49 protein-coding genes and 2 pseudogenes are annotated in these 55,353 nt (G+C 40.0%); 26 read left to right on the forward strand and 25 right to left on the reverse strand.

Annotation, left to right across the window (positions count from 1 at the left end; all coding sequences use genetic code 11):
- Together AC979_RS08465 and AC979_RS08470 are read left to right on the forward strand one after the other, a co-directional pair.
- A partial coding sequence (locus tag AC979_RS08465; RefSeq protein WP_049372676.1) for an Imm49 family immunity protein occupies positions 1–610 on the forward strand: 610 nt, incomplete at its 5' end.
- A gap of 87 nt (positions 611–697) precedes the next feature.
- Entirely contained in the window at positions 698–946 is a 249-nt protein-coding gene (locus AC979_RS08470) for a DUF7683 domain-containing protein (RefSeq protein WP_049369604.1), read from the forward strand.
- 77 nt (positions 947–1,023) lie between these two features.
- On the opposite strand, the gene glpK is transcribed toward AC979_RS08470, so the two are convergent.
- Complete coding sequence (glpK, locus tag AC979_RS08475; RefSeq protein ID WP_049373822.1) at positions 1,024–2,535, reverse strand: glycerol kinase GlpK; 1,512 nt, start codon at positions 2,533–2,535, stop codon at positions 1,024–1,026.
- 372 nt (positions 2,536–2,907) lie between these two features.
- On the opposite strand from glpK, the gene AC979_RS08480 reads away from it, so the two are divergent.
- Positions 2,908–3,651 carry an MIP/aquaporin family protein gene (locus AC979_RS08480; protein ID WP_049373823.1) on the forward strand — a complete coding sequence of 248 codons (744 nt, stop codon included), beginning with the start codon at positions 2,908–2,910 and terminating at the stop codon, positions 3,649–3,651.
- A 72-nt stretch (positions 3,652–3,723) separates the two neighbouring features.
- Here AC979_RS08480 and AC979_RS08485 read toward each other — a convergent pair whose 3' ends face one another.
- From AC979_RS08485 to cysZ, 5 genes are all read right to left on the reverse strand, one after another.
- The gene (locus AC979_RS08485; RefSeq protein WP_049373824.1) at positions 3,724–4,494 is read right to left on the reverse strand and encodes an amino acid ABC transporter ATP-binding protein; all 771 of its coding nucleotides are present in this window, start codon (positions 4,492–4,494) and stop codon (positions 3,724–3,726) included.
- Between the two features lie 9 nt (positions 4,495–4,503).
- Positions 4,504–5,220: an amino acid ABC transporter permease gene (locus tag AC979_RS08490; protein WP_049373825.1), complete on the reverse strand. Its 717-nt coding sequence runs from the start codon at positions 5,218–5,220 to the stop codon at positions 4,504–4,506.
- Positions 5,204–5,977, reverse strand: a complete 774-nt coding sequence (locus tag AC979_RS08495; protein ID WP_049373826.1) for an amino acid ABC transporter substrate-binding protein — start codon at positions 5,975–5,977, stop codon at positions 5,204–5,206. The genes AC979_RS08490 and AC979_RS08495 overlap by 17 nt, the downstream gene beginning before the upstream one ends.
- Positions 5,978–6,160: 183 nt before the next feature.
- On the reverse strand, positions 6,161–7,111 hold the full coding sequence (gene cysK / locus AC979_RS08500) for a cysteine synthase A (protein ID WP_005694743.1): 951 nt from the start codon (positions 7,109–7,111) through the stop codon (positions 6,161–6,163).
- A 100-nt stretch (positions 7,112–7,211) separates the two neighbouring features.
- Positions 7,212–8,057 (reverse strand): sulfate transporter CysZ, encoded by an 846-nt coding sequence (cysZ, locus tag AC979_RS08505; RefSeq protein WP_049373827.1) that lies wholly within the window; start codon positions 8,055–8,057, stop codon positions 7,212–7,214.
- A 171-nt stretch (positions 8,058–8,228) separates the two neighbouring features.
- Here cysZ and zipA point away from each other — a divergent pair, with 171 nt between their 5' ends.
- Positions 8,229–9,263 carry a cell division protein ZipA gene (zipA, locus tag AC979_RS08510; protein WP_049373828.1) on the forward strand — a complete coding sequence of 345 codons (1,035 nt, stop codon included), beginning with the start codon at positions 8,229–8,231 and terminating at the stop codon, positions 9,261–9,263.
- A gap of 82 nt (positions 9,264–9,345) precedes the next feature.
- Positions 9,346–11,349, forward strand: a complete 2,004-nt coding sequence (gene ligA / locus AC979_RS08515; RefSeq protein WP_161797283.1) for an NAD-dependent DNA ligase LigA — start codon at positions 9,346–9,348, stop codon at positions 11,347–11,349.
- Positions 11,350–11,450: 101 nt separating this feature from the next.
- On the opposite strand, the gene AC979_RS08520 is transcribed toward ligA, so the two are convergent.
- The 6 genes from AC979_RS08520 to tsaD form a co-directional block, all read right to left on the reverse strand.
- Positions 11,451–12,014, reverse strand: a complete 564-nt coding sequence (locus AC979_RS08520; protein ID WP_049373829.1) for a hypothetical protein — start codon at positions 12,012–12,014, stop codon at positions 11,451–11,453.
- A 57-nt stretch (positions 12,015–12,071) separates the two neighbouring features.
- On the reverse strand, positions 12,072–12,458 hold the full coding sequence (locus AC979_RS08525) for a YgiW/YdeI family stress tolerance OB fold protein (protein ID WP_049373830.1): 387 nt from the start codon (positions 12,456–12,458) through the stop codon (positions 12,072–12,074).
- A 277-nt stretch (positions 12,459–12,735) separates the two neighbouring features.
- Positions 12,736–13,956, reverse strand: coding sequence for an aromatic amino acid transport family protein (locus tag AC979_RS08530; RefSeq protein WP_049373831.1), 1,221 nt, complete (start codon positions 13,954–13,956; stop codon positions 12,736–12,738).
- A gap of 36 nt (positions 13,957–13,992) precedes the next feature.
- Positions 13,993–14,574 (reverse strand): thymidine kinase, encoded by a 582-nt coding sequence (locus AC979_RS08535; protein ID WP_049373832.1) that lies wholly within the window; start codon positions 14,572–14,574, stop codon positions 13,993–13,995.
- Positions 14,574–14,810 (reverse strand): hypothetical protein, encoded by a 237-nt coding sequence (locus AC979_RS08540; protein ID WP_049373833.1) that lies wholly within the window; start codon positions 14,808–14,810, stop codon positions 14,574–14,576. The genes AC979_RS08535 and AC979_RS08540 overlap by 1 nt, the downstream gene beginning before the upstream one ends.
- A 9-nt stretch (positions 14,811–14,819) precedes the next feature.
- On the reverse strand, positions 14,820–15,848 hold the full coding sequence (gene tsaD, locus AC979_RS08545; protein WP_049373834.1) for a tRNA (adenosine(37)-N6)-threonylcarbamoyltransferase complex transferase subunit TsaD: 1,029 nt from the start codon (positions 15,846–15,848) through the stop codon (positions 14,820–14,822).
- 218 nt (positions 15,849–16,066) lie between these two features.
- On the opposite strand from tsaD, the gene rpsU reads away from it, so the two are divergent.
- The 4 genes from rpsU (at position 16,067) to psiE (ending at position 20,714) form a co-directional block, all read left to right on the forward strand.
- Complete coding sequence (rpsU, locus tag AC979_RS08550; protein WP_005694732.1) at positions 16,067–16,282, forward strand: 30S ribosomal protein S21; 216 nt, start codon at positions 16,067–16,069, stop codon at positions 16,280–16,282.
- Positions 16,283–16,418: 136 nt separating this feature from the next.
- Complete coding sequence (dnaG, locus tag AC979_RS08555; protein WP_049373835.1) at positions 16,419–18,203, forward strand: DNA primase; 1,785 nt, start codon at positions 16,419–16,421, stop codon at positions 18,201–18,203.
- 69 nt (positions 18,204–18,272) lie between these two features.
- Positions 18,273–20,162 (forward strand): RNA polymerase sigma factor RpoD, encoded by a 1,890-nt coding sequence (rpoD, locus tag AC979_RS08560; RefSeq protein ID WP_049373836.1) that lies wholly within the window; start codon positions 18,273–18,275, stop codon positions 20,160–20,162.
- Positions 20,163–20,297: 135 nt separating this feature from the next.
- Positions 20,298–20,714 carry a phosphate-starvation-inducible protein PsiE gene (gene psiE, locus AC979_RS08565; protein WP_049365746.1) on the forward strand — a complete coding sequence of 139 codons (417 nt, stop codon included), beginning with the start codon at positions 20,298–20,300 and terminating at the stop codon, positions 20,712–20,714.
- A 35-nt stretch (positions 20,715–20,749) separates the two neighbouring features.
- Here the strand turns inward: psiE and AC979_RS08570 are convergent, their stop codons facing one another.
- The 3 genes and pseudogenes from AC979_RS08570 to AC979_RS08575 form a co-directional block, all read right to left on the reverse strand.
- Positions 20,750–21,595 (reverse strand): 23S rRNA (adenine(2030)-N(6))-methyltransferase RlmJ, encoded by an 846-nt coding sequence (locus tag AC979_RS08570; RefSeq protein WP_049373837.1) that lies wholly within the window; start codon positions 21,593–21,595, stop codon positions 20,750–20,752.
- Between the two features lie 66 nt (positions 21,596–21,661).
- Positions 21,662–22,354 (reverse strand): annotated as a pseudogene (locus AC979_RS10645) (penicillin-binding protein 1A); the annotation flags it as partial.
- A gap of 75 nt (positions 22,355–22,429) precedes the next feature.
- Positions 22,430–24,280: pseudogene (locus tag AC979_RS08575) on the reverse strand (penicillin-binding protein 1A); the annotation flags it as partial.
- 99 nt (positions 24,281–24,379) lie between these two features.
- Between AC979_RS08575 and AC979_RS08580 the strand changes: the two are divergent.
- The 7 genes from AC979_RS08580 (at position 24,380) to nfuA (ending at position 29,440) form a co-directional block, all read left to right on the forward strand.
- Complete coding sequence (locus AC979_RS08580) at positions 24,380–25,228, forward strand: pilus assembly protein PilM (RefSeq protein ID WP_049373839.1); 849 nt, start codon at positions 24,380–24,382, stop codon at positions 25,226–25,228.
- Positions 25,215–25,727, forward strand: coding sequence for a PilN domain-containing protein (locus AC979_RS08585; protein WP_049373840.1), 513 nt, complete (start codon positions 25,215–25,217; stop codon positions 25,725–25,727). The genes AC979_RS08580 and AC979_RS08585 overlap by 14 nt, the downstream gene beginning before the upstream one ends.
- The gene (locus tag AC979_RS08590; RefSeq protein WP_049373841.1) at positions 25,724–26,269 is read left to right on the forward strand and encodes a hypothetical protein; all 546 of its coding nucleotides are present in this window, start codon (positions 25,724–25,726) and stop codon (positions 26,267–26,269) included. Before AC979_RS08585 ends, AC979_RS08590 begins: the two co-directional genes overlap by 4 nt.
- Positions 26,266–26,649, forward strand: coding sequence for a pilus assembly protein PilP (locus tag AC979_RS08595; protein WP_049373842.1), 384 nt, complete (start codon positions 26,266–26,268; stop codon positions 26,647–26,649). Before AC979_RS08590 ends, AC979_RS08595 begins: the two co-directional genes overlap by 4 nt.
- A gap of 1 nt (position 26,650) precedes the next feature.
- On the forward strand, positions 26,651–28,033 hold the full coding sequence (locus tag AC979_RS08600; RefSeq protein WP_049373843.1) for a type IV pilus secretin PilQ: 1,383 nt from the start codon (positions 26,651–26,653) through the stop codon (positions 28,031–28,033).
- 19 nt (positions 28,034–28,052) lie between these two features.
- A complete protein-coding gene (locus AC979_RS08605) occupies positions 28,053–28,742 on the forward strand; it encodes a ComF family protein (protein ID WP_049373844.1) in 690 nt (229 codons plus the stop codon).
- Positions 28,743–28,855: 113 nt separating this feature from the next.
- On the forward strand, positions 28,856–29,440 hold the full coding sequence (gene nfuA / locus AC979_RS08610; protein ID WP_005694707.1) for a Fe-S biogenesis protein NfuA: 585 nt from the start codon (positions 28,856–28,858) through the stop codon (positions 29,438–29,440).
- A gap of 43 nt (positions 29,441–29,483) precedes the next feature.
- Here nfuA and AC979_RS08615 read toward each other — a convergent pair whose 3' ends face one another.
- Both AC979_RS08615 and yihA read right to left on the reverse strand, forming a co-directional pair.
- The gene (locus AC979_RS08615; RefSeq protein WP_049373845.1) at positions 29,484–31,013 is read right to left on the reverse strand and encodes a YifB family Mg chelatase-like AAA ATPase; all 1,530 of its coding nucleotides are present in this window, start codon (positions 31,011–31,013) and stop codon (positions 29,484–29,486) included.
- Positions 31,014–31,142: 129 nt separating this feature from the next.
- Positions 31,143–31,757, reverse strand: coding sequence for a ribosome biogenesis GTP-binding protein YihA/YsxC (gene yihA, locus AC979_RS08620; RefSeq protein ID WP_014064661.1), 615 nt, complete (start codon positions 31,755–31,757; stop codon positions 31,143–31,145).
- Positions 31,758–31,870: 113 nt separating this feature from the next.
- On the opposite strand from yihA, the gene AC979_RS08625 reads away from it, so the two are divergent.
- On the forward strand, positions 31,871–32,740 hold the full coding sequence (locus AC979_RS08625) for a VirK/YbjX family protein (protein ID WP_049373846.1): 870 nt from the start codon (positions 31,871–31,873) through the stop codon (positions 32,738–32,740).
- A gap of 39 nt (positions 32,741–32,779) precedes the next feature.
- On the opposite strand, the gene oppF is transcribed toward AC979_RS08625, so the two are convergent.
- The 5 genes from oppF to AC979_RS08650 form a co-directional block, all read right to left on the reverse strand.
- Entirely contained in the window at positions 32,780–33,778 is a 999-nt protein-coding gene (gene oppF / locus AC979_RS08630; protein WP_049373847.1) for a murein tripeptide/oligopeptide ABC transporter ATP binding protein OppF, read from the reverse strand.
- Positions 33,775–34,746, reverse strand: coding sequence for an ABC transporter ATP-binding protein (locus AC979_RS08635; RefSeq protein WP_049373848.1), 972 nt, complete (start codon positions 34,744–34,746; stop codon positions 33,775–33,777). The genes oppF and AC979_RS08635 overlap by 4 nt, the downstream gene beginning before the upstream one ends.
- Before the next feature lie 9 nt (positions 34,747–34,755).
- Positions 34,756–35,691: an oligopeptide ABC transporter permease OppC gene (oppC, locus tag AC979_RS08640; protein WP_049373849.1), complete on the reverse strand. Its 936-nt coding sequence runs from the start codon at positions 35,689–35,691 to the stop codon at positions 34,756–34,758.
- Positions 35,692–35,700: 9 nt separating this feature from the next.
- Positions 35,701–36,621 carry an oligopeptide ABC transporter permease OppB gene (gene oppB, locus AC979_RS08645; protein ID WP_005700169.1) on the reverse strand — a complete coding sequence of 307 codons (921 nt, stop codon included), beginning with the start codon at positions 36,619–36,621 and terminating at the stop codon, positions 35,701–35,703.
- An 80-nt stretch (positions 36,622–36,701) separates the two neighbouring features.
- Positions 36,702–38,327 carry an ABC transporter substrate-binding protein gene (locus AC979_RS08650; RefSeq protein WP_049373850.1) on the reverse strand — a complete coding sequence of 542 codons (1,626 nt, stop codon included), beginning with the start codon at positions 38,325–38,327 and terminating at the stop codon, positions 36,702–36,704.
- 292 nt (positions 38,328–38,619) lie between these two features.
- Between AC979_RS08650 and tal the strand changes: the two genes are divergently transcribed.
- From tal to rpoC, 8 genes are all read left to right on the forward strand, one after another.
- The gene (gene tal, locus AC979_RS08655) at positions 38,620–39,573 is read left to right on the forward strand and encodes a transaldolase (protein WP_049373851.1); all 954 of its coding nucleotides are present in this window, start codon (positions 38,620–38,622) and stop codon (positions 39,571–39,573) included.
- A gap of 198 nt (positions 39,574–39,771) precedes the next feature.
- Positions 39,772–40,395: a YagU family protein gene (locus AC979_RS08660; protein ID WP_049373852.1), complete on the forward strand. Its 624-nt coding sequence runs from the start codon at positions 39,772–39,774 to the stop codon at positions 40,393–40,395.
- Between the two features lie 199 nt (positions 40,396–40,594).
- On the forward strand, positions 40,595–41,341 hold the full coding sequence (locus AC979_RS08665) for an MlaA family lipoprotein (RefSeq protein WP_049373853.1): 747 nt from the start codon (positions 40,595–40,597) through the stop codon (positions 41,339–41,341).
- A gap of 30 nt (positions 41,342–41,371) precedes the next feature.
- The gene (locus tag AC979_RS08670; protein WP_049373854.1) at positions 41,372–41,761 is read left to right on the forward strand and encodes a RidA family protein; all 390 of its coding nucleotides are present in this window, start codon (positions 41,372–41,374) and stop codon (positions 41,759–41,761) included.
- A gap of 312 nt (positions 41,762–42,073) precedes the next feature.
- On the forward strand, positions 42,074–42,565 hold the full coding sequence (gene rplJ / locus AC979_RS08675) for a 50S ribosomal protein L10 (RefSeq protein WP_005694693.1): 492 nt from the start codon (positions 42,074–42,076) through the stop codon (positions 42,563–42,565).
- Positions 42,566–42,619: 54 nt separating this feature from the next.
- The gene (gene rplL / locus AC979_RS08680; RefSeq protein WP_005697375.1) at positions 42,620–42,991 is read left to right on the forward strand and encodes a 50S ribosomal protein L7/L12; all 372 of its coding nucleotides are present in this window, start codon (positions 42,620–42,622) and stop codon (positions 42,989–42,991) included.
- 297 nt (positions 42,992–43,288) lie between these two features.
- Positions 43,289–47,317, forward strand: a complete 4,029-nt coding sequence (gene rpoB, locus AC979_RS08685) for a DNA-directed RNA polymerase subunit beta (RefSeq protein WP_049373855.1) — start codon at positions 43,289–43,291, stop codon at positions 47,315–47,317.
- A gap of 123 nt (positions 47,318–47,440) precedes the next feature.
- Positions 47,441–51,691: a DNA-directed RNA polymerase subunit beta' gene (gene rpoC, locus AC979_RS08690; protein ID WP_005697359.1), complete on the forward strand. Its 4,251-nt coding sequence runs from the start codon at positions 47,441–47,443 to the stop codon at positions 51,689–51,691.
- A gap of 187 nt (positions 51,692–51,878) precedes the next feature.
- Here rpoC and AC979_RS08695 read toward each other — a convergent pair whose 3' ends face one another.
- From AC979_RS08695 to metN, 3 genes are read right to left on the reverse strand one after another with little or no spacing between them, the layout of a single operon-like run.
- Positions 51,879–52,709: a MetQ/NlpA family lipoprotein gene (locus AC979_RS08695; protein ID WP_049373856.1), complete on the reverse strand. Its 831-nt coding sequence runs from the start codon at positions 52,707–52,709 to the stop codon at positions 51,879–51,881.
- A 39-nt stretch (positions 52,710–52,748) separates the two neighbouring features.
- Entirely contained in the window at positions 52,749–53,441 is a 693-nt protein-coding gene (locus AC979_RS08700) for a methionine ABC transporter permease (RefSeq protein WP_049373857.1), read from the reverse strand.
- Entirely contained in the window at positions 53,431–54,468 is a 1,038-nt protein-coding gene (gene metN / locus AC979_RS08705; RefSeq protein ID WP_049373858.1) for a methionine ABC transporter ATP-binding protein MetN, read from the reverse strand. The genes AC979_RS08700 and metN overlap by 11 nt, the downstream gene beginning before the upstream one ends.
- Positions 54,469–54,641: 173 nt before the next feature.
- Here metN and gmhB point away from each other — a divergent pair, with 173 nt between their 5' ends.
- On the forward strand, positions 54,642–55,196 hold the full coding sequence (gene gmhB, locus AC979_RS08710) for a D-glycero-beta-D-manno-heptose 1,7-bisphosphate 7-phosphatase (protein WP_049373859.1): 555 nt from the start codon (positions 54,642–54,644) through the stop codon (positions 55,194–55,196).
- The last annotated feature ends 157 nt before the right edge of the window (positions 55,197–55,353 follow it).

The following is a 55,353-nucleotide window of genomic DNA, read 5'->3' on the forward strand; positions in this document are numbered from 1 at the left end:
TTTGCTTTCAGATAATCAAAAGTTGATTGATTATTTAATTAAACATCGTGATGAAATTGTGGATATTTCAGTCCCCTATAAACGAACTGATACGAGACCTTTTTTTAATGCGAACACTTTATTGGCATTAAGTGGCGATTGGCAATTATTAAAAGAACGCGCACTCACATTCTTAAATGATGAGAAAAAAGCCCGTGGTGATTTAAAGCGCATTCCTGATCATGAATTTTATGTGACACTAGCAGATAAAAATATAAAAGGAATGCAAGAGGCTTTAGATAAATTACTCGAACTTAAGCTTGCTAAACGAGCAGCAAAAGACACCCTTTTACATTTTGATTTTTACTTGCAACCGCAAGTTTTAATGTATGCCAAAATCGCAGCAATCCACGGTTTTGATTTGGGTATTGATAGCCCTATAGCACCCAAAGAATTGATTGATATAAATCCATTAGCAGAATATAAAATTCCTTATGATTTTATGAAATTATTTGATTTTGATGCGCCCCATCAAGTTTGGGTAAATTATGTCAAACAAAGAATGGAAGAAGCGAAGCAAAAGAAAGTTGAAAATAAAAAAGGATTTTGGGCTTCATTATTTGGTCGATAGACAAGGAAAGGAATATCATGAAAGTAACTTCTGTAGAGCATTGGAGTTGGTTGCATAAAGCCTTAGTGTTAAATATTTAGAGATGATATGAGTCCAAAAGTTAGAAGATATATTGAAGTATATAGTAATGAAACAGATGAGTTGCTTTATTCTTATAAAATAACAATTCCTGATCATCTAGTTATTGAGATAGTTTCACCTGATGAGGATGATGAATTTGCATTTTTTTCATATATTCTGACTCAGGAAAAAGTTATTTCTCTAGGCGGTAAACATATTATAGATGAATATCATAACAAAGATGTTGGATATTATGTTGCCTGTTATCAAGCATAGGATATATAGATACCAAATAAAAGTGCGGTCAAAAACACAAGCGATTTTGACCGCTCTTTATTATTGGCTAGAAAGGATTATTCCGCGTCTTCTTTTGCCCATTCTAATGAGCGTTTAACGGCTTTTTTCCAACCTTTATAACGACGTTCACGTTTTTCTTCATCATTATCTGGTGTAAAGGTTCGTTCTACACGTGCTTTGTCGTGAAGCTCGTCTAAATCTTTCCAGAAACCAACTGCAAGACCAGCAAGGTAAGCTGCACCAAGTGCAGTCACTTCTTTCACCACTGGACGCTCTACGTTCACATCCAAAATATCCGCTTGGAATTGCATTAAGAAGTTATTGTTGGTTGCGCCGCCATCAACACGTAAATATTGTAAGCGTTGGCCAGAGTCAGATTGCATTGCTTCTAATACGTCACGGGTTTGGTAAGCGATAGATTCAAGGGTTGCGCGTACAATATGGTTACGGTTAGAACCACGAGAAAGACCAAAAATTGCACCGCGTGCATACGGATCCCAATATGGTGCACCTAAACCGGTGAAGGCCGGAACAACGTACACGCCATTGCTGTCTGGAACTTTTTGTGCGAAGTATTCGGAATCGTGGCTGTCATGAACGATTTTGAGTTCATCACGTAACCATTGGATTGAAGCTCCAGCGATAAATACCGAACCTTCAAGCGCGTATTCAGGTTCACCTTTGGCGTTACACGCGATGGTGGTTAATAGACCATTTTTAGAGGTAATGGCTTTATCACCGGTGTGTAGCAACATAAAGCAGCCTGTACCATAGGTGTTTTTCGCTTGACCTGCGCGTGTGCATAGATGGCCGTAAAGTGCCGCTTGTTGGTCACCCGCGATACCTGCAACTGGAATACGTACACCGCCTTTACCCCCGATGTTGGTTTGGCCATACACTTCGGATGAATTGCGTACTTCAGGTAGCATAGAGCGTGGAATATTTAATAATTCCAACATTTTGTCATCCCATTTTTTCGTATGGATGTTAAATAACATGGTACGGGATGCGTTGGTGTAATCCGTTACGTGAACACGGCCTTGGGTTAATTTCCATACAAGCCAGGTATCCACGGTACCAAATAGAAGTTCACCGCGTTCCGCTTTTTCGCGCGCGCCTTCTACATTGTCTAAAATCCATTTCACTTTTGTACCGGAGAAGTATGGGTCTACCATTAACCCCGTGGTGTTGCGGATATATTCTTCGTGACCATCCGCTTTAAGTTTGTCTGTAATATCTGCAGTACGACGACATTGCCACACTATCGCGTTATAAACCGGTGTGCCGGTTGCTTTTTCCCACACGATGGTGGTTTCACGTTGGTTAGTAATACCAATTGCTGCAATTTCGTCTGAGGTAATGCCTGCTTTTGCAACCACTTCGTTTAATGTTGAACTTTGTGTTGCCCAAATTTCCATTGGATTATGTTCCACCCAGCCTGCGCGTGGATAAATTTGTGTAAATTCACGTTGGGCGATTTCGACAACATTCGCATTGTGATCTAATAATACTGCACGAGAGCTTGTGGTACCTTGGTCCAAAGCGATGATGTATTTTTTGTCTGTCATGGTGCTATTCCTTAGAGTGCTTGACACTCTCATTAAATGAATGAAGAAATTTTGAGCTTAAACGAACAAATTGCGAGCTTAACTTAATTGAATTCGAATCTAATTGGAACAAGCAATGTTGGGTTTTGTGATTAGCATCACAGATTTTTCTCTGAAAATATGCAATCGATTGCGTTAACGCACAAAATAACGTGATCATTGTCTCATTTCTAGAAAATAGATCGGTTTCATCTATTGAATTAATTGGTTAAAACTAGATAATTAAGTCACTCACTTTGAGTATCTCAATATTTGATCAAACAACGAACGGAATTGCAAAGCAAGATTTCTTCAATGAAATCATTAAGTTAATCATTATTTGGAGATTCTCTTATGAATGCCTATTTTGCAGAATTTTTTGGCACAGCACTCTTAATCCTGTTAGGTAATGGTGTCGTGGCCAACGTATGTTTAAATAAAACGAAAGGGCAAAGTTCTGGTTGGATTGTGATTACTACCGCGTGGGCATTTGCGGTGTATGTGGCCGTCGTTGTAACAGGTCCTTACAGTGGGGCACACTTAAATCCTGCGGTAACACTTGGCGTGGCAATGAAAGGTGCGTTTGCTTGGGAATTGGTACCTGGCTATATTGCGGCACAAGTAGTGGGTGGCATGGTAGGTGCGTTGTTGGTTTACATTATGTATAAAGATCACTTTGCAGCCACCGAAGAAGAGGGTTTAAAACGCGCTTGTTTCTGTACCGAACCTGCGATTCGTAACTATCCAATCAACTTAGTAAACGAAATCGTTGGTACCTTCGTGCTTGTTTTTGTGATTTTCTACCTTGCGGGGGCAAACATCACTTTACCTGGCACGGCAGAAAGCACGCCAATTGGTTTAGGTTCTATCGGGGCATTACCAGTAGCGATTCTCGTTTGGGCAATTGGTTTGAGTTTAGGTGGCACAACCGGTTATGCGATCAATCCAGCTCGAGATTTTGGTCCGCGCTTAACCTTAGGTCTTTTCCTTGGTGGTACATTAAAAACTAAAGCTGACTGGGGATACAGTTGGGTTCCGGTTGTAGGTCCATTTATCGGGGCGGCTTTAGCAGCGGTATTCTATAATGCGATTATGTAATTTATTCAAATAGAAAGAGCGGTCAAAATTCGTGATGTTTTTTGACCGCTCTTTTTATATTTAGAGGTTTGATTAAATACAATAATCTTCGAATTCCATTGGCATTTTAGCTTGCAATAAGAATTGTTTGGTGCGCTCTTGCTGTGGATGACTGAAGAATTCAGCCGCAGTATTTTGTTCAACAACTTGACCATTTTCCATGAGAATCACGCGATCTGCCACATCTTTGGCAAAATTCAATTCATGGGTGACGATAATCATTGTCCAACCTTCTTGTGCGAGTATTTTGAGTGCCTGCAATACTTCACCGACAAGTTCAGGGTCAAGTGCGGAAGTAGGCTCATCTAACAAGATAATATCAGGTTTAACCGCTAAGGCTCGGGCAATTCCTACACGTTGCTGTTGACCACCAGAAAGTTGAGAGGGGTATAAATCCGCTTTTGCTTTTAAACCGACTTTTTCCAATAATGCCAAGGCTTTTTCACGTGCAATATCTTTAGGTTGTTTTTGCACAACTACCATGCCTTCCATCACATTTTCAAGTGCCGTGCGGTGAGGGAATAGGTTGTATTGTTGGAATACCATTGAGGAGCGGCGACGCAATTTTAGTTCATCGGATTTGCTGATCTTCTTGCTGAAATCAATAGTTAAGCTTCCATCAGTAAATGCTAATACCCCTTTTTCTGGGCGTTCGAGCAAATTTAAACAGCGTAAAAAAGTCGTCTTGCCTGAACCTGATGGACCTAGAATGGCAACCACTTCACCTTTATTAATTTCAAAATCAATGCCTTTTAATACATGGTGGCCATTAAAACTTTTCTGAATATTCGTGACTTTTAACATAACCAGTCCTTATAAATGGCGAGAAAGGCGTTTTTCTAAACGGGTTTGTCCCATCGACAGCACAAAACAGAAAACCCAATAAATGAGAGCCGCTTCACTATAAATTAAAATAAATTCGTAGTTTTCAGCGGTGATGTTTTGCGCCACACGAAATAGTTCCGCAATCCAAACGAGTGAAGCAAGGGATGTATCTTTCACTGTGCTAATGAAGGTATTTGATAGCGAAGGGACGGAAATACGTAAAGCTTGCGGCATAATGGTACGCACGAAAGCTTGTGTGTAATTCATGCCTATCGCATAAGAGGCTTCCCATTGACCTTTAGGAATCGCAAGAATGGAGGCCCTCACTGTTTCTGCCGCATAAGCACCAATGTTAATGGAGAACGCAATAATCGCGGTTGGAAAAGGTTCTAGCTTGATACCAACTTCAGGTAAACCGTAGAAAATAATGAAGATCTGCACCAACATTGGCGTGCCGCGAATAATTGAAATATAGGTGCGACAAATGCTCTGCAAAATTTTGGTCATTAAATTGGGATGTGGCAATGTGCAAATTACAGCCACGATAACTGCAATGAATAAACCGCAAAAGAAGGAAATTACTGCCAGGGGGATCGTATATAAAATTGCCCCTTCCATCATAGGCCAAAACGAGCTGATTACATAATCAGCTCGTTCTGTGGTCATAAATGGAAGGCTGGCTAACCAATTATTGAGTAATGTCATCGCCAAACCATTTGATTGAAAGTTGTTTTAAAGTTCCGTCTTTGCGTAGTTCTTCAAGTGCTTGGTTCACTTTTGCAATAAGCGGTTCTTCACCTTTCAAGAAAGCAAAACCGGTTGGGATTTTCTTATCACTTTCTACAGCAATTTTTAAGCCTGCATTAGGTTGTTTTTTGAAGTAATCTAACACCGCAAGCTTATCGTTTACTGTTGCATCAACACGACCTTGTTTTACCGCTTCAAGGTTTTGCGCCAAGCTATCTACAGTCACGATAATTGCACCATTATCACGCGCATCTTTGCTCCAGTTACTGGTTGCAGATTGTGCAGATTTTTTACCTTTTAAATCAGGGAATGATTTAATGCTATCGTTATCAGCTTTCGTCACGATTACGCCAGCAGAGTAGTTATAAGGTGCACTGTAATCATATTTTTTTAAACGTTCTGGGCTTGGATTGGTTTGGTTCGCAATAACATCAAAGCGTTTTGCATTTAAACCTGCATACATGCCGTCCCAAGCGGTTTCTTTAAATTCGACTTTCCAACCTAATTTTTGTGCAACTTTTTCGATAATTTCCACATCGAAACCGGTTAATTTGCCATCTTTATCGTGGAAAGTAAATGGTGCGTAAGTACCCTCAGTACCGACTAATAAGGTTTTAGTTTGTTCAACGCGATCAGCAATTTCACCGGCGTTAGCAAAAGTAGAAAGGACTAATCCTGCCGCTAAAAGTGCGGTGCTAAAAAATGATTTTTTCATAAGTATTCCTTTTTTAGATAAATAACGAAAGTGAAATGAATTATAAGAAGCAAAAAAGAAAAGAAAAGTATTATTTATTTATGAATTATTTCTTTTCGTTATATCAAATAAAAACTGTTTAATTAATAAACAAAAAAGGTCTGTAAAAACAGACCTTAGATAAAATGAATTCAATCAAATCGATTAAGCTTCAATACCTTCGAATAACGCTGTACTTAAATAACGTTCTGATGCAGAAGGTAGGATTGCAACGATTAATTTATCTTGGAATTCAGGTAGTTTTGCTAAGCGGTCAGCCGCTGCCACAGCCGCACCAGAAGAAATACCCGCAAGAATACCTTCTTCAGCCATTAAGCGACGAGCGGTCGCAATTGCCGTATCGCTATCTACAGTTTCCACGCGATCAATTAATGATAAATCCAAGTTTTTCGGAATGAAGCCCGCACCGATACCTTGAATTTTGTGTGGACCGGGTTTCACTTCTTGACCAGCAAGGGTTTGGCTAATAACAGGTGATTCTGTTGGTTCAACCGCTACAGAGGTAATTTTTTTACCGTGATCTAATTTGATCGCACGAGAAATACCGGTAATTGTACCACCGGTACCCACACCGGCAACTACGACATCAACTTTACCTTCAGTATCTTTCCAGATTTCTTCACCGGTAGTTTGACGGTGAATGTCCGGGTTAGCCGGGTTTTCAAATTGTTTTAGCATCACATAATGATTTGGGTTAGATGCCACAATTTCTTCTGCTTTAGCAATCGCACCTTTCATCCCTTTAGAGCCTTCAGTGAGCACAAGATTCACGCCTAAACCACGTAATAAACGTTTACGTTCAAGACTCATGGTTTCAGGCATGGTTAAGGTGATTTTATAACCGCGTGCAGCAGCTACATAAGCTAAAGCAATACCGGTGTTACCGCTGGTTGCATCTACAATTTCTTTACCCGCGGTTAAAATGCCGTCTTTTTCTGCTTGCCAAATCATATTGGCACCAATACGGCATTTCACGCTAAAGCTTGGGTTGCGACCTTCAATTTTTACGACAACGTTACCATTGTGTCCGAAGTGTTTTAAACGAACTAATGGCGTATTACCGATTGAGTATGAGTTATCTGCATAAATTGTCATTTTACTGTCCTTTTATATTTTGGAATGAGTTGATGCAGTAGTTATAACACTGGCTTTTATATAAAAAAAATAGTTAATAGCTATATTTTATAACTAAATGCTATTTATTCACGATGTTATTTCCTGAAGGCTTAATTTCTGTACTCGTAGAACGTGTCACAATTTGTGTTGAACCGGAAGTGCGGTCAAAATTCATATCAAATTTTAATTGTGAGCGATAATTTTCGACCCACATTACCGTTGCACCACAGACCGCCACAGGAATAATTACTAAGTTCACGATTGGTAATGCGGTACAAAGGGTAATTAATGCCCCGAATGTCAGGCTTTGAGAACGTCTTTCGCCTAACGCATTTTTCATAATGCCAAAAGAAATTTTATGGTTATCAAACGGGTAGTCACAGTACTGAATCGCCATCATCCAACAAGTAAATAGGAAGGTTAGTACTGGAATAATGGTTTGTCCGATAACTGGGATAAAACTCAATAAGAACAAGCCCACAAATTTCGGTAAGCTGTACCATAGTTTTTGCCATTCTCGGTTCAACATACGCGGCACATCTTTCATGATTTCAGCCAAACCATCATCATTAACGGCTTCACCGGTCAGCATTTTTTCGACTTTTTCTGCTAATAATCCATTAAACGGTGCGGCAATAAAGCCTGAAAGCGTTGTAAAGGCAAAATAGAAAAATAAGAGAATTGAGCCAATAGACAGCACGAGCAAAATCACACTTAAAAAGCTTAACCAATCAGGAATAAAGCTCATTACCCAATCGATCATTGTGGAGATTTGTGAAACAAATAGCCAAAATAAGCCAGTGAGTAGGACGACGTTAAGTAAAATCGGCATAATCACAAAACGGCGGAGGCCTTTTTGCGTAATGAAATGCCAACCCATCACGAAATGATTGAAAGCAGATTTTATTTCATTTTGATCGATCATCATTGTTCCTTTAAATTGAAAAGTAAAAAATACAAAATGTCACAGAAAGACAATATTTTTTGAGAAAAATTCCATCTCATCCCTTTTAATATCTTGTTTGCTTTCCTATTTTTTCACCTGTGGAAATGTGGTAGGATTAGCAAAAAATCATTGCGTTAAGGAGCAACAAGAATGGACTTAAATACCATTTTGATTATTTTAGGGGTAATTGCTTTAATTGCCTTAGTGGTACACGGATTATGGTCAAATCGCCGTGAGAAATCAAAATATTTTAAAAGCGCGAATACATTTAACCGCACTTCTAAAAACGGTGAGGTCAATCCTTTTTCGCAAGCTGCTGATCCTAATGCGGATATTCGTTTAACACATCGTGCTCAAGCGGCACAGCCTGTACAACAAAGTGTTCAACCTCAAGTGGCACCACAGGCAGCAAGCCAACAGCAATTTAATTTTGATGAGCAACGTGCTCAAGTGGATGCGCGTCAAATAGAAAAAAGCGTCGATGATATTAAAATCTCCTTACCAAATCAGCCAGTTTATGAGATGAAAACGGCGCAACCTGCTCCTGCGCCACAGCCTGAACCGGTGGTTTATCCTGAAACGAATGTACAACCGAAACCACGTGTGGCAGAAATGACAATCGAAGAGTTAGAAGCACAAAGCAATGATTTTGATGGTGTAAATTCTTCTTCGCCTGAATTACGTGAGCAGTTAGCCGAGATGTCATTAAATCCAACTCAAGAACCTACTCATGAGAACGTGCATTTTAACTATCACGAACCAGTAGAAGTGGAAAAACCAAAACAAACCACGGGATTTGTTCAACTTTATGTCATTTCAAATCAAAATCGTGAATTTTATGGACCACAATTATCTCAATCTTTAGAAAACTTGGGATTCATTTTTGGTGAGCGTCAAATGTATCATCGCCACTTTGATTTAAGTGTGGCAAGCCCAGTGCTATTTAGCGTGGCAAACATTGAACAACCAGGTACGTTTGATTATTACAATATGGCAGAGTTTTCAACCATGGGGGTGGTGCTCTTTATGCAGTTGCCATCACCAGGTAATAATTTGGCAAACTTACGCATGATGATTCGTGCAGCGAAAACCATCGCGGAAGATTTAGGTGGTGTGGTATTGACTGATCAGCAAGAGATTTTTGATGATATGGCTGAGCAGGATTACTTATCTCGTATCGCATAAAACGCACAAAAAAATAACCGCACTTTGGGCGAGCCGATGGTTCGCCCATTTTAATTCAATGAGTAAACCATTAGAGAACATTATGAGCCTTCAGCAACAAATTGATACATTACGTCAGGATCTTCGTCGTTATGAATATGAATATCATGTATTGGATAACCCAACGATTCCTGACGCGGAATATGACCGTTTATTTCATCAACTTAAAGCCTTAGAAGCCACCCATCCGGAACTCATTACGGCAGATTCACCTACTCAACGTGTAGGAGCAAAACCGCTGTCAGGCTTTGCTCAGATTCGTCATGAAATTCCAATGCTTTCTTTGGATAATGCTTTCTCAGACGAGGAATTTTATGCATTCGTAAAACGTATTGAAGATCGTCTTATTCGTTTGCCTGAACCTCTTACTTTCTGCTGTGAACCGAAATTAGATGGCTTAGCCGTGAGTATTTTGTATGTAAATGGCGTACTGACTCAAGCGGCAACCCGTGGTGATGGGACAACCGGGGAAGATATTACCGCCAATATCCGTACGATTCGAAATATTCCCTTGCAGCTTTTAATGGACAATCCGCCTGCACGTTTAGAAGTGCGTGGTGAAGTGTTTATGCCACACGCAGGCTTTGAGCGCTTAAATCAACAGGCGTTAGAGAAAGGTGAGAAAACTTTTGCTAACCCACGTAATGCAGCGGCAGGATCGTTGCGACAGCTTGATCCAAAAATTACGAGTAAGCGCCCATTGGTATTGAATGCTTATGGTATTGGTATTGCGGAAGGGGTAGATTTGCCGAATACGCATTATGATCGTTTGCAATGGCTGAAGTCTATTGGGATTCCGGTAAACCCAGAAATCCGTTTATGTAACGGCACAGATGAAGTGTTGGATTTTTATCGTGATATTCAAAATAAACGCAGTTCTCTTGGCTATGATATAGATGGTACCGTACTGAAAATCAATGATATTGCGTTACAAGAGAAATTAGGTTTTATTTCCAAAGCGCCACGTTGGGCGATTGCTTATAAATTCCCTGCACAAGAAGAATTAACTCGCCTAAATGATGTGGAATTCCAAGTGGGCAGAACAGGGGCAATTACCCCAGTGGCTAAATTGGAACCGGTATTTGTGGCTGGTGTCACGGTGAGTAACGCCACATTGCATAACGGTGATGAAATCGAACGCTTGGACATTGCGATTGGCGATACGGTAGTGATTCGTCGTGCAGGGGATGTGATCCCACAAATTATCGGCATGTTGCACGATCGTCGCCCAGCGAATGCGAGACCGATTGTTTTCCCTGAGACTTGTCCTGTATGTGATTCGGCAATTGTTCGTATTGAAGGCGAAGCGGTAGCGCGTTGTACAGGCGGTTTATTCTGTGCCGCACAGCGTAAAGAAGCGCTTAAACATTTCGTTTCTCGTAAGGCCATGGATATTGATGGCGTAGGGGGTAAATTAATCGAGCAGTTGGTGGATCGTGAATTAATTCATACGCCAGCCGATTTATTTAAGTTAGATTTAACTACGCTAACCCGTTTGGAAAGAATGGGCACAAAATCTGCTGAAAATGCATTGGCTAGTCTTGAAAAAGCAAAAAATACGACGTTAGCACGTTTTATTTTTGCTTTAGGAATCCGTGAAGTGGGGGAGGCGACAGCATTGAATTTAGCAAATCATTTCAAAACCCTAGAAGCGTTGCAAAATGCAGATTTAGAAGCCTTACAGCAAGTGCCTGACGTGGGTGAAGTGGTGGCAAATCGTATTTTGGCGTTTTGGCATGAACCACATAATGTCGCGGTGGTGAATGATTTAATCGCTCAAGGCGTACATTGGGAAACCGTGGAAACCAAAGAAGTGACAGAAAACCGCTTTAAAGGCAAAACGGTGGTGTTAACCGGAACCTTAACTCAAATGGGACGTAATGAAGCTAAAGCCTTATTACAAGACATGGGCGCGAAAGTGAGCGGCTCGGTTTCAGCGAAAACGGATTTTGTGATTGCTGGTGATGCAGCCGGTTCTAAACTGACAAAAGCGCAAGAATTAGGTGTGGCTGTTTTAACGGAAGAAGAATTTCTGGCTCAGATTTAATCGTCTCAATCGAAAAAATACTAAAAAAATGACCGCACTTCATCTCATCTCAAGATTAAGTGCGGTTTAACTTTTCTTCTTAATAAACGATAGCAGACATTTTAAGCTCTTAATTTACTGGCTCCGCGTTCCAGTTGTTTTGCCAAGCATTCTTTTGAAGCAATAATCTGTTTACCAAAGCGTTTATATAAACGTTGTTTTAATTTTGCCAACCCTTTCACTTTAGCACTTTTTTCTGCCCCAAATAACTGCTTAATATGGAGTGTCACCTGACCAATTTCTTGTAAGGCAATACCTGTTTTGGCTTTTAATTCGTTTAATTGGAACGTGATTTTTTCCTGTACATTCTGTTCTAATCGTTGTGTTAATTCTGTCGTATCGGCGGTTTCATTTTGACACAACTGTTCAAATTCGGCGATTTCTGTACTGAAATCTAGCTGTAACCCTTGTTCCAGTTCAATTAATACTGCCGTGCCGTATTCCAATTGTGATGTTAATTGCTGTTGGCTTTGAACTAATTGATTTTGAATGGCTTCACTTTGCTCAATACATTCATTTAATGACTGTTTCATTTCTGTTTGTTGCTGCATGGCAGAGGCTTTTATTGAATCAATTCGTTGTTGAATTTGCTGCATAAGATCTGACATTGTTTGTACGTTTTCCATTTTCTTCTCCTTTGGGATTTTTAACCGCACTTAAGAAAAGTACGGTCATTTTGTTACTTATTTTTTGATGATTTGTTTCACATCCACTTCTGTTTTATTCCATTCTTTATCGACTTTACCGATAATTTGAATGTTATCTTGAGGTGCTATCGTTTCACCATTCCATGCTTTTTTGCTGACTTCAATTTGAATTTCTTTTCCACTTGCGTCTTTAAATAAGAAATCCTTTTTACCAATTTGTTTTACAATTTGTCCGTCTAAACGAACTGGAGTGTTATCATTGGCATTTAATGCATCATCAACGGTTTTTACAATAACACTTTCATCGACAAAACCTTGTTGGAGGTTGTGCTTGTGACCATCATTAAATCCTTGTGCTATTGCGGTGTTATATACGGCAACAGAAGATAATGCGATAGCTGCAACAGTAAGTAATTTTTTCATAGTTTGTTCTCCTAAATAAGATAATCATAAAGTAAGTTGAAAGCTTTGCTTTCAGATGTATTAAATCATTCAAATCTTAATCTTTTCTTAAGTGATTAACATTTTTCAGATTTATTTATCGATTGGGTTGTTTGCCTTTCGATGAGTGTATTTAAACAAGAGAATCTTAAGGAAAGATTAAGAGAGGTAAAAAAAATGAAAACTTTTTGAAAATAAAAAAATAGGGCGTTTAAGCCCTACTTTTTATAAGAAAAATGCCTTGAAAATCTACCGCACTTTAGCCTGCTACTGCCGGTAGGTAACCCGCTTGAATTAAGAATGGCACGATCATAATTGCTATACCAATGATTAATGCTATCACTAAAGTCACATTACCACCGATTACACGATAAGGCAGATTTGGATTTGTTTGACGTGTTTTCCAAGCTAGTCCAATAGGTAAAATCAAGCAATAGAATGCACAGAGTAAGCCTGCATAGCTTAATGCGGCAATAAAACCTTCAGGATAATACAAGGCAAACGCAAGCGGTGGGGTGAAGGCGGCGATAGTGAGTGTCAAACGGTTGTGTGGCAATTTGTAACGTTTAAATAAATCGCCTAAACCTTCAAATACCCCTAGCATCACACCTAGGAAAGAAGTGATTAATGCAAGTGCAGAGAACACACGAACGATTTCGCCCATGATGTGGGAGTTCGTGATTTGACGTGTTGCATTGACCAAGCCGTTAAGGGTTGGATCCGCTTGTAACACTTGCACGAATTCATTTTGACTTAATACACCGTGAGTTGCTAATTGCCATACTAAATAAGCCACAAGTGGAATCGCTGTACCAATTAAAATCGCTTTACGGAATTGGGTAACACTACCATCTAAATAGCTGTTTACGCTGCCCATAATGATGTGGAAGCCAAAGGAGGTAAAGAAAATTGGTGCCGCAGAGATCACGAAAGCATAATTTAAAGGCAAGGCCATCAGGTTATCGACAGACACTTTGGGTAACATCATGAATAACACGAAAGCAAAGGCAATTAATTTACCAATGAACAGAATGCGAGTGGCACCATCAACGCCTCTTGTACCTACAACCACAAAGGCACCGAGTACGACGGTAAATAGAATGATCGAAAGTTGGGAGGAAAGACTTTCAAATCCAAAAGCGGTTGGTAAGCCAGATAATAATGAACCGCCACCAGTGATGTAAGCTGCTGAAAGCGCATAAAGTAAAATGAGTAAGCTAAAAGTCGCTAAGACACGCCCTGTGATGCCGAAGTATTTCTCCGCGAGAGTCGCCACGCCATCATTCAAGCGATCTGCAGTTTGATACACTTCAACAAAAAGCAAACCGCTGTAAACCAAAAGTGCCCATAAGCCGACTAATAAGAAAACGGTGTAACCAAAACCAATACCGGCAGAGGTTAATGGCATCGCGAGCATCCCCGCCCCGATGGTTGTGCCGGCAATGATTAAGGCACTGCCGAATGTTTTGTTTTTTAGCATAAAATTGTCCTCCGAGTATAAAATTGAAAAATGAGGTTAAAGCTGACCGCACTTTTCTTTGTAATGATAGCGGCAAACCGAAAGATAGGAGTCGTTTCCACCAATTTGGATTTGTTCCCCTTCCTTAATGACTTCACCTTGTTCATTTAAACGTAAAACGAAATTGGCTTTACGCCCACAATAACAGATTGTTTTTAATTCTTCTAGTTGATCTGCCCAAGCAAGTAAATACTTACTGCCTTCAAATAGCTCTGCTTGGAAGTCAGTACGCAAGCCATAACAAAGCACAGGAATCTTCAGTTTATCGACGACATCACTTAATTGATAGACTTGTTGTTTCGTTAAAAACTGGGCTTCATCAACCAAAACACAATGAATTTTTTCTTGTTGTAAATGTTGGCTCACTTCGGCAAAAAGGTCACTCGTTGACGTAAATAAATTGGCATCTTCATGAATACCAATACGTGACGTGACTTTGCCTAATCCAAAACGGTCATCAATGGCAGCCGTATAAACCATGGTGTTCATATTGCGTTCACGATAGTTATAGGAAGACTGTAACAATGTGGTTGATTTACCCGCATTCATCGTAGAGTAGTAAAAATAGAGTTTTGCCATTATTTAATCACCCATTTCCAGAAATAATAGGCAATGAATCCTGCAACAGGTGGACAGGCTGCGAGCATAAATGTCCCGTAAGTGGCACCGCCGCCCACCATTTTTCCTGCTTCAGCAAGAGCATCAACAATATCACTGCTTGGCGTGGTAAAAATCCATGCACCAATAATCGCAAGCACTAAAAAACAAGCAATACCAGCTGCACGCATGGCTCTCACTTTAATTATATTTTCCATATTTTTTCCTTAAATTGCAGGGAGTTCGGCCATCGCCCAACGTGGTTTTACATCAATCGCGAGATCGCTATGCTGACCTTGTTTTAAGCGTAAAAAGCCCGTATAGGCAATCATGGCGCCATTATCAGTACAAAATTGAGGTTGCGGATAAAATACTTCTCCACCGAGATTTTTCATCATGGTGCCAAGGGTTTCACGTAATTTTTTGTTTGCACTCACCCCACCAGCAATCACTAAGCGTTTGTAGCCCGTTTCTTTTAAGGCGCGTTTACATTTAATTGCAAGTGTGTCGACGACAGAATCTTGGAAGGCAAAGGCGATATCCGCTTTGGTTTGTTCAGTTAATTCGCCTTCTTGTTTGATCGCTTGATTAATCGTATTAGCCGCTGATGTTTTTAAACCTGAAAAGCTAAAATCAAGACCAGGTCGATCCGTCATTGGTCGAGGGAACACAAAGCGATCTTTTGATCCTTTTTCGGCTAAACGTGAAAGTGCCGCACCGCCAGGATAATCTAACCCTAATAATTTCGCGGTTTTATCAAAGGCCTCGCCTGCCGCATCGTCAATGGATTCGCCAATGACTTCATATTTTCCTACGCCATCAACACGCACTAATTGGGTGTGTCCACCTGAAACTAAGAGAGCAATAAATGGAAAGTGCGGTCGATTTTCATCAAGCATTGGCGCAAGTAGATGGCCTTCCATGTGATGTATGCCAATAGCGGGCACATTCCAGGCATAAGCCAGTGAACGCGCGATCGTTGCGCCGACTAATAATGCGCCGACTAAACCAGGACCACTTGTATAGGCGATACCATCAATTTGATCAGCGGTTAAATTGGCTTCTTCTAATGCGGCTTTAATTAATGGTGCTGTTTTGCGAATGTGATCGCGAGAAGCCAGTTCTGGCACCACACCGCCGTAATCCGCATGCAAGGCAATTTGCGTGTAGAGTTGATTAGCAATTAAGCCTTTGTCTTCATCATAAATCGCGACACCTGTTTCATCACAGGAGGTTTCGATTCCTAAAATACGCATTTTCTTCTCATTTTATTAAAAAAATTGGCAAAGATTTTACCTTGTTTGGCCCGTTTAAACCAGTTTAAACGCCAAATTTTCAGCAAATAGGCGATCTTTCCTTTGCTTTTGCAGGGAAGATCGATTAGAATTGCGTCCTTTATTGAATTTGCCGTTCATTCGGCAGTAATAAAAATTTAAAATTGCAATTAAATTAAACTCATTGAGGTGATTGGCTTATGCCTGTAATTAAAGTACGTGAAAACGAATCATTCGACGTAGCTTTACGTCGTTTCAAACGCTCTTGCGAAAAAGCTGGTATTTTAGCAGAAGTTCGCGCTCGTGAATTCTATGAAAAACCAACTACAATCCGTAAACGTGAAAAAGCAACACTTGCTAAACGTCACGCTAAACGTAACGCTCGCGAAAACGCGCGCAATACCCGTTTATACTAATTTGTAGTATTTTCTAACTCGAGTTAAGACAAACCGTGAAACCTTTTGGGTATCACGGTTTTGTTGCTTTAAACTCATCGGAAAAAGTCACGCAAAATCAACCGCACTTTCGCATCGTATTCAAGGAGGCAAGGCAATGAAAGGCTCAATTCCACGCCAGTTTATTGATGATCTGCTCACAAAATCGAATATTGTCGATGTGATTAATGCACGCGTGAAACTCAAAAAAGCGGGACGAGATTATCAAGCTTGCTGTCCGTTTCATCACGAAAAAACACCCTCCTTCACAGTAAGTGAAAAAAAACAATTCTATTATTGCTTTGGTTGTGGCGCGAAAGGCAATGCGATTTCATTTTTAATGGATTATGACAAATTAGAATTTGTTGAAGCCGTTGAAGAACTTGCTGCTTCGGCTGGGCTTGAAGTGCCTTATGAAAAACGCCCAAACCAATTCGGCAATAAACCGGATGTGAGCTATCAGACAAAACGTAATTTATACGATTTGATGCAAGAGATTGCGTCGTTTTATCAAGCCCAACTCCCGCTAAATATTCCTGCTCAAAGCTATCTTCAGCAACGTGGTTTATCGCCAGAAATTATTGCTCGTTTTCAAATTGGTTATGTACCCAATGCGATGGATACGGTGTTGCGTCAATTTGGTAAAAATCGAGAAGAACAGAAAAAGCTATTTGATTTAGGTATACTTTCTCGCAATGATCGTGGCAATGTGTACGATAAATTCCGTAATCGAATTATGTTTCCAATTCGGGATAAACGTGGTCGTACGGTTGCCTTTGGTGGACGTGTTTTAACGGATGAAAAACCTAAATATCTAAACTCACCCGAAACCATTACATACCATAAAGGAAATGAGCTTTATGGATTGTATGAAGCTTTGCAAATCAATGATGAGCCAGAAAAACTATTAGTGGTTGAAGGCTACATGGATGTGGTGGCATTAGCGCAATTTGGTGTGAATTATGCAGTGGCTTCTCTTGGGACATCAACGACATCGGAGCAAATTCAATTATTGTTTCGTTCAACAGAACAAGTTATTTGTTGCTACGATGGTGATAGAGCAGGACGTGATGCCGCTTGGCGAGCCCTTGAAAACGCCTTACCTTATCTGGAAGATGGACGACAAATTAAGTTTATTTTCCTGCCAGATGGAGAAGATCCGGATACTTATATTCGTCAATATGGTAAAGAAAAGTTTGAAGAATATATCGATCAAGCTCAGTCTCTCACAGAATTTTTATTCGCGCATTTAAGTCCACAGGTGGATTTTTCGACGCAAGAAGGACGAGGTAAATTAGTAGCACTCGCAGCACCTTTAATTAGTCAAATTCCTGGTGATATGTTGCGTTTGTCATTACGCAATATGTTGGCGCAAAAGCTTGGGATCTTTGATCAATCACAGCTTGAAAGCTTGATCCCAAATCAAATAGACAAGGCTGAACTAAAACCTAAAACGCCACAAAAAACCATTAAGAAGACACCAATGCGCGTGGTGATTTCTCTGTTATTACAGAATTCACAATTAGTGAATCGTATTTCGGATATCGGTTTACAAGCCTTAAAGCATGAAGCGGGTTACGAATTGCTCGAAAAATTAACCGCACTTTGCCGTGAACGAGAAGGCATTACAACAGGGCAAATCTTAGAATATTTTCGTGATACAGAATTCAGCAAGCCCCTTGAAATATTAGCCTCTTGGGATCATCTATTAGATGACTTAGAAATCATTAATGCATTCTCTCAAAACTATCGTCGATTGAATATTCAAGCGATTGAACGAGATATTGAAATGCTGATTGCAAAAGAAAGGGCGGAAGGATTAACTGATCAAGAGCGAGCAATTTTAGTGAATTTGCTCAAGGGAAAAGAAGAGCAGAAAAAACAGTTAGTTAATCCGTCATAACAATGGTAAAATCTCCTGTTCAAAACAAGGGCTTTTATCTTCCAAAAATAACGCAAAACGGGAATAAAAATGGAACAAAATCAACAATCTACCGCAGAGCAATATTCAGAACAAATTGAACAGCTTATGGAATTGGGTCGTACGCAAGGTTATTTAACCTATGCGGAGATTAATGACTTACTTCCGGAAGATGTGATCGATCCAGAGTATTACGATAAGTTGTTGCAGACTTTACAGCATGATGCGGGTATTCCGGTTCTTGATGAAGCGCCGGAAAGTGACGAAATGATGTTGAATGACACGATTCCGGATGAAGATGCAGTGGAAGAAGCAACACAGATTTTGTCCAATGTGGAATCTGAAATCGGCCGTACAACCGATCCTGTGCGTATGTATATGCGTGAAATGGGAACGGTTGATCTTCTTACCCGTGAAGATGAAATCAGCATTGCAAAACGTATTGAGGAAGGGATTGATGAAGTTCAAACAGCAATTGCGGCATACCCAGAAGCGTTAACTGAATTATTAGATAATTATGACCAAGTTGAAGCAGGCAATTATCGTTTGGCTGATTTAATCACAGGCTTTGTGGATCCAAATGTTCCTGAAGAGGAAACGGCGGACATTGATGAAAATTTTGCTGATGAAGATGAAAGTGCCGAATCTGCTGCAGACGTTGATGATGAGAGCGATGAGGAAGATGAAAGCGATAACAGCTCAAGTTCTGATGACAGTGATTCAGATAACAGCATCGATCCTGAAGTAGCGCGTGAAAGATTTGCTGCATTAAGAGAGCAACATACTAAAACATTGGCGACCATAGCAAAACACGGTCGTAGTGGTAAACGTGCAAAAGATCAAATTGCTCAACTCGCCGATATTTTTAAACAATTCCGTTTAGTGCCAAAACAATTTGATGTACTTGTTTTATCAATGAAGAATATGATGAAACGTGTACGTGCAGAAGAGCGTCAACTACAAAAAGTATTAGTTGATATTGCAGGTATGCCAAAAGATGAATTTGAGGCGCTTATTGTTGCGAATGGCAGCAGTGATGCATGGGTAGCAAAAGCATTAAAATCAACGAAAGCTTGGGCAAAACGTTTACCAAAATATGAAGAACGTATCCGTTTATCTTTAGATAACTTAGCGAATATTGAGCAAAATACTAATCTGACCATCCAACAAATGCGTGAGATTTGTGATGCGGTATCTCGTGGTGAACAAAAAGCTCGTCGTGCGAAAAAAGAAATGGTTGAAGCTAACTTACGTTTGGTCATTTCTATTGCGAAAAAATATACCAACCGTGGTTTACAATTCTTGGATTTAATTCAAGAAGGGAATATTGGTTTGATGAAAGCGGTAGATAAATTTGAATACCGTCGTGGTTATAAATTCTCTACCTATGCAACTTGGTGGATTCGTCAGGCAATTACGCGTTCCATTGCAGACCAAGCGCGTACAATCCGTATCCCGGTTCATATGATTGAAACGATTAACAAATTAAATCGTATTTCTCGTCAAATGCTACAAGAAATGGGACGTGAAGCTACACCAGAAGAGCTTGCTGAACGCATGGGCATGCCAGAAGATAAAATTCGTAAAGTGCTTAAAATTGCGAAAGAACCTATTTCTATGGAAACCCCAATCGGTGATGACGACGATTCACATTTAGGTGACTTCATCGAGGATTCAACTCTTGAGTTACCATTAGATTCTGCCACTGCACAAAGCTTGAAAGTGGCGACTCATGAAGTGTTAGAAGGGTTAACCCCTCGTGAAGCGAAAGTATTACGTATGCGTTTTGGTATTGATATGAATACCGACCACACGCTTGAAGAAGTGGGTAAGCAATTTGATGTAACTCGTGAGCGTATTCGTCAGATTGAAGCGAAAGCGTTGCGTAAATTACGTCATCCAAGTCGTTCAGAAACCTTAAGAAGTTTCTTAGATGAGTAATTATTCATTTATATAAAAAAGAAAAGGCAGAAATATCTGCCTTTTTTATTTGATTAAATTTGGCTATTTACCACCAAATCACATTCCTTTAAAATATGCACCTTTCATCATTTAAAAAAACAAAAAAGGAACTTTATGGAAGAATCTCAAGAACTAGAAAAGCTGCCTCGAGTAGTGACTAGTGTATTAAAAGTAATATTAAGTTTTTCACTTATTGCTTTGGCTTTAGTGCTGATTATTGCTTTAGCTAAAATCACCTATACCTTAGCAATTATGGTGTTCAATACATCAAGCGTAGTGCCTTATGATGTTGCTGAACAAGCCGTGATGTTTTTCTTATATTTCGGTTTTATTGGCCTAATCGTGCAATATTTTAAAAGTGGTTATCACTTTCCTTTGCGTTATTTTATTTACGCGGGGATTACCGCCATGTTGCGCCTGATTATTGTGAATCATGAGAGCTCAGTTGATACTATCTTATTCGCAGGCGCGATTTTAATTATGGTTATTGCACTTTGTTTAGTGTTGTATTCCAATAAAATTAAAATTTAAAAGTGCGGTCATTTTGACCGCGGTTTTGGAATGGATTATTCTGGTACAATCCATTCCACTGTCCAACTCCCTGTACCTTCAGGGACGAGTGTTTGGGTCAAATAAGGCAAAATAGATTTCATTTGCTGTTCTAATTGCCAAGGTGGATTAATCACCACCATTCCACTTGCGGTCATACCACGTTGATCGCTATCAGGGCGAACAGCCAATTCAATTTTCAAAATTTTACGAATTCCCGTTGCTTCTAATCCTTTAAAAATGCGTTTTGTTTGTTGGCGTAGAACCACTGGATACCAAATGGCATAAGTGCCTGTCGCAAAGCGCTTATAACCTTCTTCGATCGCTTTCACCACCAAATCATAATCTTCTTTTAATTCATAAGGCGGATCAATAAGCACTAAACCGCGGCGTTCTTTTGGTGGAAGTGTCGCTTTGAGTTGTTGGAAACCATTTTCTGATTTTGTGGTGATATTCTTAAACTCTTTAAAGTTATTCCGTAATAATGGAAAATCGCTCGGGTGTAATTCTGTCAGTAATGCACGATCTTGAGGACGTAATAGTTGTGCAGCAATCATTGGAGATCCGGCATAATAGCGTAATTCTTTACCACCATAATTGAGCTTTTTAATGAGATCTACGTAGCGAGCAACCTCTTCGGGTAAATCTGTTCTTTCCCAAAGTCTCCCTATTCCCTCTTTGTACTCTCCGGTTTTTTCTGATTCGTTAGAACTTAAGCGATAACGACCAACACCAGAGTGTGTGTCGAGATAGTAGAAGCCTTTTTCTTTAAGCGAAAGATTTTCCAATATCAACATTAATACAATATGCTTTAACACATCAGCATGGTTGCCAGCGTGGAAACTGTGACGATAACTTAACATGATTTGTCCTTTTGACGTAAAAAAGTGCGGTCAAAATAAACCGCACTTTTAGTATTTAAATCAGGGTTAGAATAATTCTTCTGGTTGCGTGGCAGGAATTGCGTCTTTGGTTTTGCCTGTTCCACCATTTAAGCGTTGTTGCAACTCAGGTGGGACATAATAACCGCGCTCTTTCATTTCTGCAATGTAAGTACGTTTAGGCTCGGTACCAACGATAAAGTATTCTTTACGACCACCACCTTCAGAAAGTAAACCTGAGTTACTATCAATGGTTTTTTCCATGATGTTTGGTGGAAGAGCAAGTTGACGTTCGGGTACATCAGAAAGAGCAGCTTTCATATAAGCAACCCAGGCAGGCATTGCGGTTTTCGCACCGGCTTCACCTTTACCTAATACGCGTTTGTTATCATCGAAACCGACATAGGTCGTTGTCACTAAGTTTGCACCAAAACCTGCATACCAAGCAACTTTCGCACTATTCGTGGTACCTGTTTTACCGCCGATGTCACTACGCTTAATGCTTTGAGCAATACGCCAGCTGGTACCTTTCCAACTGAGTCCTTGCTCACCATAAATCGCCGTATTTAATGCGCTACGAATTAAGAAGGCTAACTCACCACTAATTACACGAGGTGCGTACTCTTGTTTTGCTGTACCGTCTTTCGCATCCGCCATTAAATCAACAGAACCGTCATTTAATGCTGATGTTTGAAGCTCTGGCAAGTCTGGTACATTCTCAGGTTGCTGATCACCCTCACCTTCATCTGTATCGGTGTTGCTATTACCTTTAGCGGATTTTAGATTGTCAGGATTAGCCACTTCTGCGACATCTTTAAAACCATCAATTTTATCTTTGGTTTCACCATAAATCACAGGAATGTCGTTACAGGTAATACAAGCAATTTTCGGATTCGCAATAAATAAATCTTTACCGGTATTATCTTGAATTTTTTCGATAAGATAAGGATCAATTAAGAAACCACCGTTATCAAATACCGCATAAGCACGTGCCATTTCCAATGGAGTGAAGGATGCCGCACCTAATGCAAGTGCTTCACTGGCAAAATATTGGTCACGTTTGAACCCAAATCGTTGTAAGAAGTCAGCCGTAAAGCCAACACCTGCGGTTTGTAGTGCTCGGATGGCAATCATGTTTTTAGATTGACCTAAACCTACACGTAAACGCATTGGACCGTCATAACGATCAGGTGAGTTTTTAGGTTGCCACAAAGGTTGTCCTGGTTTTTGAATGGAGATAGGACTGTCTTGCAATACGCTTGAAAGCGTTAAACCTTTTTCTAATGCCGCAGCATAAATAAATGGTTTAATCGAAGAACCTACTTGCACTAAAGATTGGGTTGCGCGGTTAAATTTACTTTGTTCGTAACTAAAACCACCCACCATGGCTTCAATTGCACCATTATCAGAGTTTAATGAAACTAATGCAGAGTTAGCCGCTGGAATTTGACCTAAAATCCATTCACCGTTATCACGTTTACGAATCCAAATTTGTTCGCCCACTTTAACGGGGGATTTACCCGCCCAACGCATTGCGTTTGAAGAAAGCGTCATAGTCTCATTATTGGCTAAAAGTAATTCAGCACCATTTTTACCTAATGCGGTTACTGCTGCTGGAATGAACGGTTCTGAATCAGGTAATTTTTTCAAGAAAGCGACAATGCGTTCATTATCCCATGGTGTTTCACCTTTTTTCCAAAGTGGTGCACCGCCACGCCAGCCATGACGCATATCATAATCAATCAGGTTATTACGAACGGCTTTTTGTGCTTCCGCTTGATCTTTGGAAAGCACTGTCGTGAAGACTTTATAACCTTTGGTATAAGCATCTTCTTCACCAAAACGTTTTACCATTTCTTGACGAACCATTTCAGTCACATAGTCTGCACGGAACTCAAATTTAGCACCGTGATAGCTTGCTACAATTGGTTCTTTAATCGCTGCATCATATTCTGCTTTGGTGATCTTGTTTTCATCCAACATTCGGCTTAAAACCACATTTCGACGTTCTTCCGCACGTTTTGGCGAATACAGTGGATTCATGGTAGAAGGAGCTTTTGGCAAGCCAGCAATGATCGCCATTTCAGAAAGTGTTAATTCATCTAAGTTTTTACCAAAGTAGGTTTGAGCGGCGGCTGCAACGCCATAAGAGCGATACCCTAAGAAAATTTTATTCAAATAAAGTTCTAAAATTTCTTGTTTGCTTAAGGCATTTTCAATTTCAATGGCTAATACTGCTTCGCGAGCTTTACGAATAATGGTTTTTTCTGGCGTTAAGAAGAAGTTACGTGCAAGCTGTTGTGTAATGGTACTTGCCCCTTGAGATGCCCCACCATTGTTGACGGCAACAAAAATCGCACGAGCAATACCAACAGGGTCTAAGCCGTGATGTTCATAAAAACGGCTATCTTCCGTCGCTAAGAAGGCATCTTGCAGACGCTGAGGCACATTTTCTAATTTCACTGGAATACGGCGTTGTTCACCGACTTCACCGATTAATTTGCCATCAGCCGTATAGATTTGCATCGGCTGTTGCAACTCAACGGTTTTTAGGCTCTCAACCGATGGTAAGGAGGATTTTAAGTGAAAATACAGTACACCACCGGCGACTAACCCCAGTATACATATCGTAAATAGGGTACTTAATATTAATTTTGCGATCCGCATCGTAAAATTCTCTCTGGTTTAATGAATATTCAAAAAATCAAAATTATGATCTTGGCTGCTAAGTATAAAAGATTAATCCCTTAAAGAATAGGAAAGAATATGGGAATTGCTCATAGAAAGCAGCGAAAACAACAAATTGGTGTGAGTAAACAACAAGATAACCTCTATTTTGTTTGGCTAGATGAATTCCACAAAGTTCAATCTATTTTCTTGAATGGACAACAAAAGGACATTTTTTCCCAGTTATTGCCTTATTTACCACAAAAAACTAACCAATGTTGTTTTATCGGCGCCATTTCACCCCATTTAACTTGGTCTAAAACGCTTATTTTACCGCAAACACTCAATGCTCAGGAGTGTGAACAACAATGTCGTTTCATTTTGCAAAAAGAATTACCGATTCCGTTGGATGAATTATGGTTTGATTATTTGACCACACCATTAAAACAAGGTTTTCGTTTGGATATCACGGCGATTCGAAAAGAAAGTGCCAACGCAGAATTAGCAAAATATTTGCCGCTAAAATTGACCGCACTTGATTTACTGAATCACAGTATTTTACGTGCGTTTTATGCCATTTTAGGTCAAGAGCCGACAAACGCCTTATTTTTATATCAAGATCAACAAGGTTGTCTCGCCGTTTGTGAACGCTTACAACAACGACAAGTCTTGCAATCTCAACGTGATTTATATGAACTTTATCAACAGTTTACCCAACGCTTTCCTGAAACAATAGAACAGATTTACGTGTATCAAACGCCCGATATGTTGAATTCAGACACAATTGAATTACAGCCTAAGGATTGGCAGCGTATCGAAACAGATCTTCCTTTCATCGCTTTAGGCAATGCACTCTGGCAAACCGATTTAAAGCTAGTGGATTTATCCTCAAAAACGACTGCACTTTTGACTCCAAGTAATCGGGAGAGTGGTGATGTTAAGTCTTAATCTATTGCCTTGGCGCTTAGAACAACATCAAAAGGCCTTTCGTCGTTTTATGTGGCAAGGTTTAATTTGGCTAGCTTGCTCAGTGTTGATTGTCATTGGATTGAACCAACTCAATGAACAACAAGCGCGAACCCTAAATCAGACAAAAGAAAAACTGACACAAATTACTCATCAAGTCCATCAGAAACGCATTCAAGTTCAGCAACTACAAAGTAACTTAAAAGAACTGAATGAGCTGACAGAAATGGAGACGGAATATGTGTATCGAATGCTTAATTTATTAACTGAGTTGCCATTACAACAAGGTGAGTTAGATGAATTTAAGCTCAATGCTAAGCAAGTTGTCCTTTCAGGCATGACAGAAAGCCAACAAGAGTTTGAAGAGATACATCAATTTCTCAAACGCCATTTTACAGAGGTTAACTTAACTAAGTTTCAACCGGTGCAACAGCAGTTATTTTTTCAATTTGATATTCCGCTATCGGAGCCTGTGCAATGAGGAATCTTATCAACGAGCTTATTCAAAAAAGTGCACAAAGTTGGTTTGGGCGATGGCTTCGATTACCTCAAATGGCCCATGCTGCCTTTTGGTTGTGTGCATTAAGTGCGGTCATCTTTTTACCTGTTTTTCGTTATGTTGAAAACAGTAGTGAACAGTATCGACTTGACGCAGAATTGAGTTTGCAGCAGCAAGAGTGGGAGAAGCAGGAAAAGATTTTACAAACCTTAAGGCAAAAGTCAGACAGCCGACAACTTTCTCCAGAATTGGCTAATTCTGTGTTGCCGATCAATCAGCATGTACAGGCGTTGTTAAATAGGCGGCTTCGAGCATTGGATTTACGTTGGGATTTTTCTCAACAGATTTTGTTGCATTTGTCATTGCAAGGCTATTTTGTTGATTTACAACAATTTTTGACCGCACTTGTAAACAATGTTCCTACACTTTCTTTAACTCAATTAAACATTGAGAAATTAGATGGAGAGGAAAATGCTTCTATTACATGTGAGTTAATTTTCCAATTAAATAAGGACAAACAATGAGAAAGCTCTTCTTGATCTTGATAGCGTTTTTTTCTGTATCGTCATTTTCGCAAGATCCTTTTGATCGTAAACAAAGAGAACAAACCGAATATCCAAAAGAGGGGCTCACCCTACCGCCGGTGTCGGCTTGCGTTTATTCGGAGCCGAGACTAGCGGAGGAACGCCCATTGGCTCAGCTACATATTGTGGGTGTCGTGCAATACGGTAAACAGGCAGAAGTGTTATTTAATGATGATGGGCATATTCTTTCCGCTCAAGTCGAGCATAGAATTGGACAGGAAGGCTATTTAATCGAAAAAGTGAGTAAAAACAGCGTGACGCTTCAAGGTTATAAAGCAGGGCAATGTGAACAAACGACCTCAATCATAATGAGATTTTAAAATGGTAAAGCAGAAAATAAAAACAAAGTGCGGTCAGTTTTTAATGTGTTTTTTGATCCTATGGACAACTTACTCAGCAGCAGAAAATCGCGTCTTTTCACTTCGCTTAAAACAGGCACCAATGGTGGCAACACTCCAGCAACTTGCCCTTGAGCAAAATACCAATTTAATGATTGATGATGAGCTAGAAGGAACGCTTTCATTGCAATTAGATAACGTGGATTTTGATCGTTTATTGCGTTCTGTTGCCAAGATCAAAGGGCTCTCTTTTTATCAAGAAAATGAAATTTATTATTTGGGTAAGCCTTCTCAACATGAACAATATGCAGAGAAAATGACAGAACCTATGGCGATTAGTGGAGAAAGTTTGCCTAGTGAAACACCACTGGTGAGTACAACGGTTAAACTGCATTTTGCCAAGGCCTCTGATGTGATGAAATCTTTAACAACAGGGAGCGGTTCTTTGCTTTCACCTAGCGGTACAATTACATTTGATGACCGAAGCAATGTATTACTGATTCAGGATGATGCACGTTCTGTCAAAAATATCAAAAAATTAATCGCAGAGTTGGATAAACCCATTGAGCAAATCGTGATTGAAGCACGTATTGTGACGATTACCGATGAAAGCCTAAAAGAATTAGGTGTGCGTTGGGGTATTTTTAATCCTACTGAGGCAGTCCATCGAGTGGGTGGCAGCTTAGATGCGAATGGCTTTAGTAATATCAGTAATAATTTAAACGTGAATTTTGCGACAACGGTGACACCAGCCGGGTCATTAGCACTTCAAGTAGCCAAAATTAATGGTCGATTACTGGACTTAGAATTGACGGCACTTGAACGTGAAAATAACGTAGAAATTATTGCAAGCCCTCGTTTACTCACGACCAATAAGAAAAGTGCAAGCATCAAACAAGGGACAGAAATTCCTTATGTGGTGACAAATGGGAAAAATGACACCCAATCAGTAGAGTTTCGCGAGGCTGTCTTAGGATTGGAAGTCACACCGCATATTTCGAAGGATAATAATATTTTATTGGATTTATTAGTGAGTCAAAATTCTCCAGGGAATCGTGTGGCTTATGGGCAAAATGAAGTGGTATCCATTGATAAACAAGAAATTAATACGCAAGTTTTTGCCAAAGATGGGGAAACAATTGTATTGGGTGGTGTATTCCACGATACCATCACGAAAGGTGTCGATAAAGTGCCATTATTGGGCGATATTCCAGGTATTAAGCGCTTGTTTAGTAAGGAAAGTGAACGTCATCAAAAACGAGAGCTTGTGATTTTTGTGACACCTCATATTTTGAAACAAGGTGAAAGAATGGAAATGGCTAAGAAAGAAAAGCATTTTAAGCAAGTTGAAAAAGCGAAAAAATAAAGTGCGGTCAATTTCTTTTATGTTTTCCCATTTTTTTCAGTTTAGCTGTGTGTATTGCAAGCGATCTATTCATCTTGGTCGAAACGGGTTGTGTAGTCGATGTCAGAAGCAAATTAAAACTTTCCCTTATTGTGGTCGATGTGGTTCACCCTTGCAGCATTATGCAATGGGCTGTGGACATTGTTTGAAAAATGAACCTGCTTGGGATCGCATTGTGATCATTGGGCATTACCTCGAACCGCTTTCTTCACTTATTCATCGTTTTAAATTCCAAAAACAGTTCTGGTTAGATCGTAGCTTATCGCGTTTGCTTTATCTTGCAGTGCGAGAGGCAAGACGAACACATGGGCTCTCTCTGCCACAGGCGATTATTCCCGTACCGCTATATCATTTTCGGCAATGGCATCGGGGTTATAATCAGGCTGATTTATTGGCTAATTGGTTAAGTCGTTGGTGCGATGTGCCTAACTGTCATCATGTGGTGAAACGGATTAAACATACCCACACTCAGCGAGGTTTAACCGCGAAAGATCGACGACACAATCTTAAAAATGCTTTTACAGTGAATACCCAAAAGCCTTTTCCTTATGAACGCGTTGCATTGGTAGATGATGTGATTACAACTGGTTCAACGTTGGCAGAGATAGCCAAACAACTTCGAAAATTAGGTGTAAAAGAAATACAAGTATGGGGCTTAGCGAGAGCTTAAATTTTTAAAGATAGGATTTATCTATATCTATAAAAATAGGAATAAATGTAGAAAAAATTGCCGCATAGGAGTATCATTCTTGATATATTGCATCAAGTATTAGGATTTTATTTATGGAACAAATTTTTATTTCAGATGCTGCACAAGCACATTTTCGGAAACTTTTAGATACACAAGAAGAAGGTACAAATATTCGTATTTTTGTCGTGAACCCTGGTACCCCTGGAGCTGAATGTGGCGTGTCTTACTGTCCGCCAAATTCAGTTGAAGCGACTGATACTGAAATGAAATACGATACTTTTTCAGCATTTGTGGATGAAATCAGCTTACCGTTTTTAGAAGATGCGGAAATTGATTACGTAACAGAAGAGCTCGGTGCTCAACTGACTTTAAAAGCACCTAACGCAAAAATGCGTAAAGTTGCAGATGATGCGCCTTTAATTGAGCGCGTAGAGTACGTGATCCAAACACAAATTAACCCACAATTAGCCAGTCATGGAGGTAAAATCACGTTAATTGAAATTACCGATGACGGTTATGCAGTTCTACAATTCGGTGGTGGTTGTAATGGTTGCTCAATGGTTGATGTCACCTTAAAAGATGGTGTAGAGAAACAGTTAGTTTCGCTCTTCCCAAATGAATTAAAAGGTGCACGAGACGTAACAGAACACCAACGTGGTGAACATTCTTATTATTAAGAATCGAAGACGAAAAAGGGCGAATCATTCGCCCTTTTATTTTTTAAGCAGCAGATAATTTTTGTAACAACCGATCCATCGCCCTATATCCTAGCGCTTCTGCTAAATGAGGTTGTTGTATTTCTTTTTCGCCATTTAAATCAGCAATCGTGCGTGAGACTTTTAAAATCCGATGATAGGCTCTTACTGAAAGTCCAAGCTTATTCAGTGCCTTCTCAAGGAATAATGCATCTTTATCTTGTAATTTACAGTCCCGTTCAATTTCTTTGCTTGAAAGATACGCATTGATTTTACCGGCTCGAGCAAGTTGAATTTCTCTCACTTTTAACACTTTTTCTTGTACTTGTTGGCTGGTTTCGCCTCTATCCCCCGTATTCTGTAAGCTACCTTGTGGCAGGAGGGGCACTTCAATAGATAAATCAAAACGATCTAAAAACGGCCCTGAAAGGCGATTTAAATAACGCATCACTTGCTGCGGCGAGGTGCGATTATGTGTTCCAGTATAATGCCCTGTTGGACTTGGATTCATCGCTGCAACTAATTGAAAGCGAGCGGGAAATTGGATTTTTGCATTGGCACGTGAAATAATAATTTCTCCACTTTCTAAGGGTTGTCGTAGAGCATCCAGTACTTTACGCTCAAATTCAGGTAGCTCATCAAGGAAAAGTACACCATTGTGTGCGAGCGATATTTCGCCTGGTTTGGGAATGGTTCCTCCACCCACTAGGGCTGGCAAAGAAGCACTATGATGTGGCGCTCGAAACGGACGTTGTTTCCAGTTATGAAAATTTAATTCATTTTGTACTAAACTCGTAACCGACGCGGTTTCAATGGCTTCTAAATCGGTCATTTCAGGGAGCAATGCAGTGAGACGACTTGCCAACATGGTTTTACCCGTCCCTGGTGGGCCTAAAAAGAGTAGGTTGTGCTGACCAGCTGCCGCTATCGTTAGAGCTCGTTTAGCATGTTGCTGACCAATAATATCGGTCAAATCTAAGTGATTTTTAGCTGAAAATCCGACCGCACTTTCTTGTGCGAGTAATGAGGCCAAAGGTAATTTTTCTTGATTATTTAAGAATTGCACGACTTCCAAAAGATTTTTAGCGAAATAAGTCTCTTGCTCTGAGACAAGTGAAGCTTCATTGGCATTTTGATAAGCGATAATGGGGGCTCGTTTCGCTTTTTGTGCCGCTAAAATGGCGGGAATCACGCCGTGTACGCCACGTAATTCACCCGTTAATGCGAGCTCGCCAACGAATTCAAACTGTTTTAAACGACTGCCATCAAGTTGATCTGATGCAGCTAAAATACCGATTGCAATGGGTAAATCAAATCGTCCCCCTTCTTTTGGTAAATCAGCCGGTGCAAGATTTACGGTGATGCGTTTGGCAGGATATTTGAACTGCGCATTCATTAATGCACTTCTGACACGATCTTGCGCTTCTTTTACTGTTTTTTCAGGTAGACCAACTAAGGTAAATCCAGGCTTCCCGTTACTTAAATGTACTTCAATCGTAACAAGAGGGGCTTGTACACCCATTGATGCACGGCTGTAAACAATAGCAAGAGACATTCAGATTCCTTAAAGTGCGGTCAAAAATAATCAGATTTTCGCACTATAAAAAAAGCACAGAATGAAATCATACATCCTGTGCTTTTTTTGCGATCTTGATCGCAGAAATCATTTTTTCTTGATAAAAAACTACACGAAAAGTGGTGCAAACCAACTATCTAATTTAGCCGCTAATTTATCAATACCAATTTTATTTTGTGCAGAAAAGGCCTCGACTTGAATATCACCTTGGAAGGGTAAAATCGCTTCACGTACCATTTTGACTTGTTTGCTACGCGCACTTTGACTGAGTTTATCCGCCTTGGTTAAAAGTAACATAACCGGTAAATCAGCAGAAACAGCCCATTCGATCATTTGTTGATCGAGATCTTTTAAAGGATGGCGAATATCCATTAAAACAACAAGCCCGCCTAAACATTCCCGTTTTTGCAAATATTCCCCGAGGGATTTTTGCCACTCGATTTTCATTTTCTCAGGAACGGCAGCATAGCCATAGCCAGGTAAATCCACTAGTTTACAATTCGGCTCCACCTCAAAAAGATTGATGAGCTGTGTTCGACCTGGTGTTTTAGAGGTTCGAGCTAAGCTTTTTTGATTGGTTAATGCATTAAGTGCGGTCGATTTTCCTGCATTTGAACGCCCAGCAAAAGCAATTTCAATTCCTGTATCCTCTGGAATGGAACGAATATTGGGGGCGCTCGTAAGAAAATGCGTTTTATGATAATTTAGTTTAATTTCAGACATAATAGTTCCTTTCATCAATTGACCCTAGCATATCACAAATAGAAAAATTGCTGAAATTATGAGAGAATGCGCGCTTTGTGTGATTTAAAGCCTCTTTAATTATATTAATAACTATGGAATCTCAAGAAAATCAATATTGCTGGCCAAAAGCGGAAGCCGTTTATCCCGATAGACCTGGGCGTTCTTATGCGCTTAAGCGCCTACGTTATCGTCTTCGCGCTTTTTTACACCGTGGATTAATTGCTCAATTTGAGCAATTTATTAACCAGCATCCTTTTCTTGTGACGTTATTAAATGAACATGCAGATTATAGTTATCCGTTAGTTTATCGTTTTTTAGATAAACGTTTTAATAGTAAACAGCGTTTCCAAGCCATCTGCGACAATCTACTTTTTTTACCTGAAAAATTTACTGCACTTTCAGCACCCATTTATAAAACGCCATTAAGTTTTGGTGAGGTAATTCCTGATTTTGAGATGACATTGTCGATGACCACGCACCAACCGATGGAAGGTTATTGGGTTCTGGAGTTATGGCATAAACCACGTAATGAATTAGTGTATTTGCTTACTTTTGCTAAACTTGGCGAGGCATTGCTTATTTCTGTTGTGCAGGGGCCCAATTTTGGAGGTTCTAAAGAGATGGTGAAGCAACTCACAAAAACGTGCTATGGTTTACGTCCTGCTTATTTGATGGTGGAAACGATGAAAGCATTGACGAAAGCGTTGGGTTTTAAGACGTTATTGGGCATTCCACAAAAATATCAAAATAAATCACGTTTTATTCAAAGTTCTCATTATGTTGTAGATTATGATGCGATTTTTGCTGAATCAGGTGGACAGTTGAAAGATTATTGGGAATTGCCTTTAGAAATAGATAGAAACCTTGATGATGTGCCGAGTAAGAAACGTTCTATGTATCGTAAACGTTATGCGATGATAGATGATTTGGCTAAAGTAATCGAAGAAATGTTAGGATTGTAAAAGTAAAAAGTGCGGTGAATTTTGACCGCACTTTTTGTTTTATAAGACTTTCAAACAAGCCACAAAATGGCTGTTGTTTTGGCTAGTTAAAGGTGGTTTTTGTTTCGCACAATTTTCATCAGCTTTCAGGCAGCGAGTTCGGAACACGCACCCAGACGGTGGATTAATTGGCGAAGGCAGCTCACCTTCAAGTAATTCGATGGACTTATTGCGTTCCAATTTTGGATCGGGAATTGGAACTGCAGACATTAAGGCTTTGGTATAAGGATGTTTGGTATTGTTATATACCTCCTCATCACTGCCTAATTCCATGGCATTGCCTAAATACATCACTAACACGCGGTCAGAAATGTGTTTTACCACCGCCAAATCATGAGCAATGAAAATTAAGGAAAGCCCCATTTCTTTTTGCAGGGATTTCAATAAATTCACCACTTGAGCCTGAATTGACACATCCAGAGCAGAAACAGGCTCATCACAAATGATCATTTTTGGCTCAATGATTAACGCGCGAGCGATACCGATACGCTGACATTGGCCACCCGAAAACTCATGTGGATAGCGGTTAATCAAGTTGGGTAAAAGCCCGACTTTTAACATCATCGCTTGCACTTTTTCTTTCACTTCAGCGGCACTTAAGTGTGGTTGGTAGATTTTTAATGGCTCGGCAATGATTTCACCAATATTCATTCGCGGATTGAGAGAGGCAAGCGGGTCTTGGAAAATCATTTGAATGTCTTTACGCGTTTCTTTCCATTGTTTCGCTGATTGTTTTCGCAAATTTTTGCCAAGCCACAAAATTTCCCCTTCACTCGCTTCGACTAAACCGATAATAGCGCGTGCAAGCGTGGATTTACCGCAACCGGATTCACCTACTACGCCGAGGGTTTCACCTGCGTAAAGTTTAAAAGAGACATCCTTCACCGCTTTTAAGGTTTGCGGTTTGGCGAAGAAAAGGGATTTATCATTTTTAATTTTAAAACTGACGCCTAAGTGATTGACTTCAAGGAGTAATTCTTTGTTGTTTGAGACTGTCATAGGTTAAATTTCTCCGCGGGTAACCAACAATTACGTAATTGACCGTGATTAAATGTAATCAGTTTTGGCGCAGTTTGGCATTGTTCGGTAGCAAATTGGCAACGTGGTGAGAATGGGCAACCTTTTGGCAAATGCAACAGATTCGGTGGATTGCCTGGAATGGTCACTAAGTGTTCTTCATTGCCATCTAAGCGTGGAATTGCATCCATTAAGCCAATGGAATAAGGATGAGTCGGATGATAGAAAATTTGTTCCGCTGTGCCGTATTCCATGGTTCGCCCTGCATACATCACCATGACTTGATCGCAGATACCAGCCACTACACCAAGATCATGGGTAATCATAATAATCGCAGTATTAAATTCACGTTTTAACTCATTTAATAAGGTCATGATTTGTGCTTGAACCGTCACGTCTAAAGCAGTGGTTGGTTCATCTGCAATGAGTAATTTCGGGCGACATAGTAAGGCCATCGCAATCATCACCCGTTGACGCATACCGCCTGAAAATTCGTGCGGATACATGCCCATACGTTTTTTGGCTTCCGGCATTTTAACTGCATCTAACATTTTCACGGATTCGGCAAAGGCAGTTTGTTTATCATAACCTTTGTGCAATTGCAGCACTTCCATGAGTTGTTCACCGATTTTCATGTATGGGTTGAGTGATGTCATGGGATCTTGGAAAATCATGGAAATTTGCTCAGCGCGGATTTTATTCAATTCAGCATTCGGTAAATTAACTAGTTCTTTACCTTCAAAAATGGCTGAACCTTCCACTTCACCGTTGGCTGCCAATAAACCCATTAAAGCAAAGGCCGTTTGTGACTTGCCTGAACCACTTTCACCTACAATACCGAGCGTGCTTCCTGCATTCAGCGTGAAGTTTAAGTCATTGACTGCTGTGACGACGCCATCTGGTGTTTTGAAGCGAACGTAGAGATTTTTTACATCTAATAAAGGATTCATTATTCGCTCCTATCTATCTTTCGGATCGAGTGCATCACGCAACCCGTCACCGATAAAGTTAAAACAAAATAGGGTAAGGCAAAGGAAAAATGCCGGGAAAATTAATAGCCAAGGCGAGACTTCCATTTGCGCAGCACCATCACTTAAGAGTGCACCCCAGCTACTCATCGGTTCTTGAGTTCCTAATCCTAAGAAGCTTAAGAATGATTCAAATAGAATGAGTCCAGGTACTTCAAGCGAGGCGTAAACTGCTACTAAGCCTAATACATTCGGAATGATGTGTTTCAAAATGATTTGGCGACGAGGTACGCCACAAACGATGGCGGCTTCGACGAATTCTTTATTTTTTAGGCTGAGGGTTTGTCCGCGTACAATACGGGCAAGACCAAGCCAAGCAATGGCACCGATAGCGATAAAAATTAAGAAAATATTTTGGCCAAAAAGGGTCACCAGCAAAATTACGAAAAACATAAATGGAAATGAGCTGAGAATCTCTAAAAAGCGCATCATCAACATATCTGTTTTACCGCCTACGTAGCCTGAAATTGCGCCATAAATCGTGCCGATAGTGACGGAAATGAAAGCACCCGCAATACCGACCAATAAGGAAATACGCCCACCGATAGCGGTGCGTACCAACAAGTCTCGACCCGAGGCATCGGTACCGAAGAAGTGATAGCCTTCCATTGTTGGTGCAGCGCTCATCATATTCCAATCGGTATCTTCATAGGTAAAGGGGAAGAACCAAGGCGCTACGGTAATAAATACAATAATAAACGCTAGAATAATCAGACTGGCAACGGCCGCTTTGTTGCGGAAAAAACGGCGTTTCGCATCTTGCCATAGACTGCGGCCTTCTAGTTGCATTTCTTCAATACGGTCAGCCACGTGTTCCACAAAATCCGCATTTTTCTGATTAATCGGCTGAGTACGATAATCTGTCATAACTTATCCTTAATAACGAATTTTTGGATCGATGATGGCGTATAAAATATCCACAATCGCATTAAATAAAATGGTTAATGTGCCAACTAAGATAGTGAGGCTCAAAACTAATGAATAATCGCGGTTCAATGCGCCGTTTACAAATAATAACCCCATGCCAGGTAAACCAAATACGCTTTCGATCACCATTGAGCCGGTAATAATCCCCACGAAAGCAGGACCTAAATAGGTAATCACCGGTAAAAGGGCAGGGCGCAAAGCATGTTTTAAAATGATTCTCGATGTGGAAAGTCCTTTAGCTTTGGCGGTCCGAATAAAGTTGGAGTGCAACACTTCAATCATGGAGCCGCGCATGATACGCGCAATCCCTGCAACATAAGCGATAGTTAAGGATGCTACGGGTAAAATAATGTACATTGCTGAACCGCCATTCCAACCGCCAGCGGGTAACCACCCCAAATAAATGGCGAAAATCAGCACTAAGACTGGTGCGAAGACGAAACTTGGCATAATTACGCCAAGCATTGAGAAACTCATCAAAATATAATCCCAACGGCTATTTTGATTGAGTGCGGCAAGCGTACCCGCTGTGACACCTAATACCACTGCAAAGGCGAAAGCGACCATCCCTAATTTTAAGGAAACAGGGAAGGCTGATGCGATTAAATCATTGACCGATTGATCTTTATATTTGAAAGAGGGGCCAAAATCGCCTTTGGAAAGGTTTTCCAAATAAAGGAAATATTGTTTATGTAATGGTTCATTTAAATGATACTTCGCTTCGATATTAGCCATGACTTCTGGTGGATAAGCACGTTCCGATGTGAACGGGCTACCAGGGGCGAGACGCATCAGAAAGAAGGAAAAAGTAATCAAAATAAACAGCGTTGGTAAGGCCTCCAACAGCCGTTTAAAAATAAATTTGAGCATAATAACTCCAACCAAAATGGGCGAAAAGTGCGGTCAAAAAATACGATAATTTTTAACCGCACTTAAATACGAGCAACGAATTAATGTTTAATAATATAAAGGTTGCGTAAGTAAATGTGATCTTGTGGATCTTTGCCTGAATAGCCTTTTACATAAGGTTTCACTAAGCGTGGATTCACATAGTTAAAGATTGGTACGATACCGAAATCTTTTGCAAGAATTTCTTCGGCTTTCGCGTAGGCTTTTGCACGACCTTCCGCATCCGTTGCGACATAAGATTCAGCAATGGCTTTATCATATTCTGGGTTCGCATATTTTGCGGTATTGTTACTCGAATTGGATAAGAAATAGTTGCCGAATGTTGTGGCTTGGTTGTAATCCGCATTCCATCCTGCACGCGCTGCATCGTAACGGCCTGCACGACGGCTATCAATGTAGGTTTTCCACTCTTGGTTTTCTAATTTCACATCAATTAAACCTTTGGTGTTAGCTTTCCACATAGATGCTGCAGCAATGGCCACTTTTTTGTGGTTTTCATTAGTATTGTAAAGAATGGTGAATTTCAACGGATTCGCTTTGCTGTAACCGGCTTCTTCTAAGAGTTTAATGGCTTCTTCATTACGTTGTGCCATCGGTTCTTTTGAATAAGCAGGTTGTTGAATGAGGTGACCTTCTTCGATGTAAGTTGGGGTAAACACATAGGTTGGTGTTTGACCTTGGCCCAATACTTTATCGGTGATCACATTACGATCAAGGGATAAGTTCAAGGCTTTGCGAATATTCACGTTATCAAAAGGTGCTTTCTTATTGTTTAACTCATAAGAATAAGTTGCTAGGGTACGAGTAATGTATACTTCGCCTGGCAATTCTTTTTGTAATTTAGCGAATTGTTCTGGCGGTAAACCATAATTGGTCATGTCTAAATCACCTGCACGATAACGCGCTACATCGGTGCTTGGGTTCTCAATAGCGAGGAATGTAGCGCTATTGATTACGGTTTCTTTATCGTTCCAATAAAGTGGGTTGCGTTCAAATTCAATTTTTTCGTTAATGATGTGGTTAGTCAGTTTATAGGCACCATTACCCACGTAGTTTTCTTTTTTCACCCATGCATCACCCAATTTTTCGACCACTTTTTGTGGTAATGGCAATAAGGATTGGTGAGTCGTTAAACTGACTGCATAAGGCACAGGATTGGTTGCATGAACCACAAAGGTGTAATCATCTTTTGCTTCAACACCTAATTCAGCCGGTTTTTTCTTACCGTCAATGATGTCTTGCGCATTTTCTACTTGTAAATAACTTAAGTAACTTGCATAAGGGGCTGCTGTTGCAGGATCCACTAAACGGCGCCAAGCAAACACGAAATCGTGCGCGGTAACAGGATCACCATTTGACCATTTGGCATCTTTACGTAAATGGAATGTCCACGTTTTGAAGTCCGGCGTGTTTTCCCAGCTTTCAGCTACACCCGGTTGAAGTTTACCTTCAGAGTCTGAGGTGACGAGGCCTTCAAGTAATTGATAAGCAACGTTAGATTCAGGTACACCTTCGGTTTTTTGCGGGTCAAAACTTTGTGGTTCAGCCCCATTATTGATCACGATATGTTGTTTTTCATCTAATTGCGTTCCTTCAGGCACTATAACTGCTTGAGCAGAATAGGAAAGAGCAAGCGCAATGGCAGAGAAAAGTAGTTTGTGTTGCATTTGAGCCTCCTTGTCATTAGGCGATATTTTTATAAAAGGTCTTTCTCTTATTAGCTCAAAAATTTATGTTTGTAAAGATTTGTAAGGTAATTATTTAAAGAAAAATAACGTTTTGTGATTTGTATCTAATAAATCGCGAAAAAATTGCTAAAAGTGATAGTATGAGAGGATAAATTTAGAATGCATTGGTTTTCCCTATCGTAAATATTTTCCTGGACGAATTACCTTTTTAAAGCTAATTATGCTATCGTAAGACAGTCGAATTCAAACAAATCCATTCAAGGAGAATATAATGACAACTCAGTTAGATTCACTTCGTAGTATGACCGTCGTCGTGGCTGATACGGGCGATATTGATGCTATTAAAAAATACCAACCGCAAGATGCAACAACAAACCCATCTTTAATTTTAAGTGCTTCAGCATTACCACAATATGCACCATTAATTGATGAAGCGATTGCTTATGCCAAAGCGCAAAGTGCAGATAAAGCGCAACAATTAATTGATGCAGAAGATAAATTAGCGGTAAACATCGGTTTAGAAATTTTAAAAATTGTCCCAGGACGTATTTCAACTGAAGTGGATGCGCGTCTTTCTTACGATACCCAAGCAACCGTTGAAAAAGCACGTAAACTTATCGCACTTTATAATGCGGCAGGTATTTCAAATGATCGTATCTTGATCAAAATTGCGTCAACATGGCAAGGTATTCGAGCAGCAGAGATTCTTGAAAAAGAAGGCATTAACTGTAACTTAACCTTATTATTCTCCGAAGCGCAAGCACGTGCCTGTGCTGAAGCAGGCGTTTATTTAATTTCGCCATTCGTCGGTCGTATCTTAGACTGGTACAAAGCAAATACTGATAAAAAAGAATATGCGCCAGCAGAAGATCCAGGTGTTATTTCTGTAACCAAAATTTATAACTACTACAAAGAATATGGTTATAAAACCGTGGTGATGGGCGCAAGTTTCCGTAATGTAGGTGAAATTATTGAATTAGCAGGTTGTGACCGTTTAACTATCGCACCCGCTTTACTTAAAGAATTACAAGAAAATTCAACCGCACTTGTACGTAAACTAGACTACAAAGGTGAAGTAAAAGCGAAACCTCAACCATTAACTGAAGCAGAATTCTACTGGCAACATAACAGCGATGCGATGGCTGTTGAGAAATTAGCAGAGGGGATTCGCAAATTTGCAGTTGACCAAGAGAAATTAGAAGCAATGCTTTCAGTAAAACTTTAATTTAAAAAACATGAAAGTGCGGTTAGAAATAACCGCATTTTTTATTCTTACCATAAAATGTTCTAACTCTTAATAATTAGTTCTTGACTAACTCACCAAAGTCATTGAGAATTCAAGATAAGTTTTGCTAAAGCAAACTGGGAACCGCGACTTTTGATACAAAGTGCGGTCATTTTTTTCTTTTTTCGGAGCAAATATATGTCAGGTATTTTTGAACAAACTCCTGCTAATCGTCGTCGTTATGGCGTAGCGATTTTTGTTGGTATTATTGCAGGTTTAATTTCTGCATTCGTAAAATGGGGTGCTGAGCATCCATTCCCACCGCGTAGTCCAATCGATTTTTTCGCGGCTGCATGTAAAGTAGACATCACAGGTTTAAGTCAAGATCAAATTCTTCAAGTCTGTTCACGTGCGTTTTTAAACCCACCACACGTATTCTTACGTGATTATTTAGGTATTGATCCAACTCAAGCAGCATTCACTTTTGCAGATCATGGTTTTGACTGGATTGGCGTGACTCATATTACTTTCTCATTAGTATTTGCTATTGCTTACTGTTTAGTGGCAGAACGTTTTCCTAAAATCAAATTCTGGCAAGGTATTGGTGCAGGTTTAATCGCAGATATTTGTGTGCACTACATCACTTTCCCTGCATTAGGTTTAACACCGCCTGTTACAGAATGGCCATTATATGAACATATTTCTGAATTAGTGGGACATATCTTCTGGTTCTGGACAATTGAAATTATTCGTCGTGATTTACGTAACCGTATTACTCGCGAGCCAGATGCAGAAATTCCACTAAAAGATGCAACTGAATAATTAATCTATATTGCAAAGAATGCTACCGAAAGGTGGCATTTTTGTTTATGTCGGGAACAAAAGTTATTTTGGGAAAACTAAAGAGCACCATGATTAAAAATAGCTAACAGAAAAGTCATATTAGGATTTCAATAAATTTTTTGTAGTTATCTTTCAAGTTGGTTAGAATAAAGACAATTTTTTGTGATAGGAAAGTGGAATGAAAAAAACACCTTTACTTGCGGTCGGCTTAATGGCTACAGCTGTATTAACTGGTTGTGCGACAAAAGCAGATGGTGAACGCAATGATAAATTAGAAAGTTTTAACCGTACGATGTTTGATTTTAACTATAAAGTCATGGACCGTTATGTGTTAGAACCTGCAGCGAAAGGCTGGCGTGATTACGTGCCGACACCGGTCACAAAAGGTTTATCCAATGTGGCAAATAACTTAGATGAACCAGTGAGCTTTGTGAACCGTTTATTAGAAGGTGAACCGAAAAAAGCCTTTGTTCACTTCAACCGTTTCTGGATTAACTCTACCTTTGGTATCGGTGGATTATTTGACTTTGCCAGTGCAAGCAAAGACTTGCAGGTTTATGATCAGCGTAGCTTTGGTGAAACGTTGGGCACCTATGGTGTAGATGCAGGTACTTATATTGTATTACCAATTTATAATGCGACAACACCTCGTCAATTAACCGGTGCAGTGGTCGATGCGGCTTATACTTATCCTTTCTGGAATTGGGTAGGCGGCCCATGGTCACTGGTGAAATATGGTGTGCAAGCCGTAGATAAACGCTCGAAAACATTGGACCAAACAGAATTGCTCAATCAAGCACAAGATCCTTATGTTACTTTCCGCGAAGCTTACTATCAGAATTTAGAATTTAAAGTAAATGATGGCAAAGTAAAAGAAAGTTCACATAAAGAATTGTCTGATGATGTATTAAAAGAGATTGACTAATCAGAATACTTAATGTTAAAGGAAAATATCATGACTAAAATCATTCACACAGAAAAAGCCCCAGCAGCAATCGGTCCCTATGTTCAAGCGGTAGATTTAGGTAATTTAGTTTTAACATCAGGTCAAATCCCGGTTAATCCAGCAACGGGTGAAGTGCCAAAAGATATTGTAGTTCAGGCACGTCAATCGTTAGAAAACGTGAAAGCGATTATTGAACAGGCTGGTTTGAAAGTAGGTGATATTGTGAAAACCACGGTGTTTGTGAAAGATCTTAATGATTTTGCAGCAGTAAATGCAGAGTATGAGAAATTCTTTAAAGAAAATAATCACCCTAATTTCCCTGCTCGTTCTTGCGTAGAAGTTGCTCGCTTGCCAAAAGATGTTGGCTTAGAAATCGAAGCGATTGCGGTAAGAAAATAATAGGAAAGTGCGGTTAAAATCTGCAGATTTTTTCTACAATAGACTTTACAAGAGCGAGATTAATCACTATAATCTCGCTCCTAAATTGCGCTTAGCGTAAAATTTCTGGTTGGTGCTTGACCTATTCAAGCCCCGTCCAAGACCGTAGGGAATGGTTAGCAATAATCGTCTTAATAATCCTACGTAGATGGTGAACAGAATAAGAATATTTCTTGCTTCTGGGCACCGAAGTCGTCCTAGTCTGAAAGATAACTCTTTCGATGAGGTAAATTAATTCCGAGAAATCGGAGTGTATTCAGGAGCTAAAAGCCAATGGCATTAAATCTTCAAGACAAACAAGCAATTGTTGCCGAAGTAAATGAAGCAGCCAAAGGTGCACTTTCAGCAGTAATCGCGGACTCTCGCGGTGTAACTGTTGATAAAATGACTGAATTACGTAAAGCAGCTCGTGAAGCTGGTGTAACAATGCGCGTTGTTCGTAATACTTTATTACGTCGTGCGGTTGAAGGCACTGATTTCGAATGCTTACAAGATACGTTTGTAGGTCCAACACTTATCGCATTTTCTAATGAACACCCAGGTGCAGCAGCACGTTTATTCAAAGATTTTGCTAAAGCAAACGATAAGTTTGAAATTAAAGGTGCAGCCTTTGAAGGTAAGATCCAAGATGTTGAATTCTTAGCAACATTACCAACTTACGAAGAAGCAATTGCACGTTTAATGGGCACAATGAAAGAAGCTGCGGCAGGCAAACTTGTTCGCACTTTTGCGGCATTACGCGACAAATTACAAGAAGCAGCTTAATCATTAAGCGTTTCTTACTTCATTTAACTTTATTAATTTTAGGAATTGATTGTTATGTCATTAACTAACGAACAAATCATTGAAGCGATCGCTTCTAAATCTGTAACTGAAATCGTTGAATTAATCGCAGCGATGGAAGAAAAATTCGGCGTTTCTGCAGCAGCAGTAGCAGCAGCTCCAGCAGCTGGCGGTGCAGCAGCAGCGGCAGAAGAAAAAACTGAATTCGACGTAGTTCTTGCTGAAGCTGGTGCTAACAAAGTAGCAGTTATCAAAGCAGTACGTGGTGCAACTGGTTTAGGCTTAAAAGAAGCTAAAGACTTAGTTGAATCTGCTCCAGCTAACTTAAAAGAAGGCGTTTCTAAAGAAGAAGCTGAAGCACTTAAGAAAGAATTAGAAGAAGCTGGTGCAAAAGTAGAAATCAAATAATTTTTGATTCACTTATGTCCTGTTTCTCAGGCTTAATGGCTGGTGGTTTACCATCAGCCATTTTGTGCTATCAAAAACAGCACAAAAAAACAGATAGGCATTTTCCGTTTAATGGTATCTGTTTCCACTTAAATTAATCAGACGTTTTAATTTAAGTAGCCCACTACAGAAGTAAGGTTCAGAGTGCGGTATCCGAAACGGCGTCAATCTCCGATATAAATAAAAAACGTCAATTAATTTGACCGCACTTTTTTATATCAACTCGGTCTCACTAAAATTTACAGAGGAAAACCAATAATGGGTTACTCCTATACTGAGAAAAAACGAATTCGTAAAGACTTCGGCAAACGTCCGCAAGTTTTAAATGTACCTTATTTATTAACTATCCAATTAGATTCTTTTGATAAATTCATTCAAAAAGATCCTGAAGGTCAACAAGGCTTAGAAGCTGCATTCCGTTCTGTTTTTCCAATCGTAAGCAATAACGGTTATACAGAATTACAATATGTTGATTACCGTTTAGAAGAACCAGAATTTGATGTACGTGAATGTCAAATTCGTGGTTCAACTTATGCAGCAGGTTTACGCGTAAAATTACGTTTAGTTAGCTACGATAAAGAATCTTCATCACGCGCAGTCAAAGACATTAAAGAAAGCGAAGTATATATGGGTGAAATCCCATTAATGACTGACAACGGTACCTTTGTCATCAATGGTACTGAGCGTGTTATAGTTTCACAATTACACCGTAGCCCGGGCGTATTCTTTGATTCTGACAAAGGTAAAACACACTCTTCAGGTAAAGTGCTTTATAACGCACGCATTATCCCTTACCGTGGTTCTTGGTTAGATTTTGAATTTGATCCAAAAGATAACTTATATGCGCGTATTGACCGCCGTCGTAAATTACCGGCAACCATTATTTTACGTGCGTTAGGTTACACCGTTGAAGAAATCTTAAACTTATTCTTCGACAAAGTAACTTTTGAGATCGCTGGCAATAAATTACTCATGACATTAGTGCCAGAACGTTTACGTGGTGAAACGGCGACATTTGATATTGAAGCAAATGGCAAAGTCTATGTAGAACGCGGTCGTCGTATCACAGCTCGTCACATCAAAGCATTAGAAAAAGATAATGTGACACAAGTTGAAGTGCCAACTGAATATATCGCAGGTAAAGTTGCCGCGAAAGATTACGTTGATCTTGAATCAGGTGAAATTATTTGCCCAGCAAATGGCGAAATTTCTTTAGAAGTGTTAGCGAAATTATCGCAAGCAGGCTATAAAGTTATCGAAACATTATTCACGAATGACTTAGATTACGGTCCGTATATTTCTGAAACATTACGTGTTGATCCAACTTACGATCGTGTAAGTGCATTATATGAAATCTATCGTATGATGCGTCCAGGTGAACCACCTACACCAGAATCTTCAGAAGCATTATTCAATAACTTATTCTTCTCTGCAGAACGTTATGATTTATCTGCAGTAGGTCGTATGAAGTTTAATCGCTCATTAGGTATTCCTGAAGGTGAGGGCACAGGTATTTTAAGTAACGACGATATCATTCGTGTGATGAAAAAACTCATCGATATCCGTAATGGTCGTGGTGAAGTGGATGATATCGACCACTTGGGTAACCGTCGTATTCGTTCTGTGGGTGAAATGGCAGAAAACCAATTCCGTATTGGTTTAGTTCGTGTAGAAAGAGCCGTTAAAGAGCGTTTATCTTTAGGCGATTTAGATGCGATCACGCCACAAGACTTAATTAATCCAAAACCAATTTCTGCGGCAGTGAAAGAATTCTTTGGTTCTTCACAACTTTCGCAATTCATGGACCAAAACAACCCATTATCAGAAGTAACACACAAACGTCGTATTTCTGCATTAGGTCCAGGCGGTTTAACGCGTGAACGTGCTGGCTTTGAGGTGCGTGACGTACATAACACTCACTATGGTCGTTTATGTCCAATCGAAACCCCTGAAGGTCCAAACATCGGTTTGATCAACTCACTTTCTGCGTTTGCTCGTACTAACGATTATGGTTTCTTAGAAACACCATATCGTAAAGTGGTTGATGGTCAAGTAACCGAAGAAATCGAATATTTATCTGCAATTGATGAAGCAAACTACATCATTGCACAGGCGAACTCAAACCTTGATGAGAACAATCGCTTTACAGATGCATTCGTTACTGCACGTGGTGAACGTGGTGAATCAGGTCTTTATAAACCAGAAGAAATTCACTATATGGACGTTTCAACCCAACAAGTTGTATCTGTGGCAGCAGCGTTAATTCCATTCTTAGAGCATGACGATGCGAACCGTGCCTTAATGGGTGCGAACATGCAACGTCAAGCGGTTCCTACTTTACGTGCTGATAAGCCGTTAGTGGGTACAGGTATGGAAAAACCAATCGCACTTGACTCAGGTGTGGCGGTTGTAGCGAAACGTGGTGGTACAGTTCAATATGTTGATGCTTCTCGTATCGTTATTAAAGTAAATGAAGACGAAACTGTAGCAGGCGAAGCGGGTATTGATATTTATAACTTAATTAAATACACCCGTTCTAACCAAAATACCTGTATCAACCAAATTCCTTGTGTGAATTTAGGCGATCCAATTAACCGTGGTGAAGTGTTAGCAGATGGTCCTTCAACAGACTTAGGTGAATTAGCATTAGGTCAAAATATCCGTGTGGCGTTCATGCCTTGGAACGGTTATAACTTCGAAGACTCAATGTTAGTTTCCGAGCGTGTTGTACAACAAGACCGCTTCACGACAATCCACATTCAAGAATTATCTTGTGTGGCGCGTGATACTAAATTAGGTTCTGAAGAAATCACTGCGGATATTCCAAACGTAGGTGAATCTGCATTAAGCAAATTGGATGAATCAGGTATCGTTTATGTGGGTGCTGAAGTGAAAGGTGGCGACATCTTAGTCGGTAAAGTCACCCCTAAAGGTGAAACGCAATTAACACCAGAAGAAAAATTGTTACGTGCAATCTTCGGTGAAAAAGCATCTGATGTGAAAGACTCTTCATTACGTGTACCAAATAGCGTAAGCGGTACTGTAATTGACGTTCAAGTCTTCACCCGTGATGGCGTAGAAAAAGACAAACGTGCATTAGAAATTGAAGAAATGCAGTTAAAACAAGCTAAGAAAGACCTTTCTGATGAATTAGAAATCTTAGAAGCTGGCTTGTTTGCTCGTGTGCGCAATGTCCTTATCGCTGGCGGTATTGATGCGGCTCAATTAGATAAAATGGATCGCACAAAATGGTTAGAACAAACCATTTCAGATGAAAAAAAACAAAACCAATTAGAACAGCTTGCTGAGCAATATGAAGAGTTACGTAAAGAGTTTGAACACAAACTTGAAGTAAAACGTAAGAAAATCATTAAAGGCGATGACCTAGCACCAGGCGTGTTAAAAGTGGTTAAAGTTTACCTAGCGGTGAAACGTCACATCCAACCGGGTGATAAAATGGCGGGTCGTCACGGTAACAAAGGTGTTATCTCAAAAATCAACCCTGTGGAAGACATGCCATACGATGAAAACGGTCAACCGGTTGAAATCGTATTGAACCCACTGGGTGTACCATCTCGTATGAACATCGGTCAGATCTTAGAGACCCACTTAGGCTTAGCTGCTAAAGGTATCGGTGATCAAATCAATGCGATGATCAAACAAAAACAAGATGTTGAGAAACTTCGTGGCTATATGCAAAAAGCATACGATTTAGGTCATGGCGCACAAAAAGTGGATTTAAGCACCTTTAGTGATGACGAAATCATGCGTTTAGCAGAAAACCTACGTAAAGGTTTACCGGTAGCAACACCAGTGTTTGATGGTGCTGATGAGCAAGAAATCAAAGAAATGTTGAAACTTGGTGGCTTACCAACTTCAGGTCAGATCACATTATACGATGGCCGTACAGGTGAGAAATTCGAGCGTCCAGTAACTGTAGGTTATATGTACATGCTCAAATTGAACCACTTAGTTGATGACAAAATGCATGCTCGTTCAACTGGTTCTTATAGTCTTGTTACTCAACAACCACTTGGTGGTAAAGCACAATTCGGTGGTCAACGTTTCGGTGAGATGGAGGTATGGGCACTTGAAGCATACGGTGCGGCTTACACCTTACAAGAAATGTTAACTGTGAAATCCGATGACGTGAACGGCCGTACGAAGATGTATAAAAACATCGTTGGTGGCAACCAGCAAATGGATCCGGGTACACCGGAATCTTTCAACGTAATTATGAAAGAAATCCGTTCACTTGGTTTGAATATCGAGTTAGACGAAGAGTAATCGACAAACCTGTCTTCCTCTGTTCGCAGGGGAAGCCAAAGGAAGAAATCGCCGAAGTGCGGTTAAAAAACAAAAGATTTTTGACCGCACTTTGAAACCCTTAACTCCGACAGGAGACTATTTGTGAAAGACTTAGTTAAGTTTTTAAAAGCACAATCAAAAACGAGTGAAGATTTTGATGTGATTAAAATTGGGTTAGCTTCTCCAGACATGATCCGTTCTTGGTCATTTGGTGAAGTTAAAAAACCTGAAACAATCAACTATCGTACGTTCAAACCTGAGCGTGACGGTCTTTTCTGTGCACGTATTTTCGGGCCAGTAAAAGATTACGAATGTTTATGCGGTAAATATAAACGCTTAAAACACCGTGGTGTGATTTGTGAAAAATGTGGTGTTGAAGTAACACAAACTAAAGTACGTCGTGAACGTATGGGCCACATTGAATTGGCTTGTCCTGTGGCGCACATTTGGTTCTTAAAATCACTTCCGTCTCGTATCGGTTTATTACTTGATATGCCGTTACGTGATATTGAGCGTGTGCTTTATTTTGAAATGTACATCGTGACCGAACCGGGTATGACCGATTTGGAACGTGGACAGTTATTAACTGAAGAACAATTCCTTGATGCAGAAGACCGTTGGCAAGATGAATTCGAAGCGAAAATGGGTGCTGAAGCAATTCAAGATTTACTAAAAGGTATTGATCTTGAAGTGGAATGTGAAAAATTACGTGAAGAGTTACAAGAAACTAACTCTGAAACAAAACGTAAAAAAATCACTAAACGCTTAAAATTATTAGAAGCGTTCCAACAGTCTGGTAATAAACCAGAGTGGATGGTGATGACTGTATTACCGGTACTTCCACCAGATTTACGTCCGTTAGTACCATTAGATGGTGGTCGTTTTGCAACTTCTGACTTGAACGATTTATATCGTCGCGTGATCAACCGTAACAACCGTTTAAAACGTTTATTAGATTTAATCGCACCAGATATTATCGTGCGTAACGAAAAACGTATGTTACAAGAATCTGTTGATGCGTTATTAGATAATGGTCGTCGTGGTCGTGCGATTACGGGTTCTAACCGTCGTCCATTGAAATCACTTGCGGATATGATCAAAGGTAAACAAGGTCGTTTCCGTCAAAACTTATTAGGTAAACGTGTTGACTATTCAGGCCGTTCTGTAATCACTGTAGGTCCATACTTGCACTTACACCAATGTGGTTTACCGAAGAAAATGGCATTGGAATTATTCCGTCCGTTTATCTACGCAAAATTAGAAAGCCGTGGTTATGCAACTACAATCAAAGCGGCTAAGAAAATGGTTGAGCGTGAAGATGCGATCGTTTGGGATATCTTGGCAGAAGTTATTCGTGAGCACCCAATTCTATTGAACCGTGCACCGACACTTCACCGTTTAGGTATCCAAGCGTTTGAACCACTTCTAATCGAAGGTAAAGCAATCCAGTTACACCCGCTCGTTTGTGCGGCGTTCAACGCGGACTTCGATGGTGACCAAATGGCGGTTCACGTACCATTAACACTTGAAGCTCAGTTAGAAGCGCGTGCGTTAATGATGTCAACCAACAACGTACTTTCACCAGCAAACGGTGATCCTATTATCGTTCCATCACAAGACGTGGTATTAGGTCTTTACTATATGACCCGTGAAAAAGTGAACGGTAAAGGCGAAGGCATGTTATTGCAAGATCCGCGCGAAGCTGAAAAAGCCTATCGCACAGGTGAAGCAGAGTTACATTCTCGCGTTAAAGTACGTATTACTGAATATGTGAAAAATGAAGCTGGCGAATTCGAAGAGAAAACCACATTAACCGATACCACTATCGGTCGTGCAATCTTATGGATGATCGCGCCAAAAGGTATGCCTTATTCATTGTTTAACCAAACATTAGGTAAAAAAGCAATTTCTAAACTTATCAACGAAGCTTATCGTCGTTTAGGTTTGAAAGAAGCAGTAATGTTTGCTGACCATATTATGTATACCGGTTTTGCTTATGCTGCACGTTCAGGTTCTTCTGTGGGTATCGACGATATGGTTATCCCAGAGAAAAAATACGAAATTATTTCTGCAGCGGAAGCTGAAGTGGCTGAAATTCAAGAACAGTTCCAATCTGGTCTTGTAACAGCCGGTGAGCGTTATAACAAAGTCATCGATATTTGGGCTGCAGCAAATGAGCGTGTAGCTAAAGCGATGATGGAAAACTTATCTCAGGAAGAAGTTATCAACCGTGAAGGTAATCCTGAGAAACAAGCCTCTTTCAACAGTATCTTTATGATGGCTGACTCTGGTGCGCGTGGTTCTGCAGCTCAGATTCGTCAGTTAGCAGGTATGCGTGGTTTGATGGCGCGTCCAGATGGTTCGATCATAGAAACTCCAATTACAGCGAACTTCCGTGAAGGTTTGAACGTACTTCAGTACTTTATTTCAACCCACGGTGCGCGTAAAGGTTTGGCGGATACCGCATTAAAAACAGCAAACTCTGGTTACTTAACTCGTCGTTTAGTTGACGTAGCACAAGACTTAGTGATCGTTGAAGATGACTGTGGTACGCACGAAGGTTTAGTCATGACCCCATTAATCGAAGGTGGTGATGAGAAAGTTCCACTTCGCGAATTAGTGTTAGGTCGTGTTGTGGCTGAAGATGTGTATAAACCAGGTACAGAAGAAGTATTAATTGCACGTAACACTTTATTAGATGAAAAACTTTGTGATGTGTTAGATGCAAACTCAGTGGACAGCGTAAAAGTACGTTCTGTTGTAACTTGTGATACTGACTTCGGTGTATGTGCGAAATGTTACGGTCGTGACTTAGCGCGAGGTCACCTCATCAACCAAGGTGAAGCAGTTGGTGTTATCGCTGCTCAATCTATCGGTGAACCAGGTACACAGTTAACCATGCGTACGTTCCACATCGGTGGTGCAGCTTCTGCAGCAGCGAAAGAATCTAGCGTACAAATCAAAAACAACGGTACTTTACACCTTGCTAATGCGAAATTCGTTGTTAATGACGAAGGTAAATTAGTTTTAACTTCTCGTAATACTGAATTAACCGTAACTGATGCATTTGGTCGTACGAAAGAGCACTATAAAGTGCCTTACGGTACTGTATTGAATAAAGCAGACGGTCAAGAAGTATCCGCGGGTGAAACAGTGGCAAACTGGGATCCACATACTATGCCAGTTGTCTCTGAGGTATCAGGTTTTGTGAAATTCGTTGATATTGTGGACGGTTTAACCGTAACGCGTCAAACGGATGAATTAACCGGTCTTTCTTCTATCGTGGTACAAGACGTGGGTGAACGTGCAACAGCAGGTAAAGATTTACGTCCAACCATCAAATTAGTTGATGCAAAAGGTAACGATATCTTCTTACCTGAAACTGACGTTATTGCGCAATACTTCTTACCAGGTAAAGCAATCGTAAGTTTAGATGACGGTGCGGAAGTGAAAGTGGGTGAACCACTTGCACGTATTCCACAAGAATCTGTGGGTACTAAAGATATTACCGGTGGTCTTCCACGCGTTGCTGATTTATTCGAAGCACGTAAACCGAAAGAGCCTGCAATCTTGGCAGAAATTTCAGGTATCGTGTCCTTTGGTAAAGAAACCAAAGGTAAACGTCGCTTATTAATCACCCCAACTGAAGGTGAAATCTACGAAGAAATGATTCCAAAATGGCGTCAACTCAACGTATTTGAAGGTGAGATGGTTGAACGTGGTGACGTGATTTCTGATGGTGCAGAGACTCCGCATGATATCTTACGTTTACGCGGTGTTCGTGCTGTAACTGAATATATCGTGAACGAAGTGCAAGAAGTTTACCGCTTACAAGGGGTAAAAATTAACGATAAGCACATCGAAGTTATCGTACGTCAAATGTTACGTAAAGCAGTCATCACGAAAGCTTATGACAGCGAATTCCTTGAAGGGGAACAAGTTGAAGTGGCTCGCGTGAAAATTGTAAACCGTAAACGTGAAGCGGAAGGTAAACCACCAGTTGAATTCGAACGTGAATTACTTGGTATTACCAAAGCGTCATTGGCGACAGAATCCTTCATTTCTGCGGCATCGTTCCAAGAAACCACTCGCGTGCTTACTGAAGCAGCGGTGGCGGGTAAACGTGATGAATTACGCGGCTTGAAAGAGAACGTAATCGTAGGTCGTTTAATCCCTGCTGGTACTGGTTTTGCGTATCACCAAGGTCGTCACAAAAAACGTATTGTAGACGATGTTGTGATTAAATTGTCTGAAGACGATGAAGCAGCAATTGCTGATGAATTCGTGATGACAGCAGATGATGCAACAACTAACTTAGCAGAAATGCTTAATATGGCAGATGATGCGGAGTAATCGCTAATTGCTAAAAAAGAAAACCCGAGTTTAGGCTCGGGTTTTTTATTATCTTAATACAGAAAGTGCGGTCAGTTTTTGATGCGTTTTTCGTTTGGAAAAGTATCGTAAAAATGACCGCACTTTCTTTTAATCAATAAAAAAGCCACCTTATCGGTGGCTTTGAAATATTTTGCTTAAGATGAGATTACCAACCTTTTACAACGCCATCTTTAAAGTGTTTTTTCGCTTCTTGGTAAACTTCTTCAGTTTGGTATGCTTTCACGAAATCTTGGATCGCTTTGCTGTCTTTGTTATCAGTACGTGCAACGATGATGTTTACGTATGGAGAATCTTTATCTTCTACGAATACGCCATTATCTTGTGCATTTAAGCCAACTTGACCCGCATAAGTGTTATTTACAACAGCAAGATCAACATCATCTAATGCACGAGCTGCAACAGAGGTATCTACTTCAGAAATTTTTAAGTTTTTCGGATTTTCAACGATATCTGCGACAGTTGAAAGAAGATCGTTAGAATTTTTAAGTTTGATCAAACCTTGTTTCTCAAGAAGGATTAATGCACGACCACGGTTTGATGGGTCATTTGGCACCACAACTTTCGCACCGTCTTTTAATTCATTTACATTTTTGATGGTTTTAGAATAGCCAGCAAGCGGGTAAACAAAGGTATTACCAACAATCACTAAGTTGTTTAAGTTTTTTGCTTTTACATCTTCATCTAAATAAGGTTTGTGTTGCATTGCGTTAGCATCTAAATCACCTTTAGATACAGCAGTGTTTGGTAATGCGTAGTCATTGAATAAAACAAATTCAACATTTAAGTTGTATTTATCTTTTGCGACTTTTGCAGCAGTTTCTGCAACTTGGTGCTCAGGACCAGCCATTACACCAACTTTGATTGATGTTGGAGCAGGTGCAGTTGATGCTGCATCTGCTTTTTTCTCTTCTTTACAACCTGTTAATACTAATGTTGATGCGATAGCGGTGATAGCAAATAAGTTTTTTAATTTCATGTTTTTTCCTTGTTGTGAATAAAATGGTATAGAAAATAATTAACGGTGATCCACTCGTTTTGCGAGCGTGTCGCCTAATTTTTGACTGAGCATCACGATAATCACGATAACAATCGTTGCTGCCCAAGTTACCGATGGCATATTGCGATAGACACCATAGTTAATGGCAAGGCTTCCTAAACCGCCACCGCCTTGGGTTCCCGCCATGGCGGTATAGCCAATTAATGTCACGAAAGTGAGCGTAATCGCATTAATGAGCGTAGGTAGGGATTCAGGCAAATAGAATTTACGAATAATTTGCCAATTGGTTGCGCCCATAGCTTTTGCTGTTTCAGTCAAACCGGTTGGGATCTCAAAAAGTGCATTACTCGTAAGACGTGCAAAAAATGGCGTTGCGGCTGCACTTAATGAGACAATCGCTGCATTAGAACCAATACTGCCGCCAGGAAGCAACCAGCTCGTTAGCGGAATTAAAGCGAGTAATAAAATAATATAAGGAATTGAACGCCCGATATTAATAATGACGTTTAAAAACGCATTGAGTTTTTTGTTTTCTAAAATCGCCCCTTTATTGGTTAAAAAGGTTAAAAAACCCAGTGGTAAGCCTAATAAAGCGGCAATTAATGTCGATAATACTGACATATAAACCGTTTCAATGGTCGATACCGTTAATAAACTCGCAAAATTATCGGGGAATTGTTGGCTAAATGTTGCCCATAAATCATTGAACATAGCCTAGCACCTCTACTCGAACGTTATTTTCCATTAAATAAACTTTGGCTTGCGTAATCGCATCTTCATCACCTTCAACCTCCGCAATGGTAAAGCCAAATTTTACGCCACCGGCATAATCAATTTGTGAGGTTAAGATACTGAGCTCTACGCCAAATTTTTTCGATGCTTGAGAAAGTAATGGGGCATCGACGGAGCGACCAGTAAATTCAAATTTGATGATCGGATACGATTTGGCATGTTTTGGCGTATCAGATAAATTTTCTAAATATTCTTCCGGCAATGTAATGTGGAAAGTCGAACTGATAAATTCTTGGGCCAATTCTGTTTTCGGATTAGAGAAAATTTCGCTAACCGTGCCTTGTTCAATCAGACGGCCTTTATCAATTACGGCAACTTGATCGCAGATGCGTTTAACCACTTCCATTTCATGGGTAATAAGAAGAATGGTGATACCTAAAGTGCGGTTGATTTCTTTTAATAATTTTAGAATGGATTGAGTTGTAGCCGGATCTAATGCGCTAGTCGCTTCATCACAAAGTAAGACTTTTGGATCGCTTGCAAGTGCACGCGCAATAGCTACACGTTGTTTTTGACCACCAGAGAGATTAGCAGGATACACATTATGTTTATCACTTAATCCAACAAGCGCTAAAAGTGCGGTCGTTTTTTCTTGAATTTCTGCTTTCGGTTTATTTTCTAATTCAAGTGGCAATGCCACGTTTTCAAAAACGGTTCGAGAGGTCAACAAATTAAAATGTTGGAAAATCATGCCGATTTGACGGCGTGTTTTCACTAATTCTGCTTCAGAAAGTTGAGTCAGATCCACATCATCGATAATCACTGCACCGTGAGTCGGTCTTTCTAATAAGTTTACACAACGGATAAGTGTACTTTTACCAGCACCAGAGGCGCCAATGACACCGCAAATCTGTCCCTTAGGCACATGTAATGAAACATTATCAAGTGCGGTCAGTTTTTTATCTGGAAGTGTAAAAATCTTCGTAATGTTATTTAGCTTAATCATATAAGCCCTTGTTCTCAGTTAATATTTGAATTTCATTTGTATTCTAGACGTCTAGAATGCTGTGTCAATATCTTAGGGGATCTTTTTTAGACGGATCGGTTATGACTTATTATTGCTTATATTAAGGATAAAAGGGATAATTTTGTCTTAAGAAAAGATAAATGAGAAAATATATGAAGAAAGCTGTTTTTTTAGATCGTGATGGCACTTTAAATATCGACCATGGTTATGTCCATAAAATTGATGATTTCCAATTCATAGAAGGCAGCATTGATGCATTAAAAGCATTAAAAGAAATGGGATATCTTTTAGTTTTAGTGACCAATCAATCAGGCATTGCACGTGGATATTTTTCAGAAGATCAGTTTTTACAACTTACAGAATGGATGGATTGGTCGTTAGCTGATCGTGGTGTGGATTTAGATGGCATCTACTATTGTCCTCATCATCCAGAAGGGAAAGGCGAATATAAAGAAGACTGTGAATGCCGAAAACCGAAATCAGGCATGTTATTAGAGGCGATTAAAGCGCTGAGAATCGATCCTGCACAATCTATTATGGTCGGTGATAAGATTGAAGATCTTAAAGCAGGCATTGGTGCAAAAGTGAAAACGAATATTTTAGTGCGAACAGGCAAACCTATTACAGAAGAGGGTGAGAATCTCGCTGATTATGTTTTGGATTCCATTGCAGATTTGCCAAGAATAGCAAAACGATTAATTAAGTAACAAAAATGATCTATTTTTTGTGCGAATAGGCGAAAAGATCTTCAATCAATAAAAAATTTACATTTTTTTACAAAAAGATCTTGCAAAGGCATCTGAAATGCCTATAATACGCCCCACACAACGACGCGCTGTTGTGACTCTTAAGAAAAACCAGTGC

Origin of the sequence: Parahaemophilus parainfluenzae, from assembly GCF_001053575.1 — a bacterium.
GTDB lineage: Bacteria > Pseudomonadota > Gammaproteobacteria > Enterobacterales > Pasteurellaceae > Haemophilus_D > Haemophilus_D parainfluenzae_S.

What these genes read in the sequence shown, in the direction of transcription:
- oppB (WP_005700169.1), bottom strand. Translation starts at nt 36,621, where the DNA reads ATGCTCAAATTTATTTTTAAACGGCTGTTGGAGGCCTTACCAACGCTG.
- tsaD (WP_049373834.1), bottom strand. Translation starts at nt 15,848, where the DNA reads ATGCGTATTTTAGGAATCGAAACCTCCTGTGATGAAACAGGTGTCGCG.
- AC979_RS08490 (WP_049373825.1), bottom strand. Translation starts at nt 5,220, where the DNA reads ATGACATTACTCAATAATTGGTTAGCCAGCCTTCCATTTATGACCACA.
- ligA (WP_161797283.1), top strand. Translation starts at nt 9,346, where the DNA reads ATGAGCCTTCAGCAACAAATTGATACATTACGTCAGGATCTTCGTCGT.
- oppC (WP_049373849.1), bottom strand. Translation starts at nt 35,691, where the DNA reads ATGACAGATTATCGTACTCAGCCGATTAATCAGAAAAATGCGGATTTT.
- tal (WP_049373851.1), top strand. Translation starts at nt 38,620, where the DNA reads ATGACAACTCAGTTAGATTCACTTCGTAGTATGACCGTCGTCGTGGCT.
- AC979_RS08525 (WP_049373830.1), bottom strand. Translation starts at nt 12,458, where the DNA reads ATGAAAAAATTACTTACTGTTGCAGCTATCGCATTATCTTCTGTTGCC.
- rplL (WP_005697375.1), top strand. Translation starts at nt 42,620, where the DNA reads ATGTCATTAACTAACGAACAAATCATTGAAGCGATCGCTTCTAAATCT.
- rpsU (WP_005694732.1), top strand. Translation starts at nt 16,067, where the DNA reads ATGCCTGTAATTAAAGTACGTGAAAACGAATCATTCGACGTAGCTTTA.
- AC979_RS08585 (WP_049373840.1), top strand. Translation starts at nt 25,215, where the DNA reads ATGTTAAGTCTTAATCTATTGCCTTGGCGCTTAGAACAACATCAAAAG.
- zipA (WP_049373828.1), top strand. Translation starts at nt 8,229, where the DNA reads ATGGACTTAAATACCATTTTGATTATTTTAGGGGTAATTGCTTTAATT.
- oppF (WP_049373847.1), bottom strand. Translation starts at nt 33,778, where the DNA reads ATGACAGTCTCAAACAACAAAGAATTACTCCTTGAAGTCAATCACTTA.
- cysZ (WP_049373827.1), bottom strand. Translation starts at nt 8,057, where the DNA reads ATGATCGATCAAAATGAAATAAAATCTGCTTTCAATCATTTCGTGATG.
- AC979_RS08650 (WP_049373850.1), bottom strand. Translation starts at nt 38,327, where the DNA reads ATGCAACACAAACTACTTTTCTCTGCCATTGCGCTTGCTCTTTCCTAT.
- AC979_RS08600 (WP_049373843.1), top strand. Translation starts at nt 26,651, where the DNA reads ATGGTAAAGCAGAAAATAAAAACAAAGTGCGGTCAGTTTTTAATGTGT.
- AC979_RS08595 (WP_049373842.1), top strand. Translation starts at nt 26,266, where the DNA reads ATGAGAAAGCTCTTCTTGATCTTGATAGCGTTTTTTTCTGTATCGTCA.
- AC979_RS08695 (WP_049373856.1), bottom strand. Translation starts at nt 52,709, where the DNA reads ATGAAATTAAAAAACTTATTTGCTATCACCGCTATCGCATCAACATTA.
- metN (WP_049373858.1), bottom strand. Translation starts at nt 54,468, where the DNA reads ATGATTAAGCTAAATAACATTACGAAGATTTTTACACTTCCAGATAAA.
- AC979_RS08625 (WP_049373846.1), top strand. Translation starts at nt 31,871, where the DNA reads ATGGAATCTCAAGAAAATCAATATTGCTGGCCAAAAGCGGAAGCCGTT.
- AC979_RS08700 (WP_049373857.1), bottom strand. Translation starts at nt 53,441, where the DNA reads ATGTTCAATGATTTATGGGCAACATTTAGCCAACAATTCCCCGATAAT.
- AC979_RS08665 (WP_049373853.1), top strand. Translation starts at nt 40,595, where the DNA reads ATGAAAAAAACACCTTTACTTGCGGTCGGCTTAATGGCTACAGCTGTA.
- AC979_RS08605 (WP_049373844.1), top strand. Translation starts at nt 28,053, where the DNA reads ATGTTTTCCCATTTTTTTCAGTTTAGCTGTGTGTATTGCAAGCGATCT.
- rpoD (WP_049373836.1), top strand. Translation starts at nt 18,273, where the DNA reads ATGGAACAAAATCAACAATCTACCGCAGAGCAATATTCAGAACAAATT.
- nfuA (WP_005694707.1), top strand. Translation starts at nt 28,856, where the DNA reads ATGGAACAAATTTTTATTTCAGATGCTGCACAAGCACATTTTCGGAAA.
- AC979_RS08535 (WP_049373832.1), bottom strand. Translation starts at nt 14,574, where the DNA reads ATGGCAAAACTCTATTTTTACTACTCTACGATGAATGCGGGTAAATCA.
- rplJ (WP_005694693.1), top strand. Translation starts at nt 42,074, where the DNA reads ATGGCATTAAATCTTCAAGACAAACAAGCAATTGTTGCCGAAGTAAAT.
- yihA (WP_014064661.1), bottom strand. Translation starts at nt 31,757, where the DNA reads ATGTCTGAAATTAAACTAAATTATCATAAAACGCATTTTCTTACGAGC.
- AC979_RS08530 (WP_049373831.1), bottom strand. Translation starts at nt 13,956, where the DNA reads ATGCTAAAAAACAAAACATTCGGCAGTGCCTTAATCATTGCCGGCACA.
- AC979_RS08635 (WP_049373848.1), bottom strand. Translation starts at nt 34,746, where the DNA reads ATGAATCCTTTATTAGATGTAAAAAATCTCTACGTTCGCTTCAAAACA.
- rpoB (WP_049373855.1), top strand. Translation starts at nt 43,289, where the DNA reads ATGGGTTACTCCTATACTGAGAAAAAACGAATTCGTAAAGACTTCGGC.
- AC979_RS08590 (WP_049373841.1), top strand. Translation starts at nt 25,724, where the DNA reads ATGAGGAATCTTATCAACGAGCTTATTCAAAAAAGTGCACAAAGTTGG.
- AC979_RS08480 (WP_049373823.1), top strand. Translation starts at nt 2,908, where the DNA reads ATGAATGCCTATTTTGCAGAATTTTTTGGCACAGCACTCTTAATCCTG.
- glpK (WP_049373822.1), bottom strand. Translation starts at nt 2,535, where the DNA reads ATGACAGACAAAAAATACATCATCGCTTTGGACCAAGGTACCACAAGC.
- AC979_RS08615 (WP_049373845.1), bottom strand. Translation starts at nt 31,013, where the DNA reads ATGTCTCTTGCTATTGTTTACAGCCGTGCATCAATGGGTGTACAAGCC.
- AC979_RS08520 (WP_049373829.1), bottom strand. Translation starts at nt 12,014, where the DNA reads ATGGAAAACGTACAAACAATGTCAGATCTTATGCAGCAAATTCAACAA.
- dnaG (WP_049373835.1), top strand. Translation starts at nt 16,419, where the DNA reads ATGAAAGGCTCAATTCCACGCCAGTTTATTGATGATCTGCTCACAAAA.
- AC979_RS08495 (WP_049373826.1), bottom strand. Translation starts at nt 5,977, where the DNA reads ATGAAAAAATCATTTTTTAGCACCGCACTTTTAGCGGCAGGATTAGTC.
- AC979_RS08570 (WP_049373837.1), bottom strand. Translation starts at nt 21,595, where the DNA reads ATGTTAAGTTATCGTCACAGTTTCCACGCTGGCAACCATGCTGATGTG.
- AC979_RS08660 (WP_049373852.1), top strand. Translation starts at nt 39,772, where the DNA reads ATGTCAGGTATTTTTGAACAAACTCCTGCTAATCGTCGTCGTTATGGC.
- cysK (WP_005694743.1), bottom strand. Translation starts at nt 7,111, where the DNA reads ATGACAATTTATGCAGATAACTCATACTCAATCGGTAATACGCCATTA.
- AC979_RS08540 (WP_049373833.1), bottom strand. Translation starts at nt 14,810, where the DNA reads ATGGAAAATATAATTAAAGTGAGAGCCATGCGTGCAGCTGGTATTGCT.
- AC979_RS08580 (WP_049373839.1), top strand. Translation starts at nt 24,380, where the DNA reads ATGGGAATTGCTCATAGAAAGCAGCGAAAACAACAAATTGGTGTGAGT.
- AC979_RS08670 (WP_049373854.1), top strand. Translation starts at nt 41,372, where the DNA reads ATGACTAAAATCATTCACACAGAAAAAGCCCCAGCAGCAATCGGTCCC.
- psiE (WP_049365746.1), top strand. Translation starts at nt 20,298, where the DNA reads ATGGAAGAATCTCAAGAACTAGAAAAGCTGCCTCGAGTAGTGACTAGT.
- AC979_RS08485 (WP_049373824.1), bottom strand. Translation starts at nt 4,494, where the DNA reads ATGTTAAAAGTCACGAATATTCAGAAAAGTTTTAATGGCCACCATGTA.
- AC979_RS08470 (WP_049369604.1), top strand. Translation starts at nt 698, where the DNA reads ATGAGTCCAAAAGTTAGAAGATATATTGAAGTATATAGTAATGAAACA.
- gmhB (WP_049373859.1), top strand. Translation starts at nt 54,642, where the DNA reads ATGAAGAAAGCTGTTTTTTTAGATCGTGATGGCACTTTAAATATCGAC.